This is a genomic window from Nonomuraea sp. NPDC048916, assembly GCF_040649575.1.
GTDB lineage: Bacteria > Actinomycetota > Actinomycetes > Streptosporangiales > Streptosporangiaceae > Nonomuraea.
Genome location: NZ_JBEZFS010000006.1, coordinates 171,375 through 229,045, shown reverse-complemented (window position 1 = coordinate 229,045; position 57,671 = coordinate 171,375). Strand labels below are relative to the sequence as shown.

The 57,671-nt window shown below is 71.3% G+C and carries 46 protein-coding genes (2 of these 46 cut by a window edge); 25 read left to right on the top strand and 21 right to left on the bottom strand.

The window, feature by feature from the left end; all coding sequences use genetic code 11:
* Together fxlM and AB0C16_RS08285 are read left to right on the top strand one after the other, a co-directional pair.
* Window positions 1-1,540, top strand: partial view of a methyltransferase, FxLD system gene (fxlM, locus tag AB0C16_RS08290; protein WP_357680277.1) — the 3' portion only. It extends 506 nt beyond the left edge of the window; the window shows 1,540 of its 2,046 coding nt (coding positions 507-2,046); the start codon falls outside the window, past its left edge; its stop codon occupies window positions 1,538-1,540.
* 11 nt (window positions 1,541-1,551) lie between these two features.
* Window positions 1,552-2,286 carry a hypothetical protein gene (locus AB0C16_RS08285; RefSeq protein WP_357680275.1) on the top strand — a complete coding sequence of 245 codons (735 nt, stop codon included), beginning with the start codon at window positions 1,552-1,554 and terminating at the stop codon, window positions 2,284-2,286.
* 262 nt (window positions 2,287-2,548) lie between these two features.
* Here AB0C16_RS08285 and AB0C16_RS08280 read toward each other — a convergent pair whose 3' ends face one another.
* From AB0C16_RS08280 to ctaD, 8 genes are all read right to left on the bottom strand, one after another.
* Window positions 2,549-3,487, bottom strand: coding sequence for a diacylglycerol kinase family protein (locus AB0C16_RS08280; protein WP_357680273.1), 939 nt, complete (start codon window positions 3,485-3,487; stop codon window positions 2,549-2,551).
* A gap of 83 nt (window positions 3,488-3,570) precedes the next feature.
* Window positions 3,571-6,318, bottom strand: a complete 2,748-nt coding sequence (locus AB0C16_RS08275) for an immune inhibitor A domain-containing protein (protein ID WP_357680271.1) — start codon at window positions 6,316-6,318, stop codon at window positions 3,571-3,573.
* A 122-nt stretch (window positions 6,319-6,440) separates the two neighbouring features.
* Entirely contained in the window at window positions 6,441-6,782 is a 342-nt protein-coding gene (frdD, locus tag AB0C16_RS08270; RefSeq protein ID WP_357680269.1) for a fumarate reductase subunit FrdD, read from the bottom strand.
* Window positions 6,779-7,168 (bottom strand): hypothetical protein, encoded by a 390-nt coding sequence (locus AB0C16_RS08265; RefSeq protein ID WP_357680267.1) that lies wholly within the window; start codon window positions 7,166-7,168, stop codon window positions 6,779-6,781. Before AB0C16_RS08265 ends, frdD begins: the two co-directional genes overlap by 4 nt.
* On the bottom strand, window positions 7,165-8,019 hold the full coding sequence (gene sdhB / locus AB0C16_RS08260) for a succinate dehydrogenase iron-sulfur subunit (RefSeq protein ID WP_357680265.1): 855 nt from the start codon (window positions 8,017-8,019) through the stop codon (window positions 7,165-7,167). The genes AB0C16_RS08265 and sdhB overlap by 4 nt, the downstream gene beginning before the upstream one ends.
* The gene (gene frdA / locus AB0C16_RS08255; protein WP_357680263.1) at window positions 8,012-9,745 is read right to left on the bottom strand and encodes a fumarate reductase (quinol) flavoprotein subunit; all 1,734 of its coding nucleotides are present in this window, start codon (window positions 9,743-9,745) and stop codon (window positions 8,012-8,014) included. The genes sdhB and frdA overlap by 8 nt, the downstream gene beginning before the upstream one ends.
* 5 nt (window positions 9,746-9,750) lie before the next feature.
* On the bottom strand, window positions 9,751-9,984 hold the full coding sequence (locus AB0C16_RS08250) for a hypothetical protein (protein ID WP_357680262.1): 234 nt from the start codon (window positions 9,982-9,984) through the stop codon (window positions 9,751-9,753).
* Window positions 9,985-10,061: 77 nt separating this feature from the next.
* Window positions 10,062-11,729, bottom strand: coding sequence for a cytochrome c oxidase subunit I (ctaD, locus tag AB0C16_RS08245; protein ID WP_357680260.1), 1,668 nt, complete (start codon window positions 11,727-11,729; stop codon window positions 10,062-10,064).
* 178 nt (window positions 11,730-11,907) lie between these two features.
* Between ctaD and AB0C16_RS08240 the strand changes: the two genes are divergently transcribed.
* Together AB0C16_RS08240 and AB0C16_RS08235 are read left to right on the top strand one after the other, a co-directional pair.
* On the top strand, window positions 11,908-12,738 hold the full coding sequence (locus AB0C16_RS08240; protein WP_357680258.1) for an LLM class F420-dependent oxidoreductase: 831 nt from the start codon (window positions 11,908-11,910) through the stop codon (window positions 12,736-12,738).
* A gap of 92 nt (window positions 12,739-12,830) precedes the next feature.
* Window positions 12,831-14,036, top strand: coding sequence for an aminotransferase class I/II-fold pyridoxal phosphate-dependent enzyme (locus AB0C16_RS08235; RefSeq protein WP_357680256.1), 1,206 nt, complete (start codon window positions 12,831-12,833; stop codon window positions 14,034-14,036).
* Between the two features lie 42 nt (window positions 14,037-14,078).
* On the opposite strand, the gene AB0C16_RS08230 is transcribed toward AB0C16_RS08235, so the two are convergent.
* Window positions 14,079-14,591 carry a hypothetical protein gene (locus AB0C16_RS08230; protein WP_357680255.1) on the bottom strand — a complete coding sequence of 171 codons (513 nt, stop codon included), beginning with the start codon at window positions 14,589-14,591 and terminating at the stop codon, window positions 14,079-14,081.
* 112 nt (window positions 14,592-14,703) lie between these two features.
* On the opposite strand from AB0C16_RS08230, the gene AB0C16_RS08225 reads away from it, so the two are divergent.
* Together AB0C16_RS08225 and AB0C16_RS08220 are read left to right on the top strand one after the other, a co-directional pair.
* Entirely contained in the window at window positions 14,704-16,065 is a 1,362-nt protein-coding gene (locus AB0C16_RS08225) for an FAD-linked oxidase C-terminal domain-containing protein (RefSeq protein WP_357680253.1), read from the top strand.
* Between the two features lie 156 nt (window positions 16,066-16,221).
* Window positions 16,222-18,642: a protein kinase gene (locus AB0C16_RS08220; protein WP_357680251.1), complete on the top strand. Its 2,421-nt coding sequence runs from the start codon at window positions 16,222-16,224 to the stop codon at window positions 18,640-18,642.
* An 86-nt stretch (window positions 18,643-18,728) separates the two neighbouring features.
* Here the strand turns inward: AB0C16_RS08220 and AB0C16_RS08215 are convergent, their stop codons facing one another.
* Entirely contained in the window at window positions 18,729-19,520 is a 792-nt protein-coding gene (locus AB0C16_RS08215; protein WP_357680249.1) for an arginase family protein, read from the bottom strand.
* 225 nt (window positions 19,521-19,745) lie between these two features.
* On the opposite strand from AB0C16_RS08215, the gene AB0C16_RS08210 reads away from it, so the two are divergent.
* From AB0C16_RS08210 to AB0C16_RS08165, 10 genes are all read left to right on the top strand, one after another.
* Window positions 19,746-20,378, top strand: a complete 633-nt coding sequence (locus AB0C16_RS08210; RefSeq protein WP_357680247.1) for a TetR/AcrR family transcriptional regulator — start codon at window positions 19,746-19,748, stop codon at window positions 20,376-20,378.
* 53 nt (window positions 20,379-20,431) lie between these two features.
* Window positions 20,432-21,964 carry a carboxyl transferase domain-containing protein gene (locus AB0C16_RS08205; protein ID WP_357680353.1) on the top strand — a complete coding sequence of 511 codons (1,533 nt, stop codon included), beginning with the start codon at window positions 20,432-20,434 and terminating at the stop codon, window positions 21,962-21,964.
* Window positions 21,965-21,990: 26 nt separating this feature from the next.
* A complete protein-coding gene (locus AB0C16_RS08200; protein WP_357680351.1) occupies window positions 21,991-23,895 on the top strand; it encodes a biotin carboxylase N-terminal domain-containing protein in 1,905 nt (634 codons plus the stop codon).
* Window positions 23,892-24,677 carry an enoyl-CoA hydratase-related protein gene (locus AB0C16_RS08195; protein ID WP_357680245.1) on the top strand — a complete coding sequence of 262 codons (786 nt, stop codon included), beginning with the start codon at window positions 23,892-23,894 and terminating at the stop codon, window positions 24,675-24,677. The genes AB0C16_RS08200 and AB0C16_RS08195 overlap by 4 nt, the downstream gene beginning before the upstream one ends.
* Before the next feature lie 9 nt (window positions 24,678-24,686).
* A complete protein-coding gene (locus AB0C16_RS08190; protein ID WP_357680243.1) occupies window positions 24,687-26,486 on the top strand; it encodes an acyclic terpene utilization AtuA family protein in 1,800 nt (599 codons plus the stop codon).
* A gap of 61 nt (window positions 26,487-26,547) precedes the next feature.
* The gene (locus AB0C16_RS08185) at window positions 26,548-27,354 is read left to right on the top strand and encodes a GNAT family N-acetyltransferase (protein WP_357680241.1); all 807 of its coding nucleotides are present in this window, start codon (window positions 26,548-26,550) and stop codon (window positions 27,352-27,354) included.
* Window positions 27,355-27,416: 62 nt separating this feature from the next.
* The gene (locus AB0C16_RS08180) at window positions 27,417-28,436 is read left to right on the top strand and encodes a phosphotransferase family protein (RefSeq protein ID WP_357680239.1); all 1,020 of its coding nucleotides are present in this window, start codon (window positions 27,417-27,419) and stop codon (window positions 28,434-28,436) included.
* A gap of 150 nt (window positions 28,437-28,586) precedes the next feature.
* On the top strand, window positions 28,587-28,847 hold the full coding sequence (locus AB0C16_RS08175) for a hypothetical protein (RefSeq protein WP_357680237.1): 261 nt from the start codon (window positions 28,587-28,589) through the stop codon (window positions 28,845-28,847).
* A 59-nt stretch (window positions 28,848-28,906) separates the two neighbouring features.
* Entirely contained in the window at window positions 28,907-29,758 is an 852-nt protein-coding gene (locus AB0C16_RS08170; protein ID WP_357680235.1) for a helix-turn-helix transcriptional regulator, read from the top strand.
* Window positions 29,759-29,829: 71 nt separating this feature from the next.
* Entirely contained in the window at window positions 29,830-30,096 is a 267-nt protein-coding gene (locus AB0C16_RS08165) for a hypothetical protein (protein ID WP_357680233.1), read from the top strand.
* A gap of 83 nt (window positions 30,097-30,179) precedes the next feature.
* Here AB0C16_RS08165 and AB0C16_RS08160 read toward each other — a convergent pair whose 3' ends face one another.
* The 6 genes from AB0C16_RS08160 to AB0C16_RS08135 form a co-directional block, all read right to left on the bottom strand.
* Complete coding sequence (locus tag AB0C16_RS08160; RefSeq protein ID WP_357680231.1) at window positions 30,180-30,806, bottom strand: TetR/AcrR family transcriptional regulator; 627 nt, start codon at window positions 30,804-30,806, stop codon at window positions 30,180-30,182.
* A gap of 111 nt (window positions 30,807-30,917) precedes the next feature.
* Entirely contained in the window at window positions 30,918-32,090 is a 1,173-nt protein-coding gene (locus AB0C16_RS08155; RefSeq protein WP_357680229.1) for a bifunctional glycosyltransferase family 2/GtrA family protein, read from the bottom strand.
* A gap of 40 nt (window positions 32,091-32,130) precedes the next feature.
* Complete coding sequence (locus tag AB0C16_RS08150) at window positions 32,131-33,459, bottom strand: HAMP domain-containing sensor histidine kinase (RefSeq protein ID WP_357680227.1); 1,329 nt, start codon at window positions 33,457-33,459, stop codon at window positions 32,131-32,133.
* A complete protein-coding gene (locus AB0C16_RS08145; protein WP_357680225.1) occupies window positions 33,456-34,151 on the bottom strand; it encodes a response regulator transcription factor in 696 nt (231 codons plus the stop codon). The genes AB0C16_RS08150 and AB0C16_RS08145 overlap by 4 nt, the downstream gene beginning before the upstream one ends.
* An 80-nt stretch (window positions 34,152-34,231) precedes the next feature.
* The gene (locus AB0C16_RS08140) at window positions 34,232-35,734 is read right to left on the bottom strand and encodes an NAD(P)/FAD-dependent oxidoreductase (RefSeq protein WP_357680223.1); all 1,503 of its coding nucleotides are present in this window, start codon (window positions 35,732-35,734) and stop codon (window positions 34,232-34,234) included.
* A gap of 53 nt (window positions 35,735-35,787) precedes the next feature.
* Complete coding sequence (locus AB0C16_RS08135; protein ID WP_357680221.1) at window positions 35,788-36,678, bottom strand: LysR family transcriptional regulator; 891 nt, start codon at window positions 36,676-36,678, stop codon at window positions 35,788-35,790.
* A gap of 71 nt (window positions 36,679-36,749) precedes the next feature.
* On the opposite strand from AB0C16_RS08135, the gene AB0C16_RS08130 reads away from it, so the two are divergent.
* From AB0C16_RS08130 to AB0C16_RS08115, 4 genes are all read left to right on the top strand, one after another.
* Window positions 36,750-37,781: a putative sulfate exporter family transporter gene (locus AB0C16_RS08130; RefSeq protein ID WP_357680219.1), complete on the top strand. Its 1,032-nt coding sequence runs from the start codon at window positions 36,750-36,752 to the stop codon at window positions 37,779-37,781.
* 125 nt (window positions 37,782-37,906) lie between these two features.
* Window positions 37,907-38,833 carry a pseudouridine-5'-phosphate glycosidase gene (locus tag AB0C16_RS08125; protein ID WP_357680218.1) on the top strand — a complete coding sequence of 309 codons (927 nt, stop codon included), beginning with the start codon at window positions 37,907-37,909 and terminating at the stop codon, window positions 38,831-38,833.
* A complete protein-coding gene (locus tag AB0C16_RS08120; protein ID WP_357680216.1) occupies window positions 38,830-39,759 on the top strand; it encodes a sugar kinase in 930 nt (309 codons plus the stop codon). Before AB0C16_RS08125 ends, AB0C16_RS08120 begins: the two co-directional genes overlap by 4 nt.
* An 83-nt stretch (window positions 39,760-39,842) precedes the next feature.
* Window positions 39,843-42,311, top strand: a complete 2,469-nt coding sequence (locus AB0C16_RS08115; RefSeq protein WP_357680214.1) for a hypothetical protein — start codon at window positions 39,843-39,845, stop codon at window positions 42,309-42,311.
* A 2-nt stretch (window positions 42,312-42,313) separates the two neighbouring features.
* On the opposite strand, the gene AB0C16_RS08110 is transcribed toward AB0C16_RS08115, so the two are convergent.
* The 3 genes from AB0C16_RS08110 to AB0C16_RS08100 are packed head-to-tail and all read right to left on the bottom strand — an operon-like array spanning window position 42,314 to window position 46,626.
* A complete protein-coding gene (locus tag AB0C16_RS08110) occupies window positions 42,314-45,211 on the bottom strand; it encodes an AAA family ATPase (RefSeq protein ID WP_357680212.1) in 2,898 nt (965 codons plus the stop codon).
* Window positions 45,212-45,253: 42 nt separating this feature from the next.
* A complete protein-coding gene (locus AB0C16_RS08105; RefSeq protein ID WP_357680210.1) occupies window positions 45,254-45,715 on the bottom strand; it encodes a GNAT family N-acetyltransferase in 462 nt (153 codons plus the stop codon).
* A gap of 17 nt (window positions 45,716-45,732) precedes the next feature.
* Window positions 45,733-46,626 (bottom strand): hypothetical protein, encoded by an 894-nt coding sequence (locus AB0C16_RS08100; RefSeq protein WP_357680208.1) that lies wholly within the window; start codon window positions 46,624-46,626, stop codon window positions 45,733-45,735.
* Between the two features lie 101 nt (window positions 46,627-46,727).
* Here AB0C16_RS08100 and AB0C16_RS08095 point away from each other — a divergent pair, with 101 nt between their 5' ends.
* The 5 genes from AB0C16_RS08095 (at window position 46,728) to AB0C16_RS08075 (ending at window position 56,189) form a co-directional block, all read left to right on the top strand.
* Window positions 46,728-48,329 (top strand): protein kinase, encoded by a 1,602-nt coding sequence (locus tag AB0C16_RS08095; RefSeq protein ID WP_357680206.1) that lies wholly within the window; start codon window positions 46,728-46,730, stop codon window positions 48,327-48,329.
* 4 nt (window positions 48,330-48,333) lie between these two features.
* The gene (locus tag AB0C16_RS08090) at window positions 48,334-49,977 is read left to right on the top strand and encodes a protein kinase (RefSeq protein ID WP_357680204.1); all 1,644 of its coding nucleotides are present in this window, start codon (window positions 48,334-48,336) and stop codon (window positions 49,975-49,977) included.
* A 4-nt stretch (window positions 49,978-49,981) separates the two neighbouring features.
* On the top strand, window positions 49,982-51,553 hold the full coding sequence (locus tag AB0C16_RS08085; RefSeq protein ID WP_357680202.1) for a serine/threonine-protein kinase: 1,572 nt from the start codon (window positions 49,982-49,984) through the stop codon (window positions 51,551-51,553).
* On the top strand, window positions 51,550-52,332 hold the full coding sequence (locus AB0C16_RS08080) for a hypothetical protein (RefSeq protein WP_357680200.1): 783 nt from the start codon (window positions 51,550-51,552) through the stop codon (window positions 52,330-52,332). Before AB0C16_RS08085 ends, AB0C16_RS08080 begins: the two co-directional genes overlap by 4 nt.
* A gap of 317 nt (window positions 52,333-52,649) precedes the next feature.
* On the top strand, window positions 52,650-56,189 hold the full coding sequence (locus tag AB0C16_RS08075) for a tetratricopeptide repeat protein (protein ID WP_357680198.1): 3,540 nt from the start codon (window positions 52,650-52,652) through the stop codon (window positions 56,187-56,189).
* A gap of 300 nt (window positions 56,190-56,489) precedes the next feature.
* On the opposite strand, the gene AB0C16_RS08070 is transcribed toward AB0C16_RS08075, so the two are convergent.
* On the bottom strand, window positions 56,490-57,626 hold the full coding sequence (locus AB0C16_RS08070) for an acyl-CoA dehydrogenase family protein (protein WP_357680196.1): 1,137 nt from the start codon (window positions 57,624-57,626) through the stop codon (window positions 56,490-56,492).
* A gap of 4 nt (window positions 57,627-57,630) precedes the next feature.
* Window positions 57,631-57,671, bottom strand: the final stretch of a protein-coding gene (locus tag AB0C16_RS08065) for a hydroxymethylglutaryl-CoA lyase (RefSeq protein WP_357680194.1). 871 nt of this gene lie beyond the right edge of the window; the window shows 41 of its 912 coding nt (coding positions 872-912); its start codon lies beyond the right edge, outside the window — the gene reads right to left on this strand; the stop codon is at window positions 57,631-57,633.

Below are 57,671 nucleotides of genomic sequence, written 5' to 3'. Positions count from 1 at the left end.
CGCCATGCGGCGCCTGATGAACGCCGACGCCGCCAGGTGGAAGGGCACCGAGCCGGGCTGGCCCGAGCGAGTCGCCGCGTTCGAGGAAGCCGGGCGCCGGCTGGCGCGGCTCGCCGCCGACGGGCTGCTGAGGCGGGGCCTTCGCGCCGTGCTCGCCCACCACGCGATCTTCGCCTTCAACCGCGCCGACGTACCGGTTGCCGAGCAGGCCGCAGCAGCCTGGCTCGGCCAACACGTCGCCTTCGCCGACGACGAACCGGCCGACGTGTTTACCGACCGGTCCACGTCCGAGGCCCCTAACCTCGAGCGGATAGAGACCGCCATCACCCCGACCGCCGATCCCACCGAGCTGCGCGAGGCCATGGTGGTCACGCTCACCAACTCCGGCAACCTCCGTACCCCTGCGATCATCGACGTTGTCCGCAATGTCGAGCGTCACCGGTTCATCCCCGGTGCCGACCTGCAGGCTGCGTACGCCGACGGCGCAGTGTCGGTGAAGCACGACGACGTCGGCGAGATGATCTCCTGCATCTCCGCTCCGTCCATCGTCGCCACTCAGCTGGAGCAGCTGGGCGCGCAGCCTGGTCACAAGGTTCTGGAAGCCGGGGCCGCCACCGGCTACAACGCCGCACTCGTCGAACGACTCGTCGCCCCGGGTGGCCACGTGTGGACCATGGACGTCGACCAGGACCTCGTCAGCGGCGCCACGGAACACCTGGCGGCGGCAGGCGCCTCAAGTGTGACCGTCGTGCTGGCCGACGGAGCGGCCGGGCTGCCCGAACACGCCCCCTACGACCGGATCCAGTTCACCGTCGGCGCCGGCGACATCCCCGTCACGGTCCTGGACCAGCTCGCCCCCGGCGGACGCCTGGTCATCCCGACGCGCCTCCGCGGCAGTATCTCCCGCTCCTTCGCTTTCGAACGCGACGGCGATACCTGGAAGACCGTCTCCTGCGAGATGGCGACATTCGTGCCTTTGCGCAAAGGCATCTGCGACGACATCTATACCCTGGTCCCTCTGGCCGGGGAAGGAAACGTCAGGCTGGAGACCTTCAGCGAGCAGCACGTCGACCGGGAAGCGATGCGCACCATCTTGGACCAGCCGTCCCACAAGGTCTACACAGGCGTGAAGTTCCGCCAGGGCTCGCCCTGGCAGTGGGTCTACCTGTGGCTGGCGTGCGTCCTGCCCAACGGACTGTCCCGCCTGCCCGGCCAGCGCCCCGGATTCACGCCGCACTTCGCCTGGGGCTCCATGGCCGCGCTGGACGACGCCACCTTGGCCTACCTGACCGTGCGCGAAGGCGAGGACACCGCCGGACGCTGCTGGGAGATCGGCGTCATCGGCCACGGCCCGCGCGCCATCGGACTGGCGGGAGAGGTAGCCGCCGCTATCGACGAGTGGGCCCGCGACTACGGCAACGACGCACCGGCCCCCGGGTTCCGCATGGCCACCGGCGCCGCTCGCGAGCTGTTGAAGGCCGGCGACCCACGCTTCATCATCGACAAGCCCTACAGTCGCCTCGTCGTCGACTGGCCGTAGGGGCTGGCGTGATGAACCGCGCGATCGCCAGCCGCATCCCGCTGGTCTGTCGGCCCAAGCCTCCCGAGACTCCACTGGCGATGCGCATCGCCGAGCTCAGCGCGCTGACCATCGAGCCGAACGGCGCGGATCACCACCAGCTGGTGGCCCGCGCCAGCGGAGTCCTCAACTTCGCCGCACTCATTGCCTCCGATGTCGGGCTACCCGATCTCGCTGCCGAGCTGTGCTGGAGGCAGTACAAGATCTTCGCTGACGTCAGCAGCCTGGACCAGGACATCGCCATGATGGCGCTGATGCCGGTGGTGAACATCGCCCGGCTGTTGATCCGCGAAGATGACGGCAACGGCGCCTATGAGGTGCTTCAGCAGCTGTGCCACGCTGTCCAGCAGCGCGGTGCTCCGACCATCGGCAACCACGACGTCGACCTCTCGCCATTGATCCGGACCGAGGCGGACCATCGGAAGATCTGCACCGAACTCTGGGTCACCCTGCTCATCGACGGCGCCAGAGCCCTTGCCCGCAACGGCCGCTGGACCGAGGCCGCCAAGGCCATGGCCGCGCACCGCGGTATCGGCAACCGGTTCCTCGACGGACGCCAGATCATGATCATGTCTCTGCTGGAACAGGGTCTTACACAGCAGGCCACCGCCATGATCGAATCCAGCGTCGCCGCAGAACCGTGGGAAAACACCATCGCGGCCACCCTGCGTCTGCTGTCGGCCGAAGGCCGCGCCGATCTCGCATAGCGACCTGGACCAAGTGGTGCAAGAAACGCTTGCGCTGATCACACAGCCCGAACCCTGACTGCGGCGTTCCGGGCCCGCGTCGGCCTGACCGCGTTCGACCTTACCGCCGACCGGTCCACACCGTACGCATCTCACCTGCGGGCCGCTGTCGTTGACGTGGCATCCGCTGACGCCTACGCCGCCCGGAACGTTCTGGGGCACCACATGATGCGCTCCCACATCACCCCTAGCAGGCCCCGGGCAGGTTCCCGGCAGGTCGCGGCTAGCTGTCCTCGAAGGAGGCCGGCACCATCACGCGCACGCCGTTGGGCACCACCCGCAGGCGGATCGGGGTGCGCAGGCGCACCTCGCCGTCGACGTCGGCGGCCATCGGCGGGTCGGTCTCCAGCAGCATCTCGCGGCCCGTCACGAACGGGCCGCCGGCCAGGCTGCGCCAGCGGCCGGTCGTGGCGCGCGCCAGGGTCTCGATGAGCAGCCGCAGCTTCTTGCCCGAGCCGAGCTGGTAGGCGACCAGCATGCCGTTGTCGATGCTGATGTCCTTGGCCACCTGCCAGCCGCCGTGGAAGCGGCCGTTGGCGATGTTGAGCTGGTGGGTGAGCAACTCGTGGCGCTCGCCGTCGACCGTGATGTAGGCGCGGAACGGCCGGTGGCCGGGCAGGATCGTGAGCGCGGTGAGCGGGTAGGCGGGGCGGCCCACGATGCGCTTGAGCCAGGGCTTGACCTTGCCCGCCACCTCGACCGAGACGCCGAAGCTGGCCAGGTTGGCGAACGGCCGGTCGTCGGCCATGCCCAGGTCGATGTCGGCGACCTTGCCGGTGTCGAACACCCTGATCGCCCCGGCCAGGTCGAGCGGCAGGCCGAGGCTGCGGGCGAAGTTGTTGGTGGTGCCGAGCGGCAGCACGCCGAGGGCGACGTCGCGGTGGGCGACGTGGTGGACGGCCGAGGAGAGGGTGCCGTCGCCGCCGCCCACGATCAGCAGGTCGGGGTGGGTGGCGAGGGCGGTGTCGAGCAGGTCGCGCAGCCGCTTGGGGTTGTAGACGCCGATCTCGGCCAGCGGCTCGAAGCCGAGGTCGTGGATCTGCTCGATCACCTCGAAGTAGTGGCGCCGGCCGCGCCGGGAGCGAGTGTTGACCACCACCGCCACCCGGCGGTCCGTGCGGATCGCCTCGGTGTGCTCGGCCTTGGTGCGCAGTTCGCTCATGGTCATCAATCGTAGGTGCAGAATCCGCCGTCTCAGGTCGCCTCGGGGGCCGCCGGGAGGGTGTCCCGGCGGCCCCGGCGGGCTCACTTCTTGGGCGGGGTCACCTGGATGACGGCGGCCAGGTCGCCCGGCAGCGGAGAGACCAGCCGGAACTGGACGCCCAGGGCCTTGCCCTCGTCACCGGGGTCGCCGGTGCCGAGTTTATGCCCGTTGCCGAGGTCCGTGCCGTACAGCTCGGTGGCGGGGGTGCCGTCGAGGTTCACGACGCGGGTGGTGTACATCTGGTCGTCCTTGGACGGGACCACGACGGAGGCGTCGAAGTCGCGGTAGAAGAGCGAGCCGTTCTGCACCTCGAGACCCGGGTACCAGGTCTTGGCGTCGGTGAACTGCGAGACGCCCTTGAGCGCCCCGACCTGGGTGCAGTATTCGCTGAACGGCTCGCCGGGGGCCTCCAGGCACTCCTTGAACGGGTAGGTCCTGCCGAAGGAGAACGCCGCGTTGGACGTCTGCGTGCGGCCTTCCATGTTCTTGTTCCTGGACGGGTCCTTCGCGGCCGCGGCGCCGTCACGGCGTAGCGGCTCGAAGTGGGAGTCGACCAGGAGCAGGGTGCCCTTGCTGCCGATGCTCGGCGGCAGGTTGAGGTTGGGGACGATCACGTTGTTGGTGTAGGTCGAGTCGCGGTACCAGACCAGCAGGCCGGGAGCGTTGTACTTGACCTTCTCGACCTTCCAGGCGCCGTCACGCGAGTACGTGGTGTCGTAGGCGTAGCTCAGGCCCTTGTCGAAGCCGTCGAGGTTGCGCCACTCGGCCAGGTAGAAGCGGGAGATCTCGCGCGAGCCGTTGTTGATCGTCCAGCCCTGGCCGCTGGTGTTGGTGAACGTGCCGCCGGCGGGGTGCCAGCCGTTCGCGCCGCCCTCGACGTCGTCGCTCCACACGGCGGCGCCGCCGTTGGTGAGCTCGAAGTCGTCGGCGTGCCAGCCGCGCGGGGTGAAGGCGGCGTCGGTGTTGTAGACGAGCCGCAGCTTGACCGTCTGCCCGGCGAACGGGGTCAGGTTGACGTAGTCGTGCCGCCAGCCCGGGGTGTCGCCGGTGAGGCCGTACTTCTTGTCGCCGAACGTCTTGAGGTTCTTGTTCGGGTCCGGGTAGCCGTCCGGGGTGGTGACCTCGTTGCCGGCCTCGTCGAAGACCTTCTGCTGGGCCCAGGTCTGCCCGCCGTCGGCGGACACCTCGACGAAGCCGAAGTCCCAGTCGGCCTCGATCTCGTAGTTGTTCCACATCCAGAACCGGACGTCGGTCCCGGCGGGCACCTGCACGTCGCGGGCCAGGGAGACGTTGGCCCACTCCTGGTCCATGCCGGACCACCAGGCGTTGGCGCCGCTGTGCGGGTCGAGCATCTTCAGCGGCTCGGACGCCAGGTTGACCCGGACGCCGTCCTGGGTGAGCTTGGGCGTGCGCGAGGACTGGCCGACGGTGACGAGGCTCTTGCCGTCACCGGGGTCGAACACCTTCGGGTTGGCCCAGCCGAGGACCCACTTGTCCCACAGGCCCATGTGGGTGGGCATCGACTGGAAGATCGGCCCGGAGTGCGAGCCGCTCGACATCAGGTCCCAGAAGTCCACGGCGGAGCTGCCCGAGCCGGAGGTGTCGTACAGGTCGGGCAGGCCCAGATCGTGGCCGTACTCGTGGGCGAAGACGCCGACGCCGGAGTCCTCGGGCTGCACGATGTAGTTGGAGATCTTCTTGTCGGTGCCGGGCACCTGGTAGCCGCCGGCGACCGCGCTGGAGTGCGCCCAGATGGCGTAGGTGCCCTCGGCGCCGCCGTCGGCGGACTTGTCCTTGCCGGCGTGCACGAGCACGAGGTGGTCGATCACGCCGTCGGGCTCGGCGAAGTCGCCGTCGCCGTCGGCGTCGGAGACGTCCTCGAGGTCGTAGTCGGCCCAGGGGAAGCCGGGCTGGGTCTGGGCGAGCACGTTGACCGCGTCGATGGCCAGTTGCCCGGCGCCGAGCGGGTTGTCGGGGTGGCCGGACATGTCCTGGGGTGCGCCACCGCAGGCGGCGGCGCCGTACCACGCCTCGGAGTGCGGGGCCTTGACCCAGCCGACGGCGGAGCCGGTGACGGAATAGGCGCCCTTGGACATCTCCTCGTACATCTTCTTCAGCGTGAAGCCGGAGACGTCGATGCCGGCCTTGCCGTCGCGCGGGTCCTTCAGGTCGGGACGCACGCGCTCGGTGATGCCCCGGTCGGTGTAAAGCATCTTGTTGAAGTGGTCGGTGCTGAAGTCCTTGACCCAGAAGGAGTTGTTGTCCTTGTTCGGCAGCGTGGCCGGGTCGGGGATCTTGTTGTGCAGCGGGCCGTTCATCACGGTGCCGGGCGGCTCGACGAAGCAGTCGTCCGGCGGGCTGTCGACGGTGCGCGGCCGGTTGAATCCGGAGAAGTCGTCGCCCGCGTTCTCGTTGAACTCGACGAGCAGGGTCAGGAGCTTGGCGGTCTTCGTCTGCTTGGCGTTCTTGAAGATGAACTCAGCTGGGTTGCGGCCGGTCCTGATGGCCTGGCTCTCGCGATTCGCGAGGACTCTGGCGGTGACCGGGTTGCCGCTGGCGAACTTGCGGTCGATCTTCTGAGCCGGAGTGAGAGAGCGGGCGTTCTTGCCGGGCAGGCGCGGTTCGCCGGGGTCCGGCTCCACCCTCGGAGGGGCGTAGTTGATGTAGTAGTCGGACGCGCTCGGCTCGTACGTCGCGACGGAGGCCTGAGCCGCCGGAGGGGCGGTGAGTGCGGCGCCGAGGAGGGCGACCGCCGGAATCGTGGCTAACAGGCGCTTTTTTCTGGGCACCGGGAACCCTCTCTGCCCGGATCACCGGGCGCATGGCCATGAGGTATTGCCATGCGGGACGGTAGAGGGTGAGTAAAGCAATCGTAAAGAGGATTGTTGAACTGTAATGATTTCAGGACATTTCACAACAACAAGACGACAGCGGTAATCCCACCCGCGAGCGCCGCGCCGTAGCAGAGCACCGCGATGAACAGATCGAACCGGGCGATGCCCAACAACTCCTCGCCGGTGAACCGGATCCGGTGCGCGGCGTGGAACAGGCAGAGCACCACGACGACGACCAGCGCCAGCCGTACCAGCAGGAGGTCCAGGAGCGCGGTCAGGTGCGCGGCGGACGGCCAGTCGACCACGCCCAGCGGCATCAGCACCCCGAAGAGCAGCACCAGCACGGGCAGCACCAGCGCCGCCACCACCCCGCCGCCGCTGAAGAGCAGCCACAGGTACGGCTCCAGTGTCCGTTTCATGGCGACCTCAGCACGAAGTAGGCGATCAGCCCGGAGATCACCAGCCAGGCCGAGTGGTTGCCGCCCTGGATCATCCAGGCGGGCACCCGCCAGCCGTCCAGCCTGACCACGGTGGCCTTGGGCGCCAGGTTGAGGAACGTGACGGCGTGGAACGCGGTCGCGGCCAGCGCCGCCACGTTCAGGACGATCATCCAGGGCCGGGCCGCCAGCGCGGCGAACTCCCGCGTCGTCCCGCCCAGCACCGCGTCGACGAGCAGCAGCAGGAACACGACCGACCAGGCGACGAACACGCTGGTCAGCTCGCGCAGCACGAACACCGTGTAGGAACGGGTCCGGGCGAACCACAGCATGTCCCTCGGCGCCCGGTACGGCGCCCGGGCCGTCACCGCCTGCCCCAGGGCAGCACCGAGCGCAGCGCGGCGGTCAGCTTGTAGCGCTGGATGGCCTCGGCCGGGTCCACGTGCTTGGGACAGGCCCGCGTGCACTCCCCCACGAACGTGCACCCCCACACCGCCTCGTCCAGGTTGAGCACGTCGAACCGGTCGCCCATGTCCCGCGAGTCGAGGTTGTAGCGCTGCGCCAGCGCGATCGCCGCCGGGCCGAGGAAGTCGGGGTCCAGCACGTAGACCGGGCAGGCCGAGTAGCACAGCATGCAGTTGATGCACATGCTGTACTGCTTGTAGGCGTCGAGCTGCTCGGGCGTCTGCGCGTACTCCGAGGTCAGCGGCAGCTCCTCGCCCTCCCTGATCAGCCAGGGCCGCACCGACGACAGCTTGGCCAGGAAGTCGTCGATGTCCACGACCAGGTCCCTGATCACCGGGAAGCCCTTCAGCGGCTCGATCCTGATCGGCCCGTCGCCGTACTCGGTGAGGAACGAGCCGCAGGTCAGCCTGGGCTCGCCGTTGACGTTCATGCCGCACGAGCCGCAGATGCCCATCCGGCACGACCAGCGGAACGACAGGCTGCCGTCGAGCCGGTCCTTGACGTAGGCGAGCCCGTCGAGCACCGCCCAGTCGGTCATCAGCGGCACGTCGTACTCCTGGAACACCGGCTCGCTGTCCTGCTCCGGCCGGTAGCGGGCGACCTCCAGCCTGATCGTCCGCGCCCGCGCGGCCTGCCGCGGCACCCGATCGGCATCGGTCACCTGGCTGGTCGTTCCCTCACCCTCCTCGTTCGCCCCGCGGCCGGCCTGCTGCGCGGCGTCGTCCACTCCGCTCACTGCGTCGCGTTCAGTCACGGCCATAGACCCTTTCGCCAGGAGGCCAGCGGGTGATCGTCACGGGCAGCAGGCCGACCGACGGGGCGCCGTCGGGCGCGCGGTGCACCAGCGAGTGCGCCAGGTAGGTCTCGTCGTCCCTGGCCGGGAAGTCGGTGCGCTGGTGGGCGCCGCGCGACTCCCGCCTGCCCAGCGCGCAGGCCACGACGGTCCGCGCGACGTCGAGCATGGTGTGCAGCTCCTGCAGATTGATCAGCTCGGTGTTGAACGTCGTGCTGGTGTCGTCGACGCGCGCCCCCTCGGCGCGCTCGCGCAGGTCGGCCAGCGTGTCCACGGCCTTGGCGAGCACGTCCCCGGTCCGGTAGATGCCGGCCGCGCCTTCGAGCGTGTGCTGCATCTCCTCACGCAGCGCGGCGATCCGCTCCCCCGTCCGCGACCCCTCGCGCGCCCGCGTCAGCCGCCGCGTCTCGTCGTCGCCCTGACTCCGCACGGCGGGCGGCTCGCTCTCGCGGTGGACGCGGGCGAACTCCGCCGCGGCGACGCCCGCGCGCCGGCCGAAGACCAGGATCTCCGGGAGGGAGTTGGAGCCGAGCCGGTTGGCGCCGTTGATGCTCACGCAGGCCGTCTCACCGGCGGCGAACAGCCCGGCGACGGTGGTGGCGCCGTCGAGGTCGGTGTGGACCCCGCCCATCATGTAGTGCACGACCGGCCGGACCGGGATGAGGTCGGTGGCCGGGTCGAGGTTCTGGTAGCTGCGGCACAGCTCGCGGACGAACGGGATGCGGGCGTCGATCTTCGACTCGCCCAGGTGGCGCAGGTCCAGGTAGACGACCGGGCCGTACGGGGTGTCGACCGTGCGGCCCTTCTCCTGCTCGTGAACGAACGCCTGGGAGAGGCGGTCACGTGGGCCGAGCTCCATGCTGCGCAGCCTGGGCGTCGGGGTGGGGCTGCCGAGGTCGTAGTCCTGCAGGTAGCGGTAGCCGTCCTTGTTGATCAGCCAGCCGCCCTCCGCCCGCGCCGCCTCGGTGATGAGGATGCCGGTGAACGGCAGGCCGGTCGGGTGGTACTGGACGAACTCCATGTCCTTCAGCGGCGCGCCCGCCCGGTAGGCCAGGGCCATGCCGTCGCCGGTCTTGATCGCGGCGTTGGTGGTGAACGGGAAGACCCGGCCGCAGCCGCCGGTGGCCAGGATGACGGTCCTGGCGGCGATGGTCTCGATGCGGCCGGTCCTGAGGTCGACGGCCACGACGCCGTGGACGCGGCCGTCGTCGACGACGAGTTTGGTGACGTACCACTCGTCGTACCTGATGATGTCCTGATATTTCAGGGTTGTTTGGAACAAGGTGTGAAGCAGGTGGAAGCCGGTCTTGTCGGCGGCGTACCAGGTGCGCAGCCGCTTCATCCCCCCGAACGGGCGGACCGCCACCCGGCCGTCGGCCTCCCGGCTCCACGGGCAGCCCCAGTGCTCCAGCTGGATCAGCTCCCGGGGCGCCTCGGCCACGAACGCCTCGACCGCGTCCTGGTCGCAGAGCCAGTCACCGCCCGAGATCGTGTCGTAGCAGTGCTCGTCCAGCGTGTCGCCGACGCCGATCACCCCGGCCGCGCCGCCCTCGGCGGAGACCGTGTGGCTGCGCATCGGGTAGACCTTCGACACGACCGCCACCTTCAGCGCCGGGTCCGTCTCGGCGACCGCGATGGCCGCGCGCAGACCCGCCCCACCTCCTCCGACGATGAGCACATCGATCATCTGCGTCACTTCCCGCGGTCGGGTTCGCTCTGGTCTCGTACGCGCTTTCCGTCATGGCGGACGGCGGACAGGTGGATGCTGCCGTCGTGGTACTCGTGCCGGATCCTGCGGCAGCCGCAGTCGAAGAACTGGTCGCGGATCACCAGGCCGTAGCCGTCGTCGTCGAACAGGCGTTCACCGCCGGACTTCTTTCCGCAGGGAGCCGTCTCGGGGGCGAAGGGGGTTTTTGTGCCTGTCATCGCCGATCTCCTTAGATGGGCGAAAGTTTGGCGAACGTCATCTCCACACAAGCACCGTGACCTTCGATGGGAAAGGGTCAGCCGGGCGTTTCTTCGCGCGATCCGGTCTCCTTCGACTCGTGGGGGTAGTGCAGGTCGAAGGCAGGCCGTTCGGAGCGGATGGGCGGCATCGTGGTGAAGTTGTGCCGGGGCGGCGGGCAGGAGGTGGCCCATTCCAGCGAGTTGCAGTAGCCCCACGGGTCGTCGAGCGTGACCTTGGGCGCGTTGCGGGCCGTCTTCCAGACGTTGTAGAGGAACGGCAGCGTCGAGGCGCCGAGCAGGAACGCGCCCACGGACGAGATCTCGTTGAGGCTGGTGAACCCGTCGGCCGGGCTGTAGTCGGCGTAGCGGCGGGGCATGCCGATCGCGCCCAGCCAGTGCTGGACCAGGAACGTGGTGTGGAACCCGACGAAGAGGGTCCAGAAGTGCACCTTCCCGAGCCGGTCGTCGAGCATCCGGCCGGTCATCTTGGGCCACCAGAAGTAGAACCCGGCGAACATCGCGAACACCACCGTGCCGAACACCACGTAGTGGAAGTGGGCGACGACGAAGTAGGTGTCGCTGATGTGGAAGTCGAGCGGCGGCGAGGCGAGGATCACGCCGGTGAGCCCGCCGAGCAGGAACGTCACCAGGAAGCCGATGGAGAACAGCATGGGGGTCTCGAAGCTGAGATGGCCCCGCCACATGGTGCCGATCCAGTTGAAGAACTTCACGCCCGTGGGCACCGCGATGAGGAACGTCATGAACGAGAAGAACGGCAGCAGCACCTGCCCGGTGGGGAACATGTGGTGGGCCCAGACGGTCATCGACAGCCCGGCGATGGCGATGGTCGCGCCGACCAGCCCCATGTAACCGAAGATCGGCTTGCGGCTGAAGACCGGGATGACCTCGGTGATGATGCCGAAGAACGGCAGCGCGATGATGTAGACCTCGGGGTGGCCGAAGAACCAGAACAGGTGCTGCCAGATCATCGGCCCGCCGTTCTCCGCCAGGAAGACCTGCGTGCCGAGCTTGCGGTCCGACTCGAGCACCAGCAGCGCGGCGGCCAGCACCGGGAAGGCCATCAGCACGAGCATGCTGGTCAGCAGGGTGTTCCAGGTGAACAGCGGTAACCGGAACATCGTCATGCCGGGCGCGCGCATCCCGATGATCGTGGTGACGAAGTTGACCGAGCCGAGGATCGTGCCGAGGCCGGACAGCGCCAGCCCCATGATCCACAGATCGCCGCCGATGCCCGGCGAGTAGGTGGCCGTGGCGAGCGGCGTGTAGGCGAACCAGCCGAAGTCGGCCGCCCCGCCCGGCGCCGCGAACCCGCCCAGCGTGATCAGCCCGCCGAACAGGAACATCCAGTACGCGACCGCGTTCAGCCGCGGGAAGGCGACGTCGGGGGCGCCGATCTGCAGCGGCATCACCACGTTGGCGAACCCGGCGAACAACGGGGTGGCGAACAGCAGCAGCATGATCGTGCCGTGCATGGTGAACAGCTGGTTGTACTGCTGCTGGTCGACCAGTTGCATGCCGGGCTGGGCCAGCTCGCCCCTGATCACCATCGCCATGACGCCGGCCACGAGGAAGAACACGAACGAGGTGATCAGGTAGAGGTATCCGATGACCTTGTGGTCGGTCGTCGACAGCCAGGAGGCGATCACGGTCCCGGTGCGACGCCGCCTGACCTGCTCGATCGACGTCTCACGCACAGTCGTCACGGCTTGCTCCCTCCTGCTGGAGTGGTGGCCTGCCCCGATTCCCTCCCATTTCACGCCAACGATCGCCGCGCGGGAAGCGGTTCGGCGAGATTGCCCGTGCCGCGATGCTCCTCGCGCATGCCATCCATGCGTGATCGTCGCTGGTAGATCGATCGAATGGCCCGTAGCGTTTCCGGATATGTCATTGACGATCGGACTTCATACGCCGAACGGCTTCGCCGGTGCGGATCGGCACGGAGCCGCCCGCATCGCCGGGCTGGCCGAAAAGCTGGGCTACGACTCGCTGTGGACCGCAGATCACGTCGTGCTGCCCAGTCCCCAGGTCGAGCCGTCGCCGCTCGACCCGGACGCGCCGCTGCTCGACGTCGTCGTCTCGCTGGCCTTCCTGGCCGCGCACACCGAGCGGATCCTGCTCGCGACCGGCTGCGTCGTTCTGCCACAACGTGATCCGCTCGTCCTGGCCAAGCAACTGGCCAGCGTGGACGTGCTGAGCGGCGGGCGGCTCGTGTTCGGCGTGGTCGCCGGGTATCTGGAGCCCGAATTACGGGCGCTGGGCGTGCCCCTGGCGCAGCGGGGCGCCCGTACGGAGGAGTACCTGAAGGCCATGCGGTCCCTGTGGGAGGACCCGGCGCCGGCCTTCCACGGCCGCTTCGTGGAATTCAGGAACGTCGACGCCTGGCCGCGCCCGGTTCAGCGGCCGGTGCCGGTCGTGATGGGCGGGCACACCCCGGCCGCGCACCGGCGGGCGGCCGAGCTGGCCGACGGGTGGTACGGCTGGATGCTGGGTCTGCGGGCGACCGCCGCCCAGCTGGAGTCGGTGCGGAAGGCCGCGGCCGGGCGTCCACTGCACATCTCCGTCACCCCGGCCCGCCGGCTCGACCGCGACACCGTCCGCGCCTACGCCGACCTCGGCGTCGACCGGCTCATCGTGACGCCGGAGACCGGCCTGTCGCTGGCCGAGCTGGAACGATTCGTCGAGCGCAACGCCCCGGAGCGCGTCCTCGGCTGAGCCGCCGCCATCCACATCGCGAAACCGGTTCCTGGCCGGGGGGCCGCGTCTTCTATCCTTCGTATCCGTACCGATCGGAGGAGAAAGATCTCGTGAACGCCCAGCGCGACTACGCCGCCCTCGTCCAGCGTGGCCTCTCGCTCGACCTGACCCGCGGCAAGCCGTCCCCGCGCCAGCTCGATCTCTCCAACGACATGCTCCGGTTGCCTGCCTCCTACCGGGCGGCCGACGGGACCGACGGCCGTAACTACGGCAACCTGCAGGGCCTGCCCGAGCTGCGCGAGCTGTTCGCGCCGCTGCTCCAGGTGCCGGCCGCGCAGCTGGTGGTGGGCGGCAACGCCAGCCTGGCCATGATGCACGACACGATCGTGCACGCCCTGCTGTCCGCCGTCCCCGGCGCGGCCCGCCGCTGGGTGGAGGAGCCGGAGATCACGTTCCTCTGCCCGGTCCCCGGCTATGACCGGCATTTCACCATCTGCGAGCGGCTCGGGATCACGATGGTGGCCGTGCCGATGGGCGCCGACGGCCCCGACATGGACGTGGTCGAGCGGCTCGTCGCCGCCGACGCGAGCGTCAAGGGCATCTGGTGCGTGCCCAAGTACAGCAACCCGTCCGGCGTCGTCTACAGCGACGAGACCGTGCGCAGGCTGGCCGCCCTGCCGGCCGCCGCCCCCGACTTCCGGATCTTCTGGGACAACGCCTACGCGGTGCACCACCTCACCGACAGGCCCGCCGAGCTCGCCGACCTGCTCGCGCTCTGCGCGGAGCACGGCCACCCCGACCGGGCGTTCGTCTACGGCTCCACGTCCAAGGTGACGCTGGCGGGCTCCGGCGTGGCGTTCTTCGGCTCCTCGCCGGCCAACGTCGAGTGGTTCCTGGCCAACACCGCCAAGCAGTCGATCGGCCCCGACAAGCTCAACCAGCTGCGCCACGTGGAGTTCCTGCGCGACGCCGAGGGCGTGGCCGGGCACATGCGGCGGCACGCCGAGCTGATCTGGCCCAAGTTCGAGCTCGTCGACCGGGTCCTGGCCAAGGAGCTGGGCGGGCTCGCCGAATGGACCAGCCCCCAGGGCGGCTACTTCATCAGCCTCGACGTGCCGCACGCCGGCGAGGTCGTGGCCAAGGCCAAGGCCGCGGGCATCGCGCTCACCCCGGCCGGCGCCACCCACCCCTACGGCGCCGACCCCGGCGACCGCACGATCAGGATCGCGCCCACCTACCCCGAGCTGGAGGAGCTGGAGCAGGCCATCGCCGGGCTCGCGGTGTGCGTGCGTCTCGTCGCGGAGGAGCGGGGCTGACGCCCCCTCGCGGCCGCCCTCTCACTCCGCAGGGGAGGGCGGTCAGGCGCGGCTACGCCGGAAGCCGAAGATGTACTCCCGTGTCTCGCTCGGGTGGAACGAGACGCCGACGCCGGGCTCGAAGGCGACGTTGTCGCGCCGGCAATAGTGGAGGCGCTCCCAGACGCCGAAGGCCTGCTCCCTGGCCGGCGCCTCGGCCAGGTCCCGCTTGCGCGCGCCGTACGAACCGGTCACCTGCAGCACGCCCATCAGCCAGAACACCCCTGTCAGGCAGAACGGCGCGAGCAGCACCTCGCCCCAGCCGGTGTCCTTGCCCATCGCGATCACGAGCGCGACCACCAGGTGGATCAGGGCGGCGACGATGAGCAGGATGTAGCCCTGGTTGCGGACCCACGGCGTGTAGTGGCGGCTGGGAAACGACAGCCAGACCGCGAGCTGCGTGCGGCTCATCAGGTGCTTGGACGCGCCGAGCGACGCCGCCGTGGGCAGGTCGGCGATGTCGCGCTCGCCGGGCAGCCGTACGCGTCCGATCCGGTACGTGGTGCCCTCGGCCACGGTTCCCGGGACGGAAGCGACCTGGTCAGCCTGGGCACACATCGGGCACATCACTTTCACCCGGGCAGTCTGGCCTTAAGCACCGGTCCACGCAAACCATAGGCTTCTATGTGTGAGACCGATCGAAGCCTTGGTGAACAGGCTGCCTGAGGGCCGTGTTCTGACCGACCCCGACGTGACCGACTCCTACGCGCGCGACCGCACGTTCGTCGAGCCCGGCAAGCCCCTGGGTGTGGTGCTCGCCGCCTCCCGCGACGACGTGGTGACCACGCTGCGGTGGGCCACCGAGCACCGGGTGCCCGTGGTGCCGCGCGGCGCGGGCACGGGCCTGGCCGGCGCCGCCACGGCCACCGACGGCGCGATCGTGCTCTCGCTGGCCAGGATGACCGCCATCAGGGAGCTCTCCCCCGCCGACGAGATCGCCGTGGTCGAGCCCGGCGTGATCACCGCCGACCTGGACAGGGCGGCCAGGGAGCACGGGCTCATGTACGCGCCGGACCCGTCGTCGTACGAGATCTCCACCATCGGCGGCAACCTGGCGACCAACGCGGGCGGGCTGCGCTGCGTGAAGTACGGCGTGACCCGCGACTCGGCGCTCGGCCTGGAGGTCGTGCTGGCCGACGGGCGGATCCTGAACACCGGCCGGCGCACCATGAAGGGCGTCACGGGCTACGACCTGACGGGGCTGTTCGTCGGCTCCGAGGGCACGCTCGGCGTGATCACCGCGGCCACGCTGCGGCTGCGACCGGCGCCCGCCGCGCCGCCCGCGACGTTCGCCGCCGAGTTCGGCTCGCTCCGCGACGCGGGCGCGGCGGTGTCGGCGATCATGGCGGCCGGCTGCCAACCGTCGCTGATGGAGCTGCTCGATCGCGCCACGCTGGAGGCGATCGACGACTGGCGCAACATCGGCCTGGAGCCCTCGACGAACGCCATGCTGATCGGCCAGTCCGACGCGTCCGACTCCGAGGCCGTGGTGCGGCGGATGGAAGGGCTCTGCGAGGACAACGGCGCGTCGTTCGTCGCCGTCTCCTCCAGCCCGCAGGAGACCGACGAGCTGATCGGCCTGCGCCGGATGGCCTACCAGGCCAAGGAACGCCTGGGCGCGTGCCTGGTGGAGGACGTGTGCGTGCCCCGTTCGGTGCTGCCCGACATGATCACCGCGATCGAGGCGGCGGCGGCCCGGCACCACGTGCGCATCTGCACCGTCGCGCACGCCGGCGACGGCAACCTGCACCCGGTCTTCATCTTCGAGCACGGCACGGCCGAGCCGCCCCCGGCCGTGTGGGCCGCCGCGGACGAGGTCTTCACCCACGCCCTGAAGCTCGGCGGCACGCTGACCGGCGAGCACGGCGTCGGGCTGCTCAAGCAGCGCTGGCTGGCGCTGGAGACCGGGCCGCTCGCCCAGGAGGTGCAGCGGGGCATCAAGGCGGTGTTCGACCCGCTGGGTCTGCTCAATCCGGGCAAGGCCATCTGAGCCTGCTCCGACCTGCACCTGTATCGCCGGGAAACGCTGACATCCGTCGTCAAAACATGAAAGATTTGGCACGCTCCGGGCAACGCACCAATCGTCACGCTGGTAGCGTTTTGCCCCAGCTGTCGATCTGTCATGTGTGGTCTTGGGGGTCCCGACGTGAATCAGTACCAGCCGTTGGCGGCGGACGACCCGCGGCGGCTGGGGGCGTACGACCTCGTCGCCCGGCTCGGGGAAGGCGGTCAGGGGGTCGTCTACCTCGGCAGGAGCGGATCCGGCGAGCAGGTCGCGGTCAAACTGCTGCATCACGCCTCCGTCGCCGATCCCGAGGCCCGAAGCCGGTTCCTCCGCGAGGTGGCCGTCGCGCAGCGGGTCGCCCGGTTCTGCACCGCTCCCGTGCTCAACGCCGACCTCGAAGGCAGCCGGCCGTACATCGTCAGCGAGTTCGTGCCCGGCCCGTCGCTGCGCGAGCTGGTCATCAACGAGGGCCCGCGCCGGGGGGCCGCCCTCGAACGGCTGGCGATCAGCACCGCGACCGCGCTGGCCGCGATCCACCGGGCCGGCATCCTGCACCGCGACTTCAAGCCCGCGAACGTGCTCATGGGCCCCGAGGGCCCGGTCGTGATCGACTTCGGCATCGCCCGCGCCCTGGACTCTCCCGGCGCGACCGCCACCGGCATGGCCATGGGGACGCCGTCCTACCTGGCGCCCGAGCAGCTGAGCGGCGCCGTGGTGTCGGAGGCGGCCGACGTGTTCGCCTGGGGCGTCACCATGGTGTACGCCGCCACCGGCAAGCCGGCCTTCGGCGCCGACTCCATCCCGGTGGTGATGCACCGGATCCTGCACGAGCCGCCGCAGCTCGGTGGGATGGAGGGGGCGCTCGCCGAGGTCGTCGAGGCGTCGCTGTCCAAGGATCCCGCGCAGCGGCCCACGGCGGACGAGCTGATCGTCCGCCTCACCGGCCAGCCCTTCCCCTCCACCGGCCTCGCCGGCGCCCAGCCCCTCCCCGCGCCGCCCGGCACGGGTTCTCAGCTCCCCGGCACGGCCCCCCAGCCCTTGGGCACGGGCCCCCAGCCGGTCGGCCCGGGGCAGCCCGGGGGTTCACAGCCTGTCGCCGGCGCTCAGCACGGCACCGGTGGCCCGCCGTGGCCGTACGCCCAGCCGAGCCAGCCGCCCGCACCCGGCGGCTCTCTGGCCTCGTGGATGCGTGCGGGGACCGATCCCCAGCCCGGCCAGGCAGGCTCCCTCGGCCACCCGGCCGCTGCGAACGGCCCGGCCGGCCCCATGCCCGCGGGCCCTCCCGCGCCCAGCGGCCCACACGCCGCCCCCGGAGTCCGGCCCGGCGCAGGCGGCCGGCAGCCCCACTTCGGCCCGGGCCCGGGCGGCCCCCAGATGCCCGGCCAGTCCCCGGCAGCACACCAGGCGCCTGGTGCCGGCCCCGCCGATCACCAACCATTCGGACAGGCCCCCGCCACACCTCCGACGCCCGGCCACGGACCCGCCGCACACCAGGCACCCGGCCACGGACCGGCTGACGCCCAAGGGCCCGGACAGCGGGCGGCGGCGCACCAGGTGGCCGGGTACGGGCCTGCTGACGGCCAAGGGCCCGGACAGCACCCCGCCGCGCACCAGGCACCCGGCCACGGGTCTGCCGACCGCCAAGGGCCCGGACAGGGGGCGGCGGCGCACCAGGTGGCGGGGTACGGGGCCGGTGCCGGTCAGGTGGGAGGCACGGGCCCCGCGGCCGGCCCGAAGCAGGGGGACCGCTCGGCGGCCAGGCAGCGGCGCACGCTGACGTTCGCCCTGTCGGGGGCCGCGGCGGCGGCCCTGCTGGTGGTGGTCGGAGCGGTCGTGGTGCAGGCCAACAGCAAAGCCGGGATCGTGCCCGTGGGAAACACCACCCAGACCACGGACGACGCCGGCGACGGGCAGCCCACGGACGCGCTGGGCGACGACCCGACCCCCGAGGTGCCGGACGCCGACACGATCCCCACGCCGAGCCTCGACGAGCCCACGAAGAGGAGGACCAAGGCGGTGGTCACCCCCCCGCCCAACCCGGTCACCGTCTACCAGACGAAGAAGCCCACCACCAAGAAGCCGACCCCCACCCCCACGCCCACGAAGACCAAGAAGCCGTCGGACATGGTCGATCCGGACGCCGAGCCCACGGAGGCTCCGACGGTGGGCCCGACCGTGCAGCTGACGAAGGCCCGCAAGCGGCCACCGGCCACCACGGTGACCGCGACCCCCAAGCCGAACCCGTACACCCCCGCCAAGGTCTGCGGCTCCGGCTACAAGGTGATCAACAAGCGGGCACTGGGCGACGGCGCGACCGTCTACCTGCTGTACAACACGACCGCGGGCAAGAACTGCGTGGTGACCATTTCTAAGCTGCTGTATCCGGGCAAGGTCCAGATGAACGCCATCCTCCAGGTCAAGGGCGGCTCCAGCGCCGGCGACCCGGGGAGGTTCAGTGCCTACGCGGGGCCGGTCCGGCTGGCGGCCAAGCAGAAGTGCGTCATCTGGGGCGGCTCGTGGGGCTCGCACTCCTGGAAGTCCGGCTGGAGCCACTGCACCTGACGACCCGCGTGTGTGACCGTCGCTGTTCTTGGTCGGTCCACTAATCGGGCACAACGCAACCTGCACATACGCGGTGAGGTCGTCGGTTAGAGGGGAAGCGCGGCCCCCAACCGTCGGATCACCTCGGCATCGCCGGCATCGCTGGGGCGGCCTGACGGCATATGCTCAGTGATGGCCGCTCCGACCACGTTGTTCAGACGCGAGACCAGATCGATCAGCCGTTGCGGCGGCACCCCGTCCGGTTCGGGATAGCCGATGGAGCCGAATTCCGCGGGGTCGAGCACGTCCAGATCGATGTGGACGTAGACCGGACCGGTGAGACCGACGAGCACCTCTTCGAGATCCTCGACGCCGTATCGCCGGATGCCTGCCTTCTCGATGTACTTGTGTTCCGCCGCGGCGCCCGCCCGTTCTCCGGCGATTATCACCTGCTCGGGCACCAACGGCTTCTTCGGAACAAGCGGTGCCGGTCCTTCGCCCAGCAGCGTACGCAGCACCATCCCGTGGAACGAGCCCGACCGCAAGGTCTGCGGAGTGTAGAGGTCGGGGTGCGCATCGATCCACAAGACCGTCAGTCGGTCCCCGTGCCGGTCGCGGGCGGCGATGATCGGTGCCAGATCGACTCCGCAGTCACCACCGGTGGTGACCACCACATCATCGATGTCGGCCAGGGCCTTCTGGGTCAGCCGCAGGTTTTCCACGAGCACGTCGAGCCCGCGTACCCCGGCATCGGGTTTGCCGCCCGTGTCGAGCACCGGCACCGTGACCCGGGCGTCGGCCGGCATCAGCTCGGCGGTCCGATGGGCGCCGGACGCGAGCCGCGGCGAATCGCCTAAGCCGGATCCTTGCCACTGTGGCACGCAGAGCACTGTCGTCATGCCCGGGGAGCATAGGTGCCGCGTGATCACACCGCAATCAGTTCCGAGCGTCGACGATCGTGCTTGCTCGATGTGCTCGACCGCGGCAGGTAAAGGGGGCAGGTGGAGCCAGGCGCCTCGTCCGTCGAGCCCGGGCGGCGTGATGTACCCACTCCGGGTCCAGCCTGCGCGCAGGAGGCGCGAGGGCCTTTCGCGTGCCGGGGGAGGGCGCGTAGGGTAGTTGACGTGATCGTCAAGTCTGAGGCGCTGACAGCTCGCGGGCGGCGGACCAGGGCCGCGCTGGTGCAGGCCGGGCGGGAGGCGTTCGACGAGCACGGGTACGAGGCCGCGCGCATCGACGACGTCTGCGCCAGGGCCGGGGTGTCGCACGGCACGTTCTACACCTACTTCGACTCCAAGGAGTCGCTGTTCGGTGAGGTCGCCGGGGCCGTGGTGGGCGAGATGTTCACCGCGAGCATCGTCGGGCCGGCCGCGCCCGGCGACCCGTACGCCCGGATCGAGGCGGCCAACCGGCTCTACCTTCGCGCCTGGGCGGCCAACTCACGGCTGGTCAGGATGCTGGAGCAGGCCGCCCTGACCGAGGACGGCTTTCGCGACCTGCTGCTGGAGCTGCGCGAGGTGTTCGTGCGCCGGGGCGCCGACGGGCTGCGCCGGCTACAGGAGCAGGGGCTGGCCGACCCCACCCTCGACCCCAGGCTCACCGCGATCATGCTCGGCGGCATGGTCGAGCACTTCGCGCACGTCTGGCTCGACCTGGGCGAGCGGGCCGACGAGCGGACGGCGGTCGACCTGCTGACCAAGCTCTGGGCGCGGGCCATCGGCTTGACGCCCACGTCAACCATGGAGGCGAGCCAGTGATCAGGAGCGACCTCGACCCCACCGCGCCCGGCCACCTCGAACGGCGGGCGGCGATGCTGGCCAAGCTGGCCGAGCTCGACGCCGAGCAGGCCAAGGCGGTCGCGGGCGGCGGTGAGAAATACGTCGAGCGGCACCGCGGGCGGGGCAAGCTGCTGGCCAGGGAGCGGATCGAGCTGCTCGTCGACCCCGACTCGCCGTTCCTGGAGCTGTCGCCGCTGGCGGCGTGGGGCAGCGACTTCCCGGTGGGCGCCAGCGTGGTCACCGGGATCGGCGTGGTCGAGGGCGTCGAGTGCCTGATCTCGGCGAGCGATCCCACGGTCCGGGGCGGCGCGTCCAACCCGTGGACGCTGAAGAAGTCGCTGCGGGCCGCCGACATCGCGCTGCGCAACCGCCTGCCGTTCATCAACCTGGTGGAGAGCGGCGGGGCGGACCTGCCGACGCAGAAGGAGATCTTCATCCCGGGCGGCCGGATCTTCCGTGACCTGACGCGGCTGTCGGCCGCCGGGATCCCCACGATCGCGCTCGTGTTCGGCAACTCCACCGCGGGCGGCGCGTACGTGCCCGGCATGAGCGACTACGTGGTGATGGTGCGCGAGCGGGCGAAGGTGTTCCTGGGCGGTCCACCGCTGGTCAAGATGGCGACCGGCGAGGAGTCCGACGACGAGTCGCTGGGCGGCGCCGAGATGCACGCGCGCACCAGTGGCCTGGCCGACTACCTGGCCCTGGACGAGCACGACGCGCTGCGGATCGGGCGGCGGATCGTGCGCTCGCTCAACTGGCGCAAGCGGGGCGCCGAGCCGCTGCCCGTGCGCGAGCCCGCCTACCCGGCGGAGGACCTGCTGGGCATCGTGCCCGAGGACCTGAAGATCCCGTTCGACCCACGCGAGGTGATCGCGCGGATCGTGGACGGGAGTGAGTTCGAGGAGTTCAAGCCGCTCTACGGCACCTCCCTGGTCACCGGGTGGGCCACCCTGCACGGCTATCCGGTGGGCATCCTGGCCAACGCCCGGGGCGTGCTGTTCAGCGAGGAGTCGCAGAAGGCGACCCAGTTCATCCAACTGGCCGGCCAGTCGCGCACGCCGCTGCTGTTCCTGCAGAACACGACGGGCTACATGGTCGGCAAGGAGTACGAGCAGGGCGGCATCATCAAGCACGGCGCGATGATGATCAACGCCGTGTCCAACTCGACGGTGCCGCACCTGACCGTGGTGATGGGCGCCTCGTACGGAGCGGGCAACTACGGGATGTGCGGGCGGGCCTACGATCCGCGCTTCCTGTTCAGCTGGCCCAGCGCGAAGTCGGCCGTGATGGGGCCCGCCCAGCTGGCCGGGGTGCTGTCGATCGTCGGGCGGGCCTCGGCCCAGGCCCGGGGGCAGGTCTACGACGAGGAGGCCGACGCGGCGATGCGGGCGATGGTGGAGGCGCAGATCGAGGCGGAGTCGCTGCCGTTCTTCCTGTCCGGGCGGCTCTATGACGACGGGGTGATCGATCCGCGCGACACCCGCACGGTGCTGGGGTTGTGCCTGTCGGCGATCAACAGCGCCCCGGTGCCGGAGGCGGCGGGATACGGGGTGTTCCGGCCGTGACCACTCCTCTCATGATCACTCCTCTCGTGATCACTCGCCTGCTGGTGGCCAACCGGGGAGAGATCGCCCGGCGGATCTTCCGCACCTGCCGGGCGCTCGGCATCGAGACCGTGGCCGTCCACTCCGACGCCGACGCCGCCGCGCCGCACGTGGCCGAGGCCGACTACGCGGTGCGCCTCGACGGGGTGCTGCCCGCCGAGACCTACCTCGACATCCCGAAGATCATGGCGGCCTGCCGGGCGTCCGGGGCCGGCGCCGTGCACCCGGGCTACGGGTTCCTGTCGGAGAATCCCGCCTTCGCCCAGGAGGTGCTGGACGCGGGGCTGGTGTGGGTGGGGCCGCCGCCCGCGGCGATCGCCGCGATGGGCTCGAAGATCGAGGCGAAGCGGCTGATGGGCGAGGCCGGTGTGCCCGTCCTGCCGTCGCTGGCGCTGGAGGAGCCGCTCGCCGCGCCGGCCTGGGAGTATCCCGTGCTGGTGAAGGCGTCCGCCGGCGGCGGCGGGCGGGGGATGCGCGTGGTCCGGGCCGCTGCCGAGCTCGAACGGGAGGTCGCGTCCGCGCGGCGCGAGGCCATGGCCGCGTTCGGCGACGGGTCGGTGTTCGTGGAGCCGCTGCTGGAACGGGCCCGGCACGTGGAGGTGCAGATCCTCGCCGACCGGCACGGGCACGTGTGGGCGCTCGGCGAGCGGGAGTGCAGCATCCAGCGCCGGCACCAGAAGGTCGTGGAGGAGTGCCCCTCGCCGGGGATCGGCGAGGCGACGCGGGCCGTGCTGCTGGAGGCCGCGGTCAGGGCCGCCCGGACGATCGGGTACGTGGGCGCCGGAACCGTGGAGTTCCTGGTGCGGGGCGATCGGGTGGCGTTCCTGGAGATGAACACCCGGCTCCAGGTGGAGCATCCCGTCACCGAGCTCGTCTACGGAGTCGACCTCGTCCGGCTGCAACTGGAGATCGCCGAGGGGGCCGCGCTGCCCGCCGGGCCGCCGGCGCCGCGCGGGCACGCGATCGAGGCGCGGCTCTACGCGGAGGACCGCGACTACCTGCCGCAGACGGGGGTGCTGCGGCGCTTCGAGATCCCGGGTGACGTCCGCGTCGACTCCGGGGTGGAGTCGGGCTCGGTGGTCTCGCCGTACTACGACGCGATGCTGGCCAAGGTCATCGCGTACGGGGCCGGCCGCGACGAGGCGACGAGGAAACTGGCGACGGCGCTGCGGCGGGCCAAGCTGCACGGGGTCACCACGAACCGCGAGCTGCTGCTGGACATCCTGGACAGCCGCGCGTTCCGGGCGGGCGACACGCACACCGGGTTCCTCGACGAGCACCGAGCCGGGCCGGGCGAACCCGGCGAACCGGCCGAGCTGCCCGTCCTGGCCGCCGCGCTCGCCATGGCCGCCGCCAACCGGCGCCGGGCCGGGGTGCTGGGCAGCCTGCCCGGCGGCTGGCGCAACGTCCGGTCGCAGCCGCAGCGGGCCCGGTTCGAAGAGGCCGAGGTCGCCTACCAGCCGCTTCCCGCCGGCGTCACGGTCGTCACCGCCGAGCCCCATCGGGTCGTTCTGGAGCGCGACGGTGTCAGGCACTCCTTCGACGTCGCCACGTACGACAACGTGTGCGACGACGCGTACGTCGACAAGGTGTACGTCGACTCGGCCGCCGGGGCCGTCGAGCTGACCCCGGTGCCGAGGCTGCCCGAGCCGGTCGAGCACGTGGCCCCCGGATCCCTGCTCGCCCCCATGCCCGGTAGCGTGCTGCGCGTCGAGGTCGCGCGGGGTGACCGCGTCGTCAAGGGGCAGCCGGTGCTCGTGCTCGAGGCGATGAAGATGGAGCATCAGATCACCGCGCCGGCCGGCGGCATCGTCTCTGACGTGCCCGTGGAGAAGGGCCGGCAGGTCGAGGCGGGAGAGGTGCTGGCGATCATCCAGGAGAGGGACTCATGACACGGCTGGTGCACAGGGAGCTCGCGAACGGCGTCGCGACGATCACGCTCGACTCGCCGCCCAACCGCAACGCGCTGTCCGTGCGGCTGCTGAGCGACCTGAAGGACCGGCTCGACTGGGCGCTGGCCGAGCCCGAGGCGCGGGTCATCGTGCTGACCGGCACCGGCCGGGTCTTCTGCTCCGGCGCCGACCTGAAGGAGCAGCGGGCCGATCCGGCCTCGGGCGCCGCGCGGGCGCCGGTGACCGGGTCGTTCCCGGAGATCCTCGCGCTCATCTGGGAGAGCCCGAAGCCGGTCGTCTGCCGGCTCAACGGCACGGCCAGGGCGGGCGGGCTCGGCCTGGTCGCCGCGTGCGACCTGTCGATCGCGCCGCTGACCGCCTCGTTCGCGTTCACCGAGGTACGCCTGGGCGTCGTGCCCGCGATCATCGCCGTGCCGGTGCTGCGCAGGCTGGACTCCAGGGCGGCGGCCGAATACTTCCTGACCGGCGAGGTGTTCGACGCCGCCAGGGCCGCGGAGATCGGGCTGCTGACGCGGGCCGTGCCCGAGGAGGAGCTCGACGCGACGGTCGCGCGCTACGCCGAGATGCTGGCCAAGGGCGGCCCTGAGGCGCTCGCCATCACCAAACGGCTGCTCAGGGACCTTCCGGAGGTGCCTTTCGAGGAGGGGCTGCGGCAGATGGCGGAGCTGTCGGCCGAGCGCTTCACCTCCGAGGAGGGCCAGGAGGGCATCGCGGCCTTCATGCAGAAGCGTCCCCCGAAATGGGTTCCGCCCGCCCTGTGAGGAGCAGCCATGTCCACCATCGCCGGCGCTGGGGAAGCGGCTCGGACGCCGTTGCGCATCGCCAACTGCAGCGGCTTCTACGGTGACCGGCTGTCGGCCGCGCGCGAGCAGGTCGAGGGCGGCCCGATCGACGTGCTCACCGGCGACTGGCTGGCCGAGCTGACCATGCTCATCCTGGCCGGCAACCGCCTCAAGGGACGTCCCGGCTACGCGACGACGTTCCTGAGGCAGCTCGAAGACGTCCTGGGGACGTGTCTCGACCGAGGCGTCAAGATCGTGACCAACGCCGGCGGGCTCGATCCGGCCGGATGCGCGGAGGCCGTCCACGAGCTGGCCGCCAGGCTGGGCCTGTCGCCGAGGGTCGCCCACGTGATGGGCGACGACCTCACCGGCCGCGACCTCGACCTGGTCAACGCCGACACCGGCGAGCGGCTGGACGGCACCCCGCTCACCGCCAACGCCTACCTGGGGGGCCGTCCGATCGCGACCGCCCTGTCGGCGGGCGCCGACGTCGTGGTGACCGGCCGCGTGACCGACGCCGCCCTGGTGACGGGCCCCGGCATCTGGTGGTACGGCTGGCAGCCCGGCGACCTCGACGCCCTGGCCGGCTCGGTGGTGGCGGGCCACGTCATCGAGTGCGGCTGCCAGGCGACGGGCGGCAACTACGCCTTCTTCCAGGACGTCCCCGATCTCGCCCACTGCGGCTTCCCCATCGCCGAGCTGCACGCCGACGGCTCCTCGGTCATCACCAAGCATCCGGGCACCGGCGGCCTGGTCTCGACCGGCACGGTCACGGCCCAGCTGATGTACGAGATCGCCGGGCCGCGCTACCCCGGCCCGGACGTGGTGGCCAGGTTCGACACGATCACCCTGTCCGACGACGGGCCCGACCGCGTCCGCGTCTCCGGCGCGCGCGGCGAGCCGCCGCCCGGCACGCTCAAGGTCGCGGTCAACTACCTGGGCGGCTACCGCAACACGATGACCCTGGTGCTCACCGGCCTCGACATCCCGGCCAAGGCCCGGCTGGCCGAGGAGGCCGTCTGGGCCAGGGTGCCACGCGACTCCTTCGACCAGGTCGACGTCACGCTCAGCGACTCGGGGCTGCTGCGGATCACCGTGATGGACTCCGACCGGCGCCGCGCCGGTCGTGCCTTCTCCTCCGCCGTGGTGGAGACGGGGCTGGCGAGCTATCCGGGCTTCTACGGCCTCACCCCGCCGGGCGACGCGTCACCGTACGGCGTCTACTGGCCGGTGCTGGTGCCGGCGGGCGAGGTCGAGCCGGAGGTCTTCCTGGACGGCGAGCGGCTCCCCGCCTCCGCCCCGGACCCCGCCGCTGTCTCCTCCATCGCTGTCTCCTCCGCCGGGGTCCCCGGCCGCCCGGAGGAAGGGCCGCGGGACACGCCGGCTCCGAACCCGCCGGCCGGCCGCACCCTCGACGTGCCGCCCGGCCAGACCGTCGGCATCCCGCGTGGCCGTACCGTCGAGGTGCCGCTGGGGCGCGTCGTGGGGGCCCGCTCGGGCGACAAGGGCGGCAACGCCAACCTGGGGGTCTGGGTGCGCACGACCGAGCAATACACCTGGCTGGCCGGTCACCTCACCGCCGGCCGCCTGCGGGAGCTGCTGCCCTCCCTGGCCGGTCACCGCATTGACCGCTTCGAGTTCCCCAACCTCAACGCCCTGAACTTCGTCGTCCACGGCCTCCTCGGCCGGGGCGTGGCGGCCAGCCCGCGGATGGACCCGCAGGCCAAGGCTCTGGGCGAGGAGCTGCGCGCCCAGCCCGTCGCGGTGCCCGAGGAACTGCTGCCGTAGCGGCGGCCGTACCAGCATAAATCGGTTTGAGCGGGCCGGTGGATGCAGCAGGATGGCGCGCATGGACATACGGCGTCTCACCCCTGATGACCTGGACGATTGCACCCGCCTGGCCAAGGATCGCGACTGGCCGCCCGAGCGGCACAAGTGGGCGCTGCTGTTCGAGGTCGGCGAGGTCTACGGCATCGACGCGGCCGACGGCGACGGGCTGGCCGCGACCAACATCCTGACCCGCTACGGCGACGACCACGCTGTGATCAGCATGGTGCTGACCGCCTCCCGCTACGCCCGCCGGGGGCTGGGCCGCGCGCTGATGGAGCACGTGCTGGAGCGGGCGGGCGACCGGACGGTCTCGCTGCACGCGACCGAGAACGGCCGCCCCCTGTACGAACGGCTCGGCTTCCGCACGGTGGGCCGGGTCGCCAAGCACACCGGCGTGTTCCGGGGCGAGCCGTCGGGCGCGACGCGGCCCGCCACCGAGGACGACCTCGGCGAGATCCTGGCGCTCGACGCCGAGGTGTTCGGCACCGACCGGTCGCGGCTGCTGCGCCGGATGTTCGGCTTCGGGGAGCAGGTACGGATCGCCGACGGCGGTTTCGGGCACTGCTGGCGCAACGACGACAGCGTGGTCATCGGCCCCGTCGTGGCCCGCGACGAGGAGACCGCCCGGGCGCTGATCGGCGATCTGGCGCTGCACGCCGGCGGGCCGGTGCGCATGGACCTCGATCTGGCCCAGGAGGAGCTGGTCGGGTGGGCCGGTCGGCACGGCATGGGCGACCCGTGGCAGGTCTCGCTCATGGTCCGCGCCGGCGACCTGCCCGGCGACCGGGCCCGCCAGTTCCTGCCGTTCATGCAGGCTCTGGGTTGACCACGTCGGCGCGGCTCTCGTAGGGTCGCGACCAGAATATGATTCGGTCCTGAAGGGCGACCATGACCTCCACCCACATCGACGTCAACGCCATCGACTTCGACGGGCTCGGCGCGTGGATGGACGCTCAGGGCCTGCCCGGCGGCCCGATCACCGGCACGGTCCCGGTCGCGGGCGGCACCCAGAACGTCATGGTCCGTTTCGAGCGCGGCGGCAGCCCCTACATCCTGCGCAGGCCCCCTCAGCACGCCCGGCGGAAGAGCAACGAGGTGCTGCGCCGCGAGGCGCGCCTGCTCGCGGCGTTGCACGGCACGAGGGTGCCCGCGCCGCGGCTGGTGGCCGCGCAGACCGAGCACGAGCCGGTCTTCTACCTGATGGAGCCGGTCGAGGGGTTCAACCCCTCGCTCGGGCTGCCGGAGCCGCACGCCGCCGACCCGGCCATCCGGCACCGGATGGGGCTGGAGGCCGCGGCGGCGCTGGCCGAGCTGGGCCGGATCGACCCCGCCGTGCTGCCCGGCTTCGGGCGGCCGGAGGGTTTCCTCGAACGGCAGGTGCCGCGCTGGCTGGGCGAGCTCGACTCCTACGCCCGGCTCGACGGCTATCCCGGCCCCGACATCCCGCACCTGGCCGAGACCGCCGCCTGGCTGGAGCGCCACCGCCCCGCGACGTTCACGCCGGGCGTCATGCACGGCGACTACCACTTCGCCAACCTGATGTTCGCCCACGACAGCCCCCGGGTGGCGGCGATCGTCGACTGGGAGATGGCCACGATCGGCGATCCGCTGCTCGACCTCGGCTGGCTGCTGGCCACGTGGCCGGCCAACGACGGCCACGTGCCGGGGCTGCCGTCACCCCGGGAGATGGTCGAGTGCTACGGCGCGCTGTCGGAGCGCGACCTGTCCGCCGTCGACTGGTACGCCGTCCTGGCCTGCTTCAAGCTCGGCATCGTCCTGGAGGGCACCCACGCGCGCGCCTTCGCCGGCCAGGCACCCAAGGAGATCGGCGACCTGCTGCACGCCACCACGCTGACCCTCTTCGCCCGCGCCCGGCAGATCATCGACGGGCTGCTCGACCGGACCTGACCGCACGGGGGCCCGTACAGGGCGGCCCACCCGGACCAGCAAATTCCAGAAACTCACGATATATGCCGATTTTTCATGAAACGATCACGTATGACCTGAAAAGCCGTACAATTGCGCGCAATTGCAGTTAACCTCGGGGAAGGATTGTCCATGCGCATGCGGTTCCTCGGCTCCACATCGGAGGCGGGCGCCTGCCCCACCCTGTACGAGACCGACCGCGGCACCATCGTCGTACAGGGCCTTCAGCTCACCGATCCTCAGGCGCTCGCGGATCTGCGCGACGTGCTCGACGGCGAGACCGCGGTCGAAGTCCCCCGCGAGCTCATCACCGAGATCGCCCGCCGGGTCCTGCCCGACGGCTCGGCGACCGATCGGCCGAGCTCCCTCTCCGCACCTACCGCGACCGCTTAATCACAATTGCGCGACTGCCCCTGGCATGATCGCCCCAAGCGGGTCTAGCCTCTTGGCGCGTGACGTCCTTTCAGCAGGCGCGCATCGACCTCGGCAGCCAGCTCCGGCAGCTGCGCGAGACCGCCCACCTGTCCGGCAAGGAGCTGGCCGAGAGGTTGCGCTGGCAACCCTCCAAGGTTTCCCGGCTCGAGAATGCCAGGCAGACACCGACCGAAGACGACGTCGTCGTGTGGGCGCAGGCCGTACATGCCGCTCCCGAGACGACGGACGAACTGATCAGACAGGCGATCGCGCTGCTGGAGCGGCACGACGGCTGGAAGCAACGCCACCGCAGCGGCCTGGCCGCCATCCAGGAGGACATCCGAGACCTCGAGTCGAAGACCAAGCTCTTCAGGGTGTTCGAGCCCAACATCGTGGTCGGGCTGCTGCAGACGGCGGAGTACGCCGGGCACGTGTTCCGCAAGGTGAAGCGCCTCTACAGCGCGCCCGACCAGATCGACACCGCGGTCCGGATCCGGATGCAGCGGCAGGAGATCCTCTACGACCGCAACCGCTCGTTCAGGTTCGTCGTGCACGAGTCGGCCCTGCGCACCCGGCTGACCCCGCCCGACGTCATGCAGGGCCAGTTCGACCGGCTGCTCGCGGTCAGCACCTTGCCCAACGTGGAGTTCGGGGTCATCCCGTTCGGCGCGGAGCTGCCGGCCTCGCCGATCAACGGGTTCTGGATCTTCAACGAGGCCCTGGTCATCGTCGGGACCATGACGAAGGACCTGCTCCTGCGAGATCCCGACGACATCGCCTTCTACGCGCGGGCCTTCGACGACTACGCGAAAGCGGCAGAGTTCGACGAAGCGGGAAGGGATGTCATCATCCGCATTCTTGACGAATACCGGAAACAAACACCACATTAATCCTCGCAATTGCTTGCCCGTCGCCGCAAGATCGTGCAATTCTGTCGCGGGAGACGTTGCGGAGGTGACGCATGATGCTTGACACCGCGCTCAGCCTCGAGCGGTTCGCGTGGTATGCCGGTCGTCACGCTGACCTGTCGGTCCAGAGCATCGCCCTGGCCAGCGAGCCCGCCTACGTGTCGGTGCGCAACAGGTTCTCCGCCACCCTGATCGAGAGCGTCACCTGCTCCGAGGACGGCAGCTTCGTCACCTCGTGGGGCTACCGCCTCGGCACCGTCGACGACGTCGAGGGCGCCGCCGCGCGGCTCGCCTTCCTCCTCGCCGCCCTGCCCGCCTGACCTCTGCTCTCAGGACGACCGTCTCAGGTGCCTGCCGTGGGGCCTGCCGTCTCAGGGGCCTGCCGTCTCAGGGGCCTGCCGTCTCAGGGGCCCTGCGCGAAGACGCTCACCGGGATGCCGGCCTCCCTGGCCGCGGCCGTGCGGGCGTGGGCGAGCAGCCGGGCGCCCGACAGGACGTCGGGATGCAGGGTGTAGCGGATGACCAGGCCGTCGAGCATGGCGTCGATCCGCTCGGCCGCGCCCTCCGGGTCGTCGCAGGCGAACTCGCCGGAGCGAGTGCCGTCGGCCAGCACCCGGCTCAGCGCCGTCAGCCAGGTCGCCTCCAGCTCCAGCATGATCTGGTTGACCGCTGGCTCGCGCAGGGCGGTGTTCCAGGCGTCGATCCAGAGGAGCCAGCTCTGGTCGGATCTCGACTCGGGGATGTAGTAACGCAGCACCCTGTCGAGGCGCTCGACCGCCGTGCCCGGGCCCTCGACCAGCTCGTCGAGCTTGGCGCTCTCGAGGTCGAGGGCGGCCCGGAGCATGGCGGTGATCAGCTCGTCCTTGGTGGCGAAGTGGTAGTGGACGAGGCCGCCGCTGACGTTGATGGACTTGGCGATGTCGGCGATCCGGGTGTTGGCCAGACCTCGTTCGAGGACCACCCTGCGAGTGGCCTCCAACAGCTCCGCCCTGCGCTGGTCAGCCTGCTCGGCCCGGCTCGTACTCCGCACCGGGCAAGCCTATCCGTCCCCGGCGGCCCACCTCGAACGTCGCGGCCCGCTGCATAGCGGGCTTTCCGCACCTCCGGGGTGTCCTGCCCGGGGGCCGGGTGGGGATGGCGGTCATCGGGCCGTCCTGCGGTTCGGGTGAAAGACCCACACGCGCAGCAGCAGGAAGCGCACCAGCGTGGCGCACGCGTTGGCGATGACGACGGCGACCAGTTGCACCTCGTGCGAGACACCGTCGGGCAGCAGTGCCAGCCCGCCGGTGGTGAGCACCAGCCCGACGAGGAACGCGATCAGCCCTTCGACCTGGTGCCGCAGCGCCCCCGCCGGACCGGTCACGCCGAAGGTGAAGCGGCGGTTCGCGGCGGTGTTGGCCACGGCCGTGACGAGCAGCGCGACCGCGTTCGCGGCGAGCACCGGGGTCATCTCCCGCAGCAGCGAGAACAGCAGCAGGTAGGCGGCGGTGCTGATCACCCCCACGATCGCGAACCTGGGCAGCTGCCGGGCCATGCCGCGCGGCAGCCGGGCCTCGCGCACGTGGACGGGCATCGGGAGGCTGGCGGCGCCGGACAGCGTCCGGCGGGCCACCCTGGCCAGGCCGCGCAGGTCGTCCAGGGCGGTCCGCACGATGTCGACGCGGCTGTCCGGATCGTCCACCCAGTCGACGGGCACCTCGTGGATGCGCAGCCCGTGGCGTTCGGCGAGCAGCAGCAGCTCGGTGTCGAAGAACCACTCCTCGTCCTCCACGGCGGGCAGCAGCGCCCGCGCGATCTCGGTGCGCACGGCCTTGAACCCGCACTGCGCGTCGGAGAACCGCGCGCCCATCAGGGAGCGGAGCAGCAGGTTGTACGAGCGGGAGATGAACTCGCGCTTGGGGCCGCGCACCACCCGCGACGCCCTGGACAGCCGGGTGCCGATCGCCAGGTCGCTGTGGCCCGACAGCAGCGGCGCGACCAACGGCAGGAACGCGTCGAGATCGGTGGACAGATCGACGTCCATGTAGCTGACGACGTCGGCGTCACTGGCCGACCAGACCCGGCGCAGCGCCCTGCCCCTTCCCTTGGCGTCGAGATGCACGGCTCGCACGTGCGTCAACTCGGCCGCCAGCTCCCCGGCGAGCCGCCAGGTGTCGTCGGTGCTGGCGTTGTCCGCGATCGTGATCCGGAAGCCGTAAGGGAACGTGCTGGTGAGGTAGGCGTGCAGCCGGACGACGCTCTCGCGCAGGGCCCGTTGCTCGTTGTGAACCGGGACGACCACCTCGACCAGGCGCGTCTTGACCGATGCTTCCATGCCCCCAGCTCACGTCCCAGGTTTAAACGGACTTATCCGATTATGAGCGTGAGGTGAGAGTCCCCGGTAGCTTGATCGTCGCGATCACGCCGCCGCCGGGGGCGTTGGCGAGCCGCGCGTCTCCCCCGGCCTCGGCCACGGCCTGCGCCACGATCGCCAGGCCCAGCCCCGAGCCGGGCAGGCCACGAGCCGACGACGACCGCCAGAAGCGCTCGAAGACGTGCGGCAGGTCCTCCTCGGGGATGCCCGGCCCTTGGTCGCGGACGGTCAGCACGCCGCCGCGCAGGGCCACCTCGACCTGGCCCGGGCCGAACTTGGCGGCGTTGTCGATGAGGTTGAGCACCGCCCGTTCGAGGGAGGCGGCGTTGCCGACCACGTACCAGGGCTGGAGGTCGGTGGTGACCTCGGCGCCGCGCAGCCTGGCCCGCCCGACGGCGGCCGTGACCACGTCGTGCAGGGCCAGCTCGACGTGCGGCTCGTGGTCGGTGTCGCCCCGGGCCAGTTGCAGCAGGTCGCCGACGAGCGTGGACAGCTCGGCGAACTGGGCCTTCACGTTGACCAGCAGCCGCTCCTTGGCTCCGGGATCGAGCCGCCGGCCGGTCTGCTCGCTGCGCAGCAGCAGGTCGATGTTGGTGCGCAGGGTGGTGAGGGGCGTGCGCAGCTCGTGCCCGGCGTCGGCGACGAGCTGCTGCTGCCGGTCACGCGACCCGGCCAGCGCGGCGGTCATGGCGTTGAAGGAGGAGCCGAGGCGGGCGATCTCGTCGGTGCCCTCGACCGGGATGCGGATGTCGAGGTCCTCGGTCTGGGCGATGTGCTCGACGGCCTTGGTCAGGCGGCCGACGGGCGCCAGGGCGGCCCGCGAGACGGCCATCCCGGCCCACGCCGCCCCGAGCACTCCCAGTGCCGCGACGGCGCCCAGCGCGATGGCGAGGTTACGCATCGTGCGCTGGACGTGGTAGAGCGGCCTGGCCTCCATGACGGCGACGCCCGGCTCGAAGTTCACCGTCACCACCCGGACCGCCCGGCCGCCCGTTGTGCGGCCGTCACGGTAGACCGGCTCCGCTCGATCGGTGGTGAGCCTCTTGTCCGGCTCGGTCACCACGATCGGCGGACCCAGCGAACATGTGCTGCCATCGGCGTAGAGCAGCGTGGCGTACCCGAAGAAATCGGAGGTGCCCTGGGGCGTGCAGTGCTCCTTCAGCCACCTCTGGTCACCCGGCCCCTCCGGCTCCATGATCGTCTGGTCCAGCTGGCTGATCAGCTGGCGTTCGACGATCAGCCACGACAGCCCGGCGCAGACGGCGATGGCGACCGCGACGGCGATCGTGACCAGGAGGGTCAGCCGGGAGCGCAGGCTGCCGCGTCTCACGGCGCCGCCCGCAACACGTAGCCGACCCCGCGGACCGTGTGGATCAACCGCGGCTCGCCGCCGGCCTCGGTCTTGCGCCGCAGGTACATCACGTACACGTCGAGCGAGTTGGACGTCGGCTCGAAGTCGAACCCCCAGACCTCGCCGAGGATCTGATCACGCGTCAGCACCTGGCGCGGGTGCGCCAGGAACAACTCCAGCAGCAGGTACTCGGTCCGGGTCAGGTCGAGCGGCCGGTCGCCGCGGGTGACCTCCCGGGTGGCCGGGTCCATGCGCAGGTCGCCGTAGGACAGCACGTTCGCCGGGACGCCCGTGCCGAGCGCGCCCCGCCGCAGCAGCGCGCGCACCCTGGCCAGCAGCTCGTCCAGCTCGAACGGCTTGACCAGGTAGTCGTCGGCGCCCGCGTCGAGGCCCGAGACCCGGTCGCCGACGGCGTCGCGGGCCGTCAGCATGAGCACCGGCACGTGGTTGCCCATCGCGCGGAGCCGGCGGCAGGCGGTCAGCCCGTCGAGCCTGGGCATCATGACGTCGAGCAGCACCGCGTCGTAGCTCTCGCCCGCCAGCCGCTCCAGCGCCGCCTGCCCGTCGTTGGCCGTGACGACCCGGTAGCCCTCGAACTCCAGGCTCGACTGGAGCGCCTCGCGCAGCGCGGGCTCGTCGTCCACCACCAGCAATCGCGCCGACTCGCTCATGCCCACAAACCTAAGGGGCCCTCATGAGAACCCCATGAAGGCTTGGTGATGTCATTCGCGCATCCGCATCGCGGCATCCATCAGGCCAGCAGCGCCATGGCCGCGTTGTGGCCGGGGATGCCGCTGACGCCGCCGCCCCTGTGGGCGCCGGCCCCGCACAGCAGGATCCGCTCGTGCTCGGTCTCCACGCCCCAGCCGCCTCCGTCCGCGTACGGCCAGCTGAGGTCGCGGTGGAAGATGTGGCCGCCGGGGAGCCCGGCCTCGTTCTCCAGGTCGACCGGGGTCTTGGCCTCGACGCACAGGCTGCCGTCGGGTGCGCGCAGGAGGCAGTCCTCGATGGGCTCGGCCAGGACCCGGTTGACGGAGTCGAGGGTGGCGCGCAGGGCGTCGGCACGCGCCTCCTCCGGATTCTCCCGGAAGAGGCGGGCGGGCATGTGCAGGCCGAACAGCGTCATCGTCTCGGCCCGGCCCCGCAGCTCGGGGCCGAGGATGGACGGGTCGGTCAGCGAGTGGCAGTAGACCTCGGCGGGCGGCAGCTCGGGGATCCGGCCGGCCGCCGCCTGCGCGTAGGCGCGGGCCAGCTGGTCGCGGCTCTCGTTGATGTGGAACGTCCCGCTGAACGCGGCCCGCGGGTCCACCGTGGCGTCCTTGAGCCGGGGCAGCCTGGTCAGCACCATGTTGACCTTCAGCTGCGCGCCCTCGGGCGTGCTCTCCGGCCTGCCGAGCACCCGGTCGAGCACCGCGGGCGGCAGGTTGACCAGCACGTGGCCGCCCGTGACCGTGTGCTCGCCGTCCTCCGCCCGGAACGTCACCTCGCCGGAGGGTGAGATGCCGATGATCTCGGCTCCGGTCCTGATCTCGGCCCCGGCCTGCCGGGCGGCGGCCTCCAGCGCCCCGGAGACGGCGCCCATGCCGCCCACCGGCACGTTCCACTCGCCGGTGCCGTCGCCGATCACGTGGTAGAGGAAACACCGGTTGGCCAGCAGGTCGGTGGCGGGGTCGGCGAACGTGCCGATCAGCGCGTCGGTCAGCACCACGCCGCGCACCGTGTCGTCGCCGAACCGCTCGTCCACCGTCCGGCCGATGGGCCGCCGGAAGAGGTCGCGCCACGCCTCGGCGCCCACCAGCCGCTCGATCTCGCCGGCGCTCCTCAGGGGTTCGAGCAGCGTGGGCGCCAGCGTCCGCGCCACCTCGCCGGCCATGGCGTAGAAGTCCCGCCACGCCTTGTGGTCGGCCTCTCCTCCGGTGACCTCCCTGAACGAGGCCGCCGTCCTGGCCTCGTCGCCGTTGTCGACGAGCAGCCCCGTGCCGCCCGTGGGCGTGTAGGAGGCGTAGCGGCGGCGGCGCAGCTCCAGGTCGAGGCCCAGGTCGCGGACGATCTTCGTCGGCAGCAGGCTGACCAGGTAGGAGTAGCGCGACAGCCGCACGTCCACGCCGGGGAAGGCTCGGGCGGAGATCGCCAGGCCACCGGCGTGGTCCAGCCGTTCCAGCACCAGCACCCGCCGCCCCGCGCTCGCCAGGTAGGCCGCGGCGACCAGCCCGTTGTGCCCGCCACCGGCAACGACGATGTCATATCTGCCCATGTCGGCACCATACGGCCCAGAGCACATCAACCGTCAAACGCGAACCGCCGGGTTCACGGACGGCTGGCGATGGCGAGCAGGGTCGCGGCGGGGCCGGCGAGGGCACGGCCCCGCCGCCAGACCGCGCGCAGATTCCGCACGAGGTTGAGCCCGGCCAGCGGCACCTCCACCAGCCGCCCCGTGGCCAGCTCCGCCTCGACGGCGTAGCCGCTGAGCACCGCGGGCGCCGATCCCGCCTGCGCCGCGCCCTTGACCGCCGAGTTGGACCCCAGCTCCAGGCGCGGGCTGGCCTGGCGCAACCCCTTGAACGCCACGTCGAGGGTCTCCCGCGTGCCCGACCCCGGCTCGCGGACGACGAGCGGGGTGGCCGCCAGCTCGGGCCCCCTGAGCACGGTACGGCGACGCGTCCAGGGATGCCCCGGAGCAACCACGACCACCAGCCGGTCGGTGCCCACCACCCGGCCGGCCAGCCCGTCGGGCACGTTCGGCCCCTCGACGAAGCCCAGTTCGACCTCCTCGGCCAGCACCCGCCCGGCGACGTCGGCGGAGTTGACCACGTCCAGCCCCACCTGGACCTCGGGGTCGCGGTCCTGCAACTCACCCAGCCAGCGCGGCATCAGATACTCGGCCACCGTCATGCTCGACGCGACCCGCAGATGGGCGGCCCCGCTGTGCCGTACGGCCTGCGCGGCCCGCATGAGCTCCCGGGCCGCGGCGAGCACCTGCGTGGCCCAGTCCGCCACCATCCTGCCCTCGATGGTGAGGGTGGAGCCGCGCGGAGTCCGCTCCAGCAGCGGCAGGCCGAGCCGGCGCTCCAGCTGCGCGACCCGCTTGCTGGCCGACGGCTGCGCGATGCCCGCCGCCCTGGCCGCCCGTCCCAGGCTGCCCAGCTCGCCCACGTCGACCAGGAGCTGGAGCGAGTCCAGATCGGGCAGTTCACTCATAGCCTCAGGCTATGGCCTACCAGGCAACGCGGGGCTACCGGAGCCGCCCGGTGTTCCGAAGACTCGGAGGCATGCCCTTCGCCGATCGCCTGCCCGGTGTCGTCGCGGCCCTGGCGGCGGTGGTGCTCGCCCTGGTCGCGAACCGTTTCGTGCCCGCGCTCAGCCCGGCCATGGTCGCGGTCGTCACCGGCGCCCTCGTGGCCAACCTGTGGGGGATCGACGAACGGCTCCTGCCCGGCCTGCGGTTCGTCGCCAGACGGGTGCTGCGGGTCGCGATCGTCCTGCTCGGGCTGCAGATCTCGGTGCCGCAGGTGCTCGCGCTGGGCTGGCAGGCACCGGCGATCGCGGCGGTCGCGACCGGCGTCACCTTCACCCTCACCCCGCTGGCCGGCCGCCGCCTCGGCCTTCCTCCGGGCACGTCGCTGCTCGTCGCCGCCGGGGTGTCGATCTGCGGCGCCGCGGCCGTCGCCGCCATGCGCCAGAGCGCCGCCGCCACCGACGACGACGCGGCCGGCGCGCTCAGCGTCGTGGTCCTGTACGGCAGCGCGGCCATCCTGGTGGTCCCGCTGGCGGCGGCCTGGCTCGGGCTGTCGAACCCGCAACTGGGAGTGTGGACGGGCGCGGCGGTCCACGAGGTCGCCCAGGTGGCCGCGATCGGCTCCGCCACCGGTGTCCTCGCCACGGCGATCACGGTCAAACTCGGCCGCGTCATCCTCCTGGCCCCGATCATCGCCCTCACCACCATGCGCCGGCGCCGCTCCCCCGCCCACGTCGCGACGTGGAGCGGTCCGGAGAGGGACCCCGGGAGCGCTCCAGCGGGACGCCGGTGGAGCGGTCCGGCGGCGCGGGCGCCGGTGGTGCCCCTGTTCGTGGCCGGGTTCCTGGCGATGGTCGCGCTGCGCGGCACCGGCCTGGTGCCGTCGCTGGTCACGGAGGTCGTGCCGGAGGTGACGAACATCCTGATGGCCGCCGCGCTGTTCGCCCTGGGCACCGGGATCGACGCCCGCAAACTGGTCAGGGCCGGGCGCGTGATGGTGCTCGGCGCGATCGCCACCGGATTCGTCACCACCGTCTCACTGACGGGTGTCATGATCCTGATGTGAACGCGCGGACGGGCGGCTCACAGGGCACACAGTGTGCCCATTTCGGCACAAAATCCGTGAAATACACTGAAGCGCGCGTTCTACCTGATTTCACATCAGATCACACAAGGAGCACCGGACTCACCATGCCCAGCACCGCAGACCCCATCCTCCAGCAGTCCGACGAGGTGGCCGAGGCCCTGGCCGCGGGCGCCGCCGTGGTGGCGCTGGAGTCCACGATCATCTCGCACGGCCTGCCGCAGCCTCGCAACCTGGAGGTCGCCAGGGAGCTGGAGGGGATCGTCCGGGAGGCGGGCGCCGTGCCGGCCACGATCGCGGTGCTGGACGGCGTCGCCCGCGTCGGGCTGAACGAGGTGGAGCTGGAACGCGTCGCGACCGAGTCGGGCCTGCGCAAGCTGGGCCAGCGCGACCTGCCCGTGGCGGCGGCGCTGAAGGCGAGCGGCGCGACCACCGTGTCGGCGACCTCGTTCCTGGCCGCCCGGGCGGGCATCCGGGTCTTCGCCACGGGCGGGCTCGGCGGCGTGCACCGCGGCTGGACACAGGACCAGGACGAGTCGGCCGACCTGGACACCCTGGCCCGCACCCGGATCACCGTGGTCTGCGCCGGCGTCAAGTCGATCCTCGACGTACCCTCGACGCTGCAGCGCCTGGAGACCCGTGGCGTGACCGTGGCGGGCTACCGTACGGACACGTTCCCGGGCTTCTACCTGCACTCCTCCGGCGAGCCCGTCGACTGGCGGATCGAGTCGCCCGAGCAGGCCGCGGCCGTCATGCGCGGCCAGGACGCGCTCGGCGGTCAGGAGAGCGCGCTGATCGTGGCCAACCCCGTGCCGGTGGACCAGCAGCTCGACCCCGCCCTGCACGACCGCGTGCTGGCCGAGGCGCTCGCCGCGGCCGAGCGTGACGGCGTCACCGGGCAGGCGATCACCCCGTTCCTGCTCGGCTACCTGGTGCGCGGCACCGGCGGCGCCTCGCTGGAGGCCAACCTGGCGGCGGTCCGGGGCAACACCGCCCTGGCGGCGCGGATCGCGCTCTGCTGGGCGCGGCGGTGAGCGACCGGGGCCTGCTCATCATCGGCGACGTCGTCACCGACGTGGTGGCCATGCACGGCGCGCCGGTCCTGGCGGGCACCGACACGGCCGCGGACATCATGCTCCGTCCGGGCGGCTCGGGCGCCAACACCGCCGCCTGGGCCGCCCACCTGGGCGCCGACGTGCGGCTGCTGGCCAAGCTCGGCTACGACAGCAGCGAGTGGCACACGACGGAGCTGGTCAGAACCGGAGTCCGCCCGCACATCAGGGTGGAGCCCGGCCATCCGACGGCCGTGGTCATCGCGATGGTGGACAAGTCCGGCGAACGTTCCATGCTCACCAACCGCGGCGCGGGCGGCCGGATCTCCACCGAGGACTGGGACCGGTCCATGCTCGACGGGGTGGGCCATCTGCACCTGTCGGGCTACGTCCTGTTCGCCGAGCCGGGCCTGGAGCTGGCCCGGCTGGCCATGTCGGAGGCGGCCGCCGCCGGGGCCGGCATCAGCGTCGACCCCGCCTCGACCGGCCCGCTGCGCGAGTTCGGCGTGGCGCGATTCCTGCGCGAGACCGCCGCCGCCGGCCTGATCATCCCCAACCTCGACGAGGCCCTCCTCCTCACCGGTGCCCCGACGCCGGCGCGCGCCGCCGAGATCCTCAGCGAGAGGTACGGCACCGCCGTGGTGAAGCTGGGACCCCAGGGCGCGCTGGTCGCGACAGGAGGACGAATCCTGGCGACTGCCGAAGCGGCGCCCGCCAAGGTCGTAGACTCGACCGGAGCCGGAGACGCGTTCGCAGCCGGATACCTCACAGCACAACTCAAGGGCGCCCACGAAGCGGCGGCTCTGCAGGCGGGTTGTCAGGCAGGCGCCACATGCGTGGCCCTGGTGGGCGGTCGGCCACGGTACGGTTTGGAAGTGAACCGTCTTTACCCTATTCACACCGATTGATAGCTTGCCGCGTAGGCTGCACCATTAGCCACATGCGTATTTCCTAGCAACGCGGCTCACTCTGGGGAGGATAAGGTCCGCCGATGGACGTCGAGTCATCGATCTGCCTGAGCGACCTGGTCCCTGCCCTGCGCTGGAGCCGTCCCCAGCAGGTCGCGGAAGCCCTGGGCGATCCGCGGCTGCCAGTCGGCTGGTGGTCGTCGCTCGCGCTGTCGCGGGCCCTCGGCACGGCCGGCCTCGACTGGATCTGCGAGCGGCTGGCCCGCCTCGCCGCCTCCCGCTGGGATCACATGCCGCTCGCCGACCTGCTGCCCGCGCTCAGTGTGCACCACGTCGACCCGGCGCTGCCCGGCTGGCCCGAGGCCACCCGGACCGCGATCGCCGGCCTGGGCGGCTGGCACCGGCTGCGCCGCCTGGCGCCCGGCGACCTGGCCACGCCCTCGGCCACGCCCGAGGCGGTGATCGGCTCGGTGTTCCGCGAGGTGCTCGGCCATCTCCAGAGCGACACCGCCCGCCCCGTCCTCGCCGCCCCCGCGCGGGCGGGACATCCGGAGGCCACCCGCCCGCTGCTGCCGCGCGGCACCGTCCCCGGGCAGCGTGAGGGAGCGGCCGTCCAGGGCACGACGGGCCCGGCCCAGCCCGAAGCCGCGCCGCAGGCCGGTTCGTTCTCCGCCCAGCCCGGAGCCGCCTCCCAGACGGGCGGCTTTCCGGCCCGAGGTCTTCCGCAGCAACCCGGTCCCTATCCCGCCCAGCCCCAAAGCGGCGGCTATCCGGCGCAGCCCGAGAGCGCACCCCGTGCCGGCGGTTACCCTGGCCAGCCCGAAAGAGCGTCCCGCGCCGGCGGATACACGGGCCAGCCCGACAGCGGGCCACAGACCGGCGGTGTTCCCGCCCAGCCCGGCTCCGCCCCACAGACCGGCGGCTTCCCCACCCCATCCGACTCCACCCCGCAAACCGGGGGCTTCCCCTCCCCATCCGGCAGCGCCCCACAGACCGGCGGTTTCCCCTCCCCATCCGGCAGCGCCCCGCAAACCGGGGGCTTTCCCGCCCAGCCCGGATCCGCCGCACAATCCGGGCCCGCGTCGCCAGCCGGGCCCGCCTCGGCACCCGGCTCCGCCTCCCAGACGGGCGGCTTCCCCGTCCGGCCCGGCTCCACCCCGCAGACCGGCGGTTTTCCCGCCCAGCCCGGCTCCGCCGCGCAGCCCGGGCCGGCCTCCCAGGCGGGCGGGTTCCCGGGGCAGCCCGACAGTCCATCCCAGACCGGCGGGTTCCGGGCGCCGGGCGAGAGTGCTCCCTCGCGCCAGACCGGCTCCTTCCCCGCCCAGTCCAACGGCCTCCCCCAGCGCCCGACCGGCGATCGCCAGAAGGCGGACCCGCTGGCCGGCCCCCCGAACGGGCTGTCGGGCGCGCCCCACACGGGTCCGCTGCCGAGCGTGAGCGACACCGGCGCCTACGGCGGGGGCGCCGACCCGGCCGCCGCGTCCGCGCTGTCCGACACCGACCACGCGATGGTCCGGGTCGTCGACAGCCTCTTCCGCGGCCTGGACAAACTCGAACTCGCCGTGGCCGTGCACCGGCTGTTCGCCGAGGACCCGATCAGCCTGCGCACGCTGGCGCACAAGATGCTCGTCGACCGCGACGTGCTCTCCCACGCCCAGCGCACGGCGGAGGAGCGCGTGCTGCACTGGCTGCGCTCGTCGGAGTCGGCTCCGGTGACCGGGCACATGTTCCGGCTGACGGAGTGGCTCGGCTCGGCCGCCACGCAGGAGCAGCTGATCGGCGCCGACCCGGCGCACCCGGTGATGGTGCCGTCGCTGCGCACTCCGCTCTGGCGGGTGCTCGTCACGCTGATGCCCGACCGCCGTCTGCAGGACGGCTGGCTGGTCATCGGCGACCTGCACCGCCTCCAGGACCGCACCCGGCAGCTCCTCGCGACCCGTGCGCCCGACACCGACGTGATGGAGGTGCTGAGCGAGCTCGGCATCCGCACCCACTCGGCCAAGGCGTGGCTCGACGCCCTGCCGCCGGAGTCCGCGGCCCACTCCGTGGCCTCCTCCCAGTCACCGGCCCAGCCGCTGCCCCGCCGCACTCCCGGAGCCAACGGCCACCACCATCGGGGCGGCCAGCCCATTCCCGCGGCGCCGGCCGGGGCGATCGACCCGTCGGCGGCGCTCGCCACGCTCTCGGCCCTGTCGGGCGGGCGCTCGCCGATGCTTCCCGGCCTCGCCGGCGCCCCGTCCACACCGCCGCCTCCGCTGCCGAGCCCGTCGTCCGACCCGCGCCGCTGGCAACGCATCGAGGTCACCCCCGAGCACCTGCGCGGCGGGCCCGTGCCGGTGCCGGAGGGCTACGCCACCCAGCTCGGCATGCGCCCGGGCACCCTGCTGTCGGTGACGGGGCCGGGCGACAACGCGATCGTCCTGGTCTGGCAGGGGCACCAGCCGGTCTTCGACTCGCTCCAGCCGGTGCTGATGCGGCTCAACGCCCGCCCGGGCGACCAGGTGTACGTGACGGTCGACGGCTACCGCCTGGAGGCGCAGCTCACGGGCTGACCTCAGCCCTGCTCACCGAGGTCGAACAGGCGCAGGCGATGCGCCGTGGCGGCGGCCTCGCCGCGCGAGGCGACGCCGAGCTTGGCCAGGATGTTGGACACGTGCACGCTCACGGTCTTGACCGCGATGAACAGCTCACCGGCGATCTCCCGGTTGCTGCGCCCGGCCGCCACCTGGCGCAACACCTCCAGCTCGCGCGCGGTCAGCCCCAGCGGCGGCCCGCCGGGCCCGGGCGCGGGCCCGCCGGCCAGGGAGATCCCGGCGCGCCGGGCCACGTCGTCGAGCTCGGCCAGCAGCGGCGTGGCGCCGAGCCGGTCGGCGTGCTCTCGTGCCCGGGTCAACCAGGTGGCGGCCTGCTCCCGGTCGCCGTACGCCAGGGCCGACTGGGCGGCGCCGCACAGTGCGTGGGCCTCCGCGTAGGGCTGGCGCAGCGCCGACCAGGCGGTCACGGCCTCGTCCCAGATCTTGAGCCGCCGGGCGGGCTCGTCTCCGCCGGAGGGTGACCCGGCCAGGGCGGCGAACGTCAGGCGCTGGGCCCGCTGGAGATCACCCTCCGCGTCGAGCCGTTCCACCAGCGACCGCAGCTCCGCGAGCAGCGGCCCGCCGAGCCGCGCGAATGTCAGCAGGAGCGGCCAGGAGTAGCGCGGGCTGGCCATCAGGTCCTGCTCGCGCAGCGTGCGCGCGGCCAGCTCCCGCGCGTCGTCGGCGCGGCCGCCCGCCAGCAGCAGCTCGAACTCCCTGCGCACGTGCGGCAGCACGCTCTGGTCGCGGAAGATGCCGCTCGACAGGACACCACGCGAGGCCACCCACAGCTGCTGCGCCCGCTCGACCAGGCCGCGGGCGAGCGCGATGTCGCCGGCCAGCCCCTGCAGGCTCGCTCGGAACGCCGGGGGCGGCGCGAGGTCGAGCGCGTGCTCCACGACCTCGAGCGCGTCGTCCCAGCGCCCGAGCGACACCAGCGGCTCCGCCAGGTTGATCGACAGGAACGCGCCCGAGGTGCGGGCCAGGCCGTGTCGCTCGGCCTCGGCGATGCCCTCGCGGGCTACCCGGGCCGCCTGCTCGTGCCGGCCGGCGCCTTCCAGCGCGTCGGACTCGGAGATCGCGCAGCGTATCAGCGCGTTGTAGGCGCCGGCCCGGGCCGCGATGCGCCGCGCCTCGCCGAACGCCTCGATCTGCGGGTCGATCTCGGAGTAGCGGGCGCGGGTCCAGGCGATGGTGATCAGCGCGTTGGCTTCGACGGAGGTGTCACCGGCCGCGCGGGCGAGCTCGACGGCCTGGTGCGCGACCCGGAGCTTCTCCGGCCAGTCGCCGGGGGCGTGCAACATCCGAGCCAGATTCTCCAGCACCTGGGCACGAAGTATGCCGGGCCCCTCGGCGGGCACCAGGGCGGCGGCCTCGCGCAGGTCGTCGAGGTAGCCGGGCCTGCTCATGTCGTAGCGGACGAGGCCGCGCTGGCGCAGCAGCCGGGCGGCCCTGATCGGGTCGGTGTCACGGTCGACCTCGGCCAGGGCGGCGTTGGCGAGCGCGTGGGCGCGCTCGAACTCACCCGCGAGGTGGGCGACCGTGACCGCCTGCCTGAGCACGCCGACGTGATCGGCCCCGATGCGCGCCGCGGCGTCCGGCACCTGCTGCCACAGCTCCAGCACCCTGGACAGCATCCGGAGCTGCTCGTCGTAGGCGGCCGACCTGCGGGCCGCGGCGGCGGCGTGCCAGGCGCTGACCAGGGCCCAGTCGGCGTCGCGGGCGGCGTGCCAGTGGTGCGCCAGCTCGATCGCGCCGCGCGGCGCGGGCAGGATCGACAGGCCACGCTCCAGTGCCTGCGCGAAGCCGGTGTGCAGGCGGATGTGCTCGCCCGGCAGCAGATCCTCGTGCAGCGCCTCGCGGATCAGCGCGTGCCGGAAGGAGTAGCCCTCGCCGTCGACCATCAGCACGTTGCCCGCCACGGCGGGCCGCAGCGCGCGGGAGAGCGTGGCGTCGTCGAGGCCGGCCACGGCGGACAGCAGGTCGTGCTCGATGCGCTGGCCTCCCGCGCTGGCCACCCGCAGCAGCTCCTGGGTCTCCTCGGGCAGCCGCTCGACGCCGGCGAGCAGCAGGTCGCGCAGCGACTCGGGCAGTGCCTCACCGCCGCCGGCCTCACTGAGCAGCGCCTCGACGAACAGCGGGTTGCCCTCGCTGCGGGCGTAGATCAGATCGATGACGGTCATGGACGGCTCGTGCTCCAGGATGCTCGCCGCCTGCGCGACGACCTCGCGGCGGGTGAGCCTGCGCAGCTCCAGCCTGGTCACCCAGTCGATCCGGCCCAGCTCGGCCAGCAGCGGGCGGAGCGGGTGGGTGCGGTGCAGCTCGTCGGACCGGTAGGTGACGGCGATCAGCAGGGCGGCGTCGGAGCGCTGGTAGCGCACCAGGAACGAGAGCAGGTCGCGGGTGGAGCGGTCGGCCCAGTGGGCGTCCTCGATGATCAGGGCCACCGGCCGGTCCTCGGCCAGCCGCTCCAGCAGGCCCAGCATCTGCTCGAACAGCCGGGCACGGGCCTCCGAGCCGTCTCGGTCGGGCTCGCCGAACTCGGGCAGCAGCCGGGCCAGCCCGCGGGTGGTGCCGCCCGGCACCAGCGCGGCGACACCGTCGCGGCCCAGCTCGCGCACCAGGCCGCGCAGCACCGCGGTGAAGGGGGCGAACGGCAGGCCCTCGGTGCCGAGTTCGAGGCAGCCGCCGGCGAGGACCAGCGCGTCACCGGCGCGCGACCCGAACTCCTTGATCAGGCGCGTCTTGCCGACGCCGGCCTCGCCGCCGACGATCACGGTGGACGAGGCCCCCGCGCGAGCGGCGGCCAGCGCGTCGACGAGCGCGGCGAGCTCGTCGACCCGGCCGACGAACAGGGGGCTCACCGTATGGATGGTCACGCCCCAAGGATGCCACCCTGGCACGACAGACAGCGGCGCGCCCTAGCGCAGGACCTTGCGGAAGAACGTGGCCGACGCCTCGTAGCCGAGCGCGTGGTAGAACTCCGGCGCCCGCCGGGTCGCCATCGCGACGTAGCCGGCCTCGCGTGACCGGGCCCACCTCTCGAACTCCTCGAGCAGCGTCCGGCCGATCCCCTGCCTGCGTGATCCGGTCTGCACCATGGCCTCCTCCACCCAGGCGACCGGCCCGTTGGCGAACAGCGTCAGATGCACGAACCCGAGCAGGTGGCCGGTGACCCGGCCACCGGCCACGGCCGTGAGCAGCAGGGCGTCGTCGTTGCGGAGCAGCTGGGGCAGCGCCAGGTCGAACGCCTCGCGCTCCGGGCTGAACGTCAGCCCGAACTCCCTGGCCAGCGCGAAGACCTCGTCCGCGTCGGCCTTCTCAGCTCTCCTGATGAGAAGGTCGTCACACGTCATGACGTGTGACCCTAGGTCGTTCTTCATGCCGCGTCCAATCCGGCTCACCTCGTCAGCGCCTTGACCGCCTCTTGCGCGACCTCCTCCGCTCCCTTGATCAGTACGTCCTCGGGAACCGGCCGGGTGTCGTCACCCATGGCCAGGATCTCGCCGCCCTTGTTGTCCGTGCCGAAGTAGCGCACGGTGATCGTCGCATTGCCCACGACCACCATGGCCCAGGCGTTCGTGGTGCCCTGGAGGTTCTTGCTGTAGACGGCGTGGGTCTCGTCGCCGACGCCCTCGAAGTCCCTCAACTGACCGTACGTGCTCGGGTACTTCCTGCCGTCCTCGTTCGTGGTGCCGGCCATGTCGCGCATCGTGCGGAAGTCGGACTCGGCGTCCTCCCGGGCGTCGCCGACCGTGGGCCAGACGTTGACGGCCAGGGAGATGCTGCGCGATTCGAGGTAGCCGTTCTTGATGTTCTTGCTCTTCGGGCGCCACTCGCAGCCTTTCCGGAGGGCGCCGTAGCCGTCCCTCTGGACGCCCGGCTCCGACTCGGACTTGGGCGCGAGCCGCGAGGTCAGGCTCGCCGGGAGCAGGTCGCACACTTCGGGCACGGCTTTCAGTACCGGGAAGGTCGAGGTGGCCTCCGGGGTCTCGGAGGTGAGCGAGGTGGGCTGCGAGGAGGGCTGTTCGGAGGCGCCCGGCGGGTCGTCGGACGGCAGGGCTGACGGCAGGGCTGACGGCAACGTGGAAGGCAGGGCCAGCGAGGGCGGCGGGGTGTCCTGTCCGGCGCCGCGCACCGCGATGAGCCCGCCGCCGAGCACCGCCACCGCGGCGGCCCCGGCCAGGATGCCCTTGGCCCACCCCGGCGCCTTCGACGTCGCGGGACGCTCGCCCGCCCCGTCCGGCCAGTAGGAGGCGGGTGGCACGGGCGGCGCCTGCGGAGCTCCCATCATGGCCACCCCCAAAGTACGGCTATGACGAATGAGATGCCTGTTTCACGTGTCAAGCACCGAAATATAGCGAACTCAGAGCGACAAACACTATGGTCTCCAGCGTGCCTGGACAGGGGGATTCGAAAATCGCAGGCCGCTACCGGGTGCTGCGCGCGCTCGGACAGGGAGGCATGGGGACGATCTGGCTGGCCCACGACGAGTTACTGGATCGTCAGGTGGCCATCAAGGAAGTGCTGCTGCCCCAGTCTCTGGACGAGGCCGGGCGGGCGGAGGCGCTCCAGCGGGCCATGCGCGAGGCGATGGCGGCCGCGCAGCTGCGCCATCCCGGGATCATCACGATCCACGACGTGCTGCAGCAGGACGGCAGGCCGTGGATCGTCATGGAGCTGCTCAGGGGCCGCGACCTCAAGGAGGCGGTGGCCGCCGAGGGACCCTGGGCGCCGGAACGCGCCGCGGAGCTCGGCCTGCGCGTGCTGGAGGCGCTCTCGGTCGCGCACGCGCGCGGCATCCAGCACCGTGACGTCAAACCGGCCAACGTGTTCCTGAGCGACGACGGCCGCGTCATCCTCACCGACTTCGGCATCGCCCGCCTGGAGGACCAGGCGACGATCACGGAGTCGGGCCTGCTGATCGGCTCGCCCGGCTTCATCGCGCCCGAGCGGCTGCGCGGGGAACGCGGCGGTCCCGAGTCCGACCTGTGGTCGCTGGCCGCAACGCTCTACGCGGCCGTCGAGGGGCAGGCGCCCTACACCGGCACCTCTCCGCTGTCGGTGCTGCGTGACGCGCTCACCCTGCCGCCGAGACCGCCGCAGCGGGCCGGGCACCTGGGTCCCGTGCTGATGCAGATGATGGCCCGCGAGCCGCGGCAGAGGCCCGTCCCGCAGGCCGCGGAGCAGATGCTGCGGCGCGTCGCGGAGGGCGGGCAGGCGGTGGCCCCGCTCGCGCCCGCCGGACGGGCGAGCCGGGCGCCGATCCTGGCCGGCGCGGTGGTGGTCGCGGCCGCGGCGGCGGCCGTCGCGTTCGTGGTCCTGCGACCGGGCGACCAGCCGCCGGAGCCGGGGCCGTCGTCCATGCCGGCCGCGGCGCCGACCACCGTGCGGACGACCTCCGAAACCCTCCCGGAGGCGACACCGGAGGCGACCCCAGAGGCGACACAGATGCCGGAGCCGGAGCGGACCGCGAGGTTCACCGCGGCGGTCGACCTCTGCGCCCTGCTCACGCCTCGCCAGGTCGGGCAGCTCGTCCCGGGCGCGGGCAAGGGCGAACGCGGCGGCGACTCGTGCGAGTGGGCGACCCGAGGCAAGGGGCTCCAGGTCCTGGTGCTGTCCAACAGCCAGCTCCCCGACCGGTGGAGCGGGGAGGTCGAGGACGCCGAGGAGCAGTACATCAACACCCGCAACAGCCGCGGCAGGGAGGGATCCAGGATCACCTGGAGCTGGCCGGAGATCGGTCTGGACAAATCCATCACACAGCCCCGCCGGAACGTTCAAGATCTAAAGGGGATCGGCGACGAGGCGTTCAGCTACGAGCTCGTCAACCCCGCCGGGCACCCCGAGCACGTCACGCTGGTCTTCCGGCTCAGCAACATCAACGTCGAGGTCACCCACGTGGACATCGACAAGATCGGCAAGGACGCCGCCCTGCGCGAGGCGACGCGCGACGCCGCGCGACGGCTCGCGAAGGCACTAGACGGCCAGGAGTGAGGCAATGAACCAACCACGACTCGTGGGCGGCCGCTACGAGCTGCTCGACCAGCTGGGCCGGGGCGGCATGGGCATCGTCTGGCGCGCGCGTGACGTGACCATCGGCCGGGAGGTGGCGGTCAAGCAGGTGCTGCTCCCGCCCGGCCTCTCCCCCGCCGACCAGGCCGCGCTGCGCCGGCGCCTGCTCCACGAGGCCCGTACGGCCGCCGGGATCCGCCACCCCGCCGTGGTCGCCGTGCACGACGTGGTCGAGGACGACGGCGAGCCGTGGATCGTGATGGAGCTCGTCCGCGGACGCTCGCTCGACCAGGTCGTCAAGACGGGCGGGCCGATGTCCCCGGCGTGGGGGGCCTCGATCGGGCTCTTCGTGCTGTCGGCGCTGGCCTCCGCGCACGCGCGGGGCGTGTTGCACCGCGACGTCAAACCGGGCAACGTGCTGCTCGCCGACGACGGTCGCATCCTGCTGTCCGACTTCGGCATCGCCGCCCCCGCCGGTACGCCCCAGCGGGGCGCCGCGCCCGTGGGCACGGCCGGGTTCGCGGCGCCGGAGTGCCTGACGGACGGCGTCGTTCCCGGGCCCCCGTCCGACCTGTTCTCGCTCGGCGCGACGATCTACACGGCGGTCGAGGGGGTGCAGCCGTTCCAGCGCAACACGGCGATGGCCACGCTGGGCGCGGTGATGACCGAGCCTCCCGTACCGCCGCGGCGGGCGGGCGCGCTCGCCCCGTTGCTGATGGCGCTGCTCGCGAAGGACCCGGCGCACCGGCCCGACGCGCGCACGGTGCGCCGGCTGCTCGAGAAGGCGACCGGGGCGCCGGCGGCCACCGTGAGCTCGCCCCCGGCCGCGTGGGTGGTGCCGCGCGTGGCCGCGTTCGGCTCGGCCGCCGCCGTGGTGGTGGCGTTCGTCGTCGCCGTCACGCTCATCCTGACCACCTCGTCGTCCGCCACGCGGGCGGAGCCGACGCCGGCCGCCGCCGAGCCGACGGCGAACCCGCGGACCGGCGACCCGGCCGCCGCCCCCACCGGCGACCCGGGCGGCGATCCCACCGGCGACCCGACCACCGACCCGACCGAGGCCGCGCCGACCGGGTCCGCCGCTCCCAGCGCCTCGCCGGCCACCACGTCGCCGCCGGGCAAGTTCTCCAAGATCCCGCGCCCCTGCCTGTTGCTCACCAGGCAGCAGGCCACCAAGTTGGTCGGCCCGTACGTCACCTCGTCGCTCGACCCGTCCTTCAGGTGCACCTGGGGCACCACCGGGCTGCCCGCGAAGGGCAAGGAGCTGGCCCTCTACCTCACGCTCTGGCTCTACCCGCGGCAGGGCGACGGCTACGAGAGCACCCTGGCCCAGGAGCACGTGGCCGGGGTCAGGAAGGCGGCCGAGGACAAGGCGGGCAGGGGCGGCTCCGGTGAGAAGCAGGGCGAGGTCTTCGAGATCTCCGGCGCCGGGGACGAGGCGATCGCCTACGAGGTGTCCAAGACCCGGTTCGGCAGCGGCAAGCAGTTCGAGGTGCACGTGATGTTCCGCACCGGCAACATGGTCGGCGAGTTCCGCTTCACCCGCGACGTGGCCGAGGACCCTGCCCTGCGTGACAAGGCCGCCCAGGCGGCCAAGTGGCTCGCCGCCAACCTCGACGGCAAGGCCTCCTGACGCCATGAGGGTGATCGCCGGACGCTACCGGTTGCACGCGCCGCTCGGCGCGGGCGGCGCGGGCACGGTGTGGCGGGCGCACGACGAGCTGCTGCGCCGCGAGGTCGCGGTCAAGGAGGTACGCCTGCCGCCGGGCGAGGACCAGGGCCAGGCGCTGGTCGACACGTTGCGCGAGGCCCGCGCCGCGGCGGCGCTCAGCCATCCCTCGATCATCACCGTGCACGACGTGATCTCCGAGGACGGGCAGCCGTGGATCATCATGGACCTGCTCGCCGGCCGGTCCCTGGGCGACCTGGTCAGGCAGCACGGCCCGCTGCCGCCCGGCCAGGTGGCCACGGTGGGCCTGCGGGTGCTCGACGCGCTGGAGGCCGCGCACCGACGGGGCATCCTGCACCGGGACGTCAAACCGGGCAACATCATGATCACCGACGCGGGCGAGGTGGTGCTGACCGACTTCGGCATCGCCGCGCACACCGGCGACGTGCCCGCCGCCAACGCGGCGGCGGGCCACGTCCCCGGATCTCCCGGCTACATCGCGCCCGAGCACCTGCGGGCCGAGCAGGCCGGACCGGCCGCCGACCTGTGGTCGCTCGCCGCCGCCCTCTACCTGGCCGCCGAGGGCAGGCCGCCGTTCGACCGCGACTCGACGATGGCGATCATCGCGGCCGTGCTCACCCAGCCACCGCCGCCGCCCGTCAAAGCGGGGCCGCTCGGCGGCCTGCTGCTGGCGATGCTCGACAAGAACCCGGCCGCCCGGCCGCACCCGCACGCGGTCGCGGCCCACCTGCGGGCGCTGGCCGCGCCCCTGCCCGTCCGCCCGCGCGAGGCCGCACCCGCCACGGTCCCGGTGCGGGCGCGCCCGCGACGCGCCGGTCTGCTGTTCGGCGGCCTGGCGGCCGGCACCGCGGCCGCGGTCACGGCGGCCGTCCTGCTCTACGGCTCCGGATCACCGGCCGCGACCACCGCCGCCACCGGCACGCCCACCCCGCCCGCCTCCCCGCCCGCTTCCCCGGCCCTGTCGGCCGGCCCGGCCACCCGGACGTCGGCCACGGCCACGGCGTCCCCGTCACCGGTGGCCAGGGACGACGGCGGGTTCGCCGAGCCGCCCAAGGCCTGCAAGCTCCTCACCGACGAGCAGGCCCGGGACATCCTCCCCGGCGCCCGCTCCCGCCAGCCCCGCCTGTACGACGAGAGCGAGTGCTACTGGTCGGTCGGCGCGGTCGGCCTGCTCGAGACCACCTCGATCAACCTCAAGGTCAAGCACGTGGCCGAGGTCGCGGCGGCCGAGCGGGCCTTCGCCCGGACCGTGAAGTCGCGCGACGCGGCCGCCGGCAGCGCGGAGACCGTGACGGTCGGCCGCACCCGCCGCGTGTCCGCGGGCGACGAGGCCGCCGCCCAGGACAAGGAGGCGGGGATCACCACCACCTCGACCACCACCGTGTGGATGCGGGTCGGCAATGTGATCGTCCAGATCGAGGCCAGCCATCCCAAGCGTACGAAGGTGACCGAGGAACTCCGCGACACCGCAGTCACGACCGCCCGCGCGGTGGCCGACACCCTCCAGAAGGCTTTATGAACCCCAACCAGCAAGGTCAGTTCCCGACCGTGGCCGTGCAGCGCACCGCTCCCACCCAGCAGTCCCGGCCGGGACTGCGGGTGACGCCCGTGATGCTGGGCGCGGCGGTGACCGTCGTCGTGCTCATGCTGTTAGCCGTCGTGTTCCTGCTCACCCGCGAGCCCGAGCCGGCCGCCGGCGCCACGCCCGCCAAGCCTGCCGCGACACCGCCGTCGCAGGCGGCGACCGCGGCCGCCGAGCCGTCGCCTAGCGAACCGGCCGACGCGAGCGAACCCGCCCCGACCGGCCCCGCGACGATCACGAAGGAGGCCGATCCGTGCACGCTGGTCGACGAGGACCTGGTCAAGAAGCTCACGCTCTACCCCGACGACAAGTCGCAGATCCGGGCGGACGAGTGCGAGTGGTCCACGCTGCCCCCGGGCGCCGGCCTGCCGGACAACATGTCGTTCCAGCTCAGGGTGTACGTGAAGGTCTTCCCGGGCGACGTCGCGGCGGCGCATGAGCAGCACGTGGCGCAGCGGCGGGAGGCCATGCTGCTTGCCCGTGACTCCACCCCCGCCGACCCGCCCGTCGGCGAGTCGTCCTGGACCACCCGCTTCACGATGACCGGCGGCACCGGCAACGGCCCGACCACGGCGACCGTCGGCGTACGGGTCAGCAACGCGGTGATCCAGGTGGTCTACCAGCGGCGCGTCCCCGAGGACCCGTCGGGCAGGCTCACCAAGGGCGCGCTGGAGGTGGCCACGGCGGTCGCCGCCAAGCTCGGCACGGGCGGTTGACGGTCGCCGACAGAGCGTCCCCGCCAGGGCCGGGAGGACCAGCCGGAAGAAGTCCTGAGCGGTGTACGTGCCAAGCCGCCGCGTCGCGCCGGTTTCGACGTTGACCGCGTAGGAGCTGATCGTCATGTACGGCGGCGTCCCCCTGCGGAAGCCGCCCTCCTTCGACGGGAACGGTCGGGTGTGTGCGGCAGGCGCTGCTACCGTGCTCGTCCAGAAAGAGGCCCGCCGATACTTCCGCGAATTCTTCAGCCGACTCCGGTCCGCATCGATTCTCCTCACGCCGGGTAACTTATTTTCGGCTAATCTCATCCGATTTGATGGAGTATGAGGACATGACCAGCTGGCGGCAGGTGGCCGCGGGGACGGGGGCGGTGCTATTCCTAGGCGGCGTGGGGTACTTATTCTCCACATTTGACCTGGACAAGGCCGACAAGACAGCGAGTGTCGCGAGCCTCTTCGTCAGTCTGCTCGGCTTGTTCCTCTCGTTGGCAGCCCTTCTTTCCAGCCGCCGTGCGGCGGGCGACGGGAAAGGCGGCGTGCACAACGTGATCACCGGAGGTGAGTTCTACGGCCAGACGATCCTGACCGAAACCTATGAGGAAGCACGCCTCGATGACTCGGACCGGAAAACTCTGCCCGAACAGGCGGAGTCAGCGGAGAACAAGATTGTCGGAGGGGTGTTCGTCGGGACAGTGATCATGGGGAAGTATGTCTCCTTGACTCTGCCACCGACGGTCCCAGCTGCCCTTGGAGGGCTTCCGCCGGCCGTCACTGGATTTACCGGCCGGGAGACGGAGCTCTCGCAGATGCTCAACCTCTTGGATCCCGAAGGCGCGCACGCCGGAGCGGTTACCGTCTCCGCGATCGCCGGGCTGGCCGGTGCGGGCAAGACCGAGCTCGCCATTCAGGCTGCCTGCGCGGCCGAAGAACGCGGATGGTGCCCGGGCGGCGTGCTCTTCATCGACCTGCACGGATACGACGAGGCCAGGCGGCTGAACCCCGGCCAGGCGCTTAACCTGCTGTTACGCGCACTCGCGGTGCCCCCCGACCATATCCCGCCGGAGACTGACGCCCGCGCCGTGCTGTTTCGCAGCGTGCTGAGCGCCTTCGCCAAGCAGGGACGACGTGTGCTCGTCATTGTGGACAATGCCTTCTCGGCCCAGCACGTCGAGCATCTGCTGCCCGGTGACGACCACACATACACGATCGTCACCTCCAGGCACACCATGGCGGGACTCAAGCGCACGCGCCTGCTGGAGTTGGCCGAGCTTTCCTCGACGGCCGCCGTGCACCTCCTGGGCCGGGCGTTGGAGGTGGCCAGGGGCGAAAGGGAGACACGGGTTCGTGACCACCCGGAGGATGCCCGGCGGATCGCCCAGCTCTGCGGCCACCTCCCCCTCGCCTTGCAAATCATCGCTTCGCTGCTCGGTGAACGTCCGGAACGGACGCTGGCTGCGATGGCCGCCGACTTGCACGACGCGCGCACCCGGCTGGACGAGATCCAGCACGAGGAGCGGGCGGTCCGCGCCGCCTTCGAGCTGTCCTATCGCCACCTCGATCAGGAACACGCCCGCTTGTTCGCCTGGCTTCCGCTCAGTCCTGGACCTCATCTGTCCACCGAGGCTGCCGCCCAGCTGGTCGATCAGGACGTCCGTGCCGTCCAACGACGGCTGGAAGACCTGGCACGGGCGCACCTGATCGAGGGGGCCGCGCCATTTGGCGAACGTGGGCGCTGGCGAATGCACGACCTCATCCGGCTCTACGCGGAGGAGCTGGCCCGTGAGGAGACGAAGTTCGACGCCGGGGCCCGTGCCCGGCAGGTCACGGCGGCAGTCCGGGTGCTGTCCCACTACCTGCACTTGGCCGATGCCGCCGAGGCCCACCTGCAGGCAGCGCCCGAAACCCCGTCCCTGCCAGACGACTTCTCCAGCCGGGTCGAGGCGCTACGCTGGTGTGAGGTAGAACGCGCCAATCTCATCGCCGCCGTCGCGACGGCGCAGGAGATCTCCCAGCCGAGGATCGCCTGCGGCCTGCCGCTGGCCCTCGGCTTCTACCTGATCCGGTACCGCTATTTCGAAGACCTGATCTTTGTGACAGGGATTGGAGTCGAGGCGGCCCGGCGGATAGGGCAGTCATACAGCGAAGGGCTGTTACTGATCTGGCGTAGCGCCGCGCTCAGGGAGTCACACCGCCTCGATGAGGCGCTCGAAGCGGCTGCGCACTCTGTCGCCTTGCTGCAGGCCTACGGGGACCCCGATGACCTGGGACAGGCATACACGAGCTACGGCAACGCCCTGGCCGTCAGTGGCAGGAACGCCGAAGCGCTGGACATGCACAGGCGGGCCGCACAGGCGAATCACCAGATGGGCAATGCGGGCGCGGAAGGGCAGGCATGGGCCAATATGGGCCACACCCTGATCCTTGATAGGCGTTTCGAGGAGGCCACGGAGGCGCTGCTTGAGGCCAGAAGATTGTTCCAGCAGGAAGAAGACACCCATGGGGAAGCCGTCGTACTATGCAGCCTCTGCGCATCCCTGAAGTCGCTGGGCCGCCTAGATGAGGCCATTCGTGCTGGTGAACAGGCTGCGGCACTGCATCAGAGGAACGCCAACCCGCATGGTGTCGGATCGGCCCTGGGCTTACTCGCAGAGGCGTTTCACGAAGCGGGGCAGAACAACAAAGCGATCGAGCTTGCCCGCAGGAGCATCGAACTCTTAGAGGAGGCCCAGGACCGGAAACGTGCAGGGAGCGCTTGGCTCGTGCTCGCGAAGGCGTGCCTCCATGGCAACCGACTCCGGGACGCCATCGACGCCTTCGAAAGAGCACTGGTGGAGCTGCGTCAGGGCGATGATCCCGGAGCTGAAGGTGCAGCCGAATGCTGTCTTGCCGCTACTCTGATCGAGACGGGCCGCGTGGAGGAGGCGCTGGAACCCGCTTACCGGTCCCTGGCGATCTTCCAGCGGCTCGGCGACACGGAGTCCGAGGTCCAAGCGTGGATTCTGATCGGGGACATCGCCAAGAAGAGCGGTTCGCCTGAGCAGGCCATGACCGCTCATCGGCGGCTTGCAGAAGCCTATGAGCAGTTGGACGACACGGAGGGTGCCGGCCAGGCGCGCTGGTACCTCGGCTCAGCGCTCGAAGAGGAGGGGCGCCTGGAGGAGGCGGCGAGCGAATACCGTGGCGCTCACCGGCTGCTGCAACGTGCGGGTGCCCCCGAGTGGGATGCGCACGCGTGTTGGAGTCTCGGGAGAGTGCTGGGTGATCTTGAGGATTTCGACGGGGCAGCCGACGCGCTGAGCCAGGCATGCCAGCTCTTCGAAAGTACTGGAGCGCTGGAACAGGCTGAGACTGTCTGTCACGGCCTGACGATCAACCTCTGGGCCGCTGGGCGAACCGGGGAAGCCAGAAGAGCCCACTCACGGCACCTGAAGATCTGTCGTAAAACCGGCAATCGCCTCGCTGAGGGGGAAGGGTGGGGGAGTTTGGGAGTGCGCCTGTCGGGCGCGGGGCTCTACGACGAGGCGATCACGGCCTACCGGAACGCCCAGTCCGCGCTACCGGAGGAGGCGACGGACGTCAGGGCCGGCGTTGCGATCGACCTGGGCCTCGCCCTGGGGCATGAAGAGCAGTTCGCCATGGCGGAGGAGTCCTTCCGCGCAGCCATCGATCTCTCGCGGAAGGCTGGAAAGCATGAGATCGAGGCGAGGGCATGGGCAATGCTCGGCGGAGTGCTGGCCGCCACCGAGCGGTTGGCCGAAGCCAAATCGGCCCTGGAGAGCGCGATCTCGCTTTACCGTGACGCCGGGCTCGCAGATGAGGCCGATACGATCCGAGCGCTGCTTATCAAGCTGGAATGATGCTCTCAGGATTCCGCCGGAAATACGATTCAATTCTGTTTGTCGAATCTGGAAACCATCGGCAAGCGACGGCCATCCAGAACGCCCTATTCGCCAATGACACGCTCAATCCATTTAGGCGAACAAATTGTCACATCAAACTATTCACCACCTTCTTCTCTAAGCGGGCCGACAAGGAGTCGCAGGAGAATGCCGAAGCATTCCCTGCCGGAAATCCCGTTCGCCAGTCCGAATCTGGGCTGTGGAAGTCTTCTATCTCGGCCCGCATGACCGCACCGCTCCGACTCCGGTCCTGCGCGGTCAGAGGTCGCCGAGGCCGAGCTGGCGGGCGATGAGCATGCGCTGGACCTCGCTGGTGCCCTCGCCGATCTCGAGGATCTTGGCGTCGCGGTAGAAACGGCCGACCGGGAACTCGTTCATGAAGCCGTAGCCGCCGAAGATCTGGGTGGCGTCACGGGAGTTGTCCATGGCCGCGTTGGAGGAGACGAGCTTGGCGATGGCCGCCTCCTTCTTGAACGGCAGGCCGGCCAGCATCTTCTCGGCCGCGTGGTAGTAGGCGAGGCGGGCGGTGTGGGCGCGGGCCTCCATGTCGGCGATCTTGAACTGGATGGCCTGGTAGTGGCCGATCGGGTGGCCGAACGCCTTGCGGTCCCTGACGTAGCGCAGGCACTCGTCGACGCAGCCCTGCGCCAGGCCGACGCCGAGGGCCGCGATGGCGATGCGGCCCTCGTCGAGGGTCTGCAGGAACTGGGCGTAGCCGCGGCCGCGTTCGCCGAGGAGGTTGGCGGCCGGCACGCGGCAGTCGGAGAACGACAGCTCGCGGGTGTCGGAGGCGTTCCAGCCGACCTTGGAGTACTTCTTCGACACGGTGAAGCCGGGGGTGCCGCTCGGCACGAGGATCGTGGAGATCTGCCGCTCCCCGGTGAGCGCGGCCACGGCGACCACGCCGGTGATGTCGGTGCCGGAGTTGGTGATGAACGCCTTCGTGCCGTTGATCACCCATTCGCCGCCGTCCAGGACGGCCGTGGTGCGCATCCCGCCCGGCACGTCGGAGCCGCCGCCGGGCTCGGTCAGGCCGAACGCGCCCAGCATCTCGCCCGAGGCGAGGCGGGGCAGCCACTCCTGGCGCTGGGCCGGGGTGCCGTACCTGAGGATCGGCATCGCGCCCAGCGACACCGCGGCCTCCACGGTGATCGACACGCTGGAGTCGACGCGGGCCAGCTCCTCCAGCGCCAGGCAGAGGGCGAAGTAGTCGCCGCCCATCCCGCCGTACTCCTCGGGGATGGGCAGCCCGAACAGCCCCATCGCGCCCATCTGCCGCACGATGTCGTACGGGAACTCCTCGCGCTCGTAGTAGTCGCCGATCACGGGGGCGACGACGTCACGGGCGAACGCCTCGACGGTCTTGCGCAGTTCTTCGTACTCGCTGGTGAGCATGGTGTCAGCCTTTCGACAGGGCCTGGACGACGCGGGACGGGCTGG

Excerpts from the sequence above, each read along its gene's own strand:
- AB0C16_RS08175 (WP_357680237.1), top strand. The coding sequence starts at position 28,587 with ATGCGCATGCGGTTCCTCGGCTCCACATCGGAGGCGGGCGCCTGCCCC.
- AB0C16_RS08070 (WP_357680196.1), bottom strand. The coding sequence starts at position 57,626 with ATGCTCACCAGCGAGTACGAAGAACTGCGCAAGACCGTCGAGGCGTTC.
- AB0C16_RS08075 (WP_357680198.1), top strand. The coding sequence starts at position 52,650 with ATGGAGTATGAGGACATGACCAGCTGGCGGCAGGTGGCCGCGGGGACG.
- AB0C16_RS08130 (WP_357680219.1), top strand. The coding sequence starts at position 36,750 with ATGCCCTTCGCCGATCGCCTGCCCGGTGTCGTCGCGGCCCTGGCGGCG.
- AB0C16_RS08190 (WP_357680243.1), top strand. The coding sequence starts at position 24,687 with ATGTCCACCATCGCCGGCGCTGGGGAAGCGGCTCGGACGCCGTTGCGC.
- AB0C16_RS08085 (WP_357680202.1), top strand. The coding sequence starts at position 49,982 with ATGAGGGTGATCGCCGGACGCTACCGGTTGCACGCGCCGCTCGGCGCG.
- AB0C16_RS08240 (WP_357680258.1), top strand. The coding sequence starts at position 11,908 with ATGTCATTGACGATCGGACTTCATACGCCGAACGGCTTCGCCGGTGCG.
- AB0C16_RS08180 (WP_357680239.1), top strand. The coding sequence starts at position 27,417 with ATGACCTCCACCCACATCGACGTCAACGCCATCGACTTCGACGGGCTC.
- AB0C16_RS08285 (WP_357680275.1), top strand. The coding sequence starts at position 1,552 with ATGAACCGCGCGATCGCCAGCCGCATCCCGCTGGTCTGTCGGCCCAAG.
- AB0C16_RS08280 (WP_357680273.1), bottom strand. The coding sequence starts at position 3,487 with ATGAGCGAACTGCGCACCAAGGCCGAGCACACCGAGGCGATCCGCACG.
- AB0C16_RS08195 (WP_357680245.1), top strand. The coding sequence starts at position 23,892 with ATGACACGGCTGGTGCACAGGGAGCTCGCGAACGGCGTCGCGACGATC.
- AB0C16_RS08250 (WP_357680262.1), bottom strand. The coding sequence starts at position 9,984 with ATGACAGGCACAAAAACCCCCTTCGCCCCCGAGACGGCTCCCTGCGGA.
- AB0C16_RS08135 (WP_357680221.1), bottom strand. The coding sequence starts at position 36,678 with ATGAGTGAACTGCCCGATCTGGACTCGCTCCAGCTCCTGGTCGACGTG.
- AB0C16_RS08105 (WP_357680210.1), bottom strand. The coding sequence starts at position 45,715 with ATGAAGAACGACCTAGGGTCACACGTCATGACGTGTGACGACCTTCTC.
- frdA (WP_357680263.1), bottom strand. The coding sequence starts at position 9,745 with ATGATCGATGTGCTCATCGTCGGAGGAGGTGGGGCGGGTCTGCGCGCG.
- AB0C16_RS08215 (WP_357680249.1), bottom strand. The coding sequence starts at position 19,520 with ATGACGACAGTGCTCTGCGTGCCACAGTGGCAAGGATCCGGCTTAGGC.
- AB0C16_RS08165 (WP_357680233.1), top strand. The coding sequence starts at position 29,830 with ATGATGCTTGACACCGCGCTCAGCCTCGAGCGGTTCGCGTGGTATGCC.
- frdD (WP_357680269.1), bottom strand. The coding sequence starts at position 6,782 with ATGAAACGGACACTGGAGCCGTACCTGTGGCTGCTCTTCAGCGGCGGC.
- AB0C16_RS08145 (WP_357680225.1), bottom strand. The coding sequence starts at position 34,151 with ATGAGCGAGTCGGCGCGATTGCTGGTGGTGGACGACGAGCCCGCGCTG.
- AB0C16_RS08155 (WP_357680229.1), bottom strand. The coding sequence starts at position 32,090 with ATGGAAGCATCGGTCAAGACGCGCCTGGTCGAGGTGGTCGTCCCGGTT.
- AB0C16_RS08185 (WP_357680241.1), top strand. The coding sequence starts at position 26,548 with ATGGACATACGGCGTCTCACCCCTGATGACCTGGACGATTGCACCCGC.
- AB0C16_RS08125 (WP_357680218.1), top strand. The coding sequence starts at position 37,907 with ATGCCCAGCACCGCAGACCCCATCCTCCAGCAGTCCGACGAGGTGGCC.
- AB0C16_RS08090 (WP_357680204.1), top strand. The coding sequence starts at position 48,334 with ATGAACCAACCACGACTCGTGGGCGGCCGCTACGAGCTGCTCGACCAG.
- AB0C16_RS08205 (WP_357680353.1), top strand. The coding sequence starts at position 20,432 with ATGCTGGCCAAGCTGGCCGAGCTCGACGCCGAGCAGGCCAAGGCGGTC.
- AB0C16_RS08140 (WP_357680223.1), bottom strand. The coding sequence starts at position 35,734 with ATGGGCAGATATGACATCGTCGTTGCCGGTGGCGGGCACAACGGGCTG.
- AB0C16_RS08115 (WP_357680214.1), top strand. The coding sequence starts at position 39,843 with ATGGACGTCGAGTCATCGATCTGCCTGAGCGACCTGGTCCCTGCCCTG.
- AB0C16_RS08100 (WP_357680208.1), bottom strand. The coding sequence starts at position 46,626 with ATGATGGGAGCTCCGCAGGCGCCGCCCGTGCCACCCGCCTCCTACTGG.
- AB0C16_RS08080 (WP_357680200.1), top strand. The coding sequence starts at position 51,550 with ATGAACCCCAACCAGCAAGGTCAGTTCCCGACCGTGGCCGTGCAGCGC.